Source organism: Flavivirga aquatica (assembly GCF_001747085.1).
GTDB lineage: Bacteria > Bacteroidota > Bacteroidia > Flavobacteriales > Flavobacteriaceae > Algibacter_C > Algibacter_C aquatica.
This window is the reverse complement of sequence record NZ_MDJD01000007.1, coordinates 749730-795548: the sequence shown is the minus strand read 5'-3', so window position 1 is coordinate 795548 and position 45819 is coordinate 749730. Positions and strand designations below refer to the sequence as shown.

The 45819-nt window shown below is 30.2% G+C and carries 37 protein-coding genes and 1 tRNA gene (1 of these 38 cut by a window edge); 18 read left to right on the top strand and 20 right to left on the bottom strand.

The genetic code is table 11. From position 1 onward, the window contains the following. Window positions 1-120: 120 nt before the first annotated feature. The 5 genes from A8C32_RS04005 to A8C32_RS03985 all read right to left on the bottom strand — a co-directional run bounded on the left by A8C32_RS04005 (window position 121) and on the right by A8C32_RS03985 (window position 6905). The gene (locus A8C32_RS04005; protein WP_069829142.1) at window positions 121-501 is read right to left on the bottom strand and encodes a hypothetical protein; all 381 of its coding nucleotides are present in this window, start codon (window positions 499-501) and stop codon (window positions 121-123) included. Window positions 502-919: 418 nt separating this feature from the next. Then, window positions 920-2314, bottom strand: coding sequence for a sulfatase (locus A8C32_RS04000; protein WP_083253232.1), 1395 nt, complete (start codon window positions 2312-2314; stop codon window positions 920-922). Between the two features lie 166 nt (window positions 2315-2480). After that, window positions 2481-4325 carry a M1 family metallopeptidase gene (locus tag A8C32_RS03995; protein ID WP_069829140.1) on the bottom strand — a complete coding sequence of 615 codons (1845 nt, stop codon included), beginning with the start codon at window positions 4323-4325 and terminating at the stop codon, window positions 2481-2483. 79 nt (window positions 4326-4404) lie between these two features. Continuing rightward, window positions 4405-6012, bottom strand: coding sequence for a S8 family peptidase (locus A8C32_RS03990; protein WP_069829139.1), 1608 nt, complete (start codon window positions 6010-6012; stop codon window positions 4405-4407). Between the two features lie 32 nt (window positions 6013-6044). Next, entirely contained in the window at window positions 6045-6905 is an 861-nt protein-coding gene (locus tag A8C32_RS03985) for an MBL fold metallo-hydrolase (protein WP_069829138.1), read from the bottom strand. A 134-nt stretch (window positions 6906-7039) separates the two neighbouring features. Between A8C32_RS03985 and A8C32_RS03980 the strand changes: the two genes are divergently transcribed. From A8C32_RS03980 to A8C32_RS03970, 3 genes are all read left to right on the top strand, one after another. After that, window positions 7040-7417 (top strand): hypothetical protein, encoded by a 378-nt coding sequence (locus A8C32_RS03980; protein WP_093455585.1) that lies wholly within the window; start codon window positions 7040-7042, stop codon window positions 7415-7417. Between the two features lie 278 nt (window positions 7418-7695). Beyond that, complete coding sequence (locus A8C32_RS03975) at window positions 7696-10053, top strand: TonB-dependent receptor (RefSeq protein WP_069829137.1); 2358 nt, start codon at window positions 7696-7698, stop codon at window positions 10051-10053. Window positions 10054-10103: 50 nt separating this feature from the next. Then, window positions 10104-11342, top strand: coding sequence for a PepSY-associated TM helix domain-containing protein (locus A8C32_RS03970; protein ID WP_069829136.1), 1239 nt, complete (start codon window positions 10104-10106; stop codon window positions 11340-11342). Window positions 11343-11405: 63 nt separating this feature from the next. Here A8C32_RS03970 and A8C32_RS03965 read toward each other — a convergent pair whose 3' ends face one another. Both A8C32_RS03965 and A8C32_RS03960 read right to left on the bottom strand, forming a co-directional pair. Further along, window positions 11406-13604, bottom strand: a complete 2199-nt coding sequence (locus A8C32_RS03965; RefSeq protein WP_069829135.1) for a SulP family inorganic anion transporter — start codon at window positions 13602-13604, stop codon at window positions 11406-11408. Continuing rightward, on the bottom strand, window positions 13601-14449 hold the full coding sequence (locus tag A8C32_RS03960; protein WP_069829134.1) for a universal stress protein: 849 nt from the start codon (window positions 14447-14449) through the stop codon (window positions 13601-13603). Before A8C32_RS03960 ends, A8C32_RS03965 begins: the two co-directional genes overlap by 4 nt. Window positions 14450-14551: 102 nt before the next feature. On the opposite strand from A8C32_RS03960, the gene A8C32_RS03955 reads away from it, so the two are divergent. Next, window positions 14552-16387, top strand: a complete 1836-nt coding sequence (locus A8C32_RS03955; protein ID WP_069829133.1) for a cation:proton antiporter — start codon at window positions 14552-14554, stop codon at window positions 16385-16387. A gap of 61 nt (window positions 16388-16448) precedes the next feature. Here A8C32_RS03955 and A8C32_RS03950 read toward each other — a convergent pair whose 3' ends face one another. The 8 genes from A8C32_RS03950 to A8C32_RS03915 form a co-directional block, all read right to left on the bottom strand. Further along, the gene (locus tag A8C32_RS03950; RefSeq protein WP_069829132.1) at window positions 16449-18146 is read right to left on the bottom strand and encodes a hypothetical protein; all 1698 of its coding nucleotides are present in this window, start codon (window positions 18144-18146) and stop codon (window positions 16449-16451) included. A 90-nt stretch (window positions 18147-18236) separates the two neighbouring features. Beyond that, complete coding sequence (locus A8C32_RS03945) at window positions 18237-19016, bottom strand: T9SS type A sorting domain-containing protein (RefSeq protein WP_069829131.1); 780 nt, start codon at window positions 19014-19016, stop codon at window positions 18237-18239. Between the two features lie 385 nt (window positions 19017-19401). After that, window positions 19402-21804, bottom strand: coding sequence for a glycoside hydrolase family 31 protein (locus tag A8C32_RS03940; protein ID WP_069829130.1), 2403 nt, complete (start codon window positions 21802-21804; stop codon window positions 19402-19404). A gap of 200 nt (window positions 21805-22004) precedes the next feature. After that, on the bottom strand, window positions 22005-23108 hold the full coding sequence (locus A8C32_RS03935; RefSeq protein ID WP_069829129.1) for a GNAT family N-acetyltransferase: 1104 nt from the start codon (window positions 23106-23108) through the stop codon (window positions 22005-22007). A gap of 8 nt (window positions 23109-23116) precedes the next feature. Beyond that, window positions 23117-24127 carry a polysaccharide deacetylase family protein gene (locus A8C32_RS03930; protein WP_069829128.1) on the bottom strand — a complete coding sequence of 337 codons (1011 nt, stop codon included), beginning with the start codon at window positions 24125-24127 and terminating at the stop codon, window positions 23117-23119. 125 nt (window positions 24128-24252) lie between these two features. Further along, a complete protein-coding gene (gene glgB, locus A8C32_RS03925) occupies window positions 24253-26163 on the bottom strand; it encodes a 1,4-alpha-glucan branching protein GlgB (protein ID WP_069829127.1) in 1911 nt (636 codons plus the stop codon). A gap of 2 nt (window positions 26164-26165) precedes the next feature. After that, window positions 26166-27428: a glucose-1-phosphate adenylyltransferase gene (locus A8C32_RS03920; RefSeq protein ID WP_069829126.1), complete on the bottom strand. Its 1263-nt coding sequence runs from the start codon at window positions 27426-27428 to the stop codon at window positions 26166-26168. Window positions 27429-27434: 6 nt separating this feature from the next. Further along, window positions 27435-28841: a glycogen synthase gene (locus tag A8C32_RS03915; protein WP_069829125.1), complete on the bottom strand. Its 1407-nt coding sequence runs from the start codon at window positions 28839-28841 to the stop codon at window positions 27435-27437. A 324-nt stretch (window positions 28842-29165) separates the two neighbouring features. On the opposite strand from A8C32_RS03915, the gene A8C32_RS03910 reads away from it, so the two are divergent. The 5 genes from A8C32_RS03910 (at window position 29166) to A8C32_RS03880 (ending at window position 34401) form a co-directional block, all read left to right on the top strand. Further along, a complete protein-coding gene (locus A8C32_RS03910) occupies window positions 29166-30659 on the top strand; it encodes a sensor histidine kinase (protein ID WP_069829124.1) in 1494 nt (497 codons plus the stop codon). Between the two features lie 14 nt (window positions 30660-30673). Continuing rightward, complete coding sequence (locus A8C32_RS03905) at window positions 30674-31342, top strand: response regulator (protein ID WP_069829123.1); 669 nt, start codon at window positions 30674-30676, stop codon at window positions 31340-31342. A gap of 301 nt (window positions 31343-31643) precedes the next feature. Further along, a complete protein-coding gene (locus tag A8C32_RS03900; RefSeq protein WP_069829122.1) occupies window positions 31644-31922 on the top strand; it encodes a hypothetical protein in 279 nt (92 codons plus the stop codon). A gap of 708 nt (window positions 31923-32630) precedes the next feature. Next, a protein-coding gene (locus tag A8C32_RS03885; RefSeq protein ID WP_093455567.1) for an IS3 family transposase occupies window positions 32631-33796 on the top strand; the annotation gives its coding sequence in 2 pieces (ribosomal slippage) (window positions 32631-32874 and window positions 32874-33796; 1167 coding nt in all). 38 nt (window positions 33797-33834) lie between these two features. After that, window positions 33835-34401: a hypothetical protein gene (locus A8C32_RS03880; protein WP_069829120.1), complete on the top strand. Its 567-nt coding sequence runs from the start codon at window positions 33835-33837 to the stop codon at window positions 34399-34401. Window positions 34402-34620: 219 nt separating this feature from the next. Here the strand turns inward: A8C32_RS03880 and lepA are convergent, their stop codons facing one another. Both lepA and A8C32_RS03870 read right to left on the bottom strand, forming a co-directional pair. Further along, a complete protein-coding gene (gene lepA / locus A8C32_RS03875) occupies window positions 34621-36417 on the bottom strand; it encodes a translation elongation factor 4 (RefSeq protein ID WP_069829119.1) in 1797 nt (598 codons plus the stop codon). A gap of 165 nt (window positions 36418-36582) precedes the next feature. Further along, the gene (locus A8C32_RS03870; protein WP_069829118.1) at window positions 36583-36855 is read right to left on the bottom strand and encodes a hypothetical protein; all 273 of its coding nucleotides are present in this window, start codon (window positions 36853-36855) and stop codon (window positions 36583-36585) included. 183 nt (window positions 36856-37038) lie between these two features. On the opposite strand from A8C32_RS03870, the gene A8C32_RS03865 reads away from it, so the two are divergent. Both A8C32_RS03865 and dusB read left to right on the top strand, forming a co-directional pair. After that, window positions 37039-38157, top strand: coding sequence for a T9SS type A sorting domain-containing protein (locus A8C32_RS03865; protein WP_069829117.1), 1119 nt, complete (start codon window positions 37039-37041; stop codon window positions 38155-38157). Between the two features lie 78 nt (window positions 38158-38235). Further along, window positions 38236-39231, top strand: coding sequence for a tRNA dihydrouridine synthase DusB (gene dusB, locus A8C32_RS03860; protein ID WP_069829116.1), 996 nt, complete (start codon window positions 38236-38238; stop codon window positions 39229-39231). Window positions 39232-39958: 727 nt separating this feature from the next. Here dusB and A8C32_RS03855 read toward each other — a convergent pair. Together A8C32_RS03855 and rbfA are read right to left on the bottom strand one after the other, a co-directional pair. After that, a complete protein-coding gene (locus A8C32_RS03855) occupies window positions 39959-41164 on the bottom strand; it encodes an ABC transporter permease (protein WP_069829115.1) in 1206 nt (401 codons plus the stop codon). A gap of 68 nt (window positions 41165-41232) precedes the next feature. Continuing rightward, complete coding sequence (gene rbfA / locus A8C32_RS03850; RefSeq protein ID WP_069829114.1) at window positions 41233-41631, bottom strand: 30S ribosome-binding factor RbfA; 399 nt, start codon at window positions 41629-41631, stop codon at window positions 41233-41235. 195 nt (window positions 41632-41826) lie between these two features. On the opposite strand from rbfA, the gene mce reads away from it, so the two are divergent. The 3 genes from mce to A8C32_RS03835 all read left to right on the top strand — a co-directional run bounded on the left by mce (window position 41827) and on the right by A8C32_RS03835 (window position 42846). Next, window positions 41827-42228, top strand: coding sequence for a methylmalonyl-CoA epimerase (mce, locus tag A8C32_RS03845; RefSeq protein ID WP_069829113.1), 402 nt, complete (start codon window positions 41827-41829; stop codon window positions 42226-42228). A gap of 57 nt (window positions 42229-42285) precedes the next feature. Further along, a tRNA-Ile gene (locus A8C32_RS03840) sits at window positions 42286-42359 on the top strand. 283 nt (window positions 42360-42642) lie between these two features. Beyond that, complete coding sequence (locus tag A8C32_RS03835) at window positions 42643-42846, top strand: hypothetical protein (protein WP_069829112.1); 204 nt, start codon at window positions 42643-42645, stop codon at window positions 42844-42846. 2 nt (window positions 42847-42848) lie between these two features. Here the strand turns inward: A8C32_RS03835 and A8C32_RS03830 are convergent, their stop codons facing one another. Then, window positions 42849-43439: a riboflavin synthase gene (locus tag A8C32_RS03830; protein WP_069829111.1), complete on the bottom strand. Its 591-nt coding sequence runs from the start codon at window positions 43437-43439 to the stop codon at window positions 42849-42851. A gap of 167 nt (window positions 43440-43606) precedes the next feature. Between A8C32_RS03830 and pdxA the strand changes: the two genes are divergently transcribed. The 4 genes from pdxA to A8C32_RS03810 form a co-directional block, all read left to right on the top strand. After that, a complete protein-coding gene (gene pdxA, locus A8C32_RS03825; RefSeq protein ID WP_069829110.1) occupies window positions 43607-44662 on the top strand; it encodes a 4-hydroxythreonine-4-phosphate dehydrogenase PdxA in 1056 nt (351 codons plus the stop codon). A 138-nt stretch (window positions 44663-44800) separates the two neighbouring features. After that, window positions 44801-45340 (top strand): YceD family protein, encoded by a 540-nt coding sequence (locus A8C32_RS03820; protein ID WP_069829109.1) that lies wholly within the window; start codon window positions 44801-44803, stop codon window positions 45338-45340. A 9-nt stretch (window positions 45341-45349) separates the two neighbouring features. Further along, window positions 45350-45553 carry a 50S ribosomal protein L32 gene (gene rpmF / locus A8C32_RS03815; RefSeq protein WP_069829108.1) on the top strand — a complete coding sequence of 68 codons (204 nt, stop codon included), beginning with the start codon at window positions 45350-45352 and terminating at the stop codon, window positions 45551-45553. A 181-nt stretch (window positions 45554-45734) separates the two neighbouring features. Then, window positions 45735-45819: the beginning of a beta-ketoacyl-ACP synthase III gene (locus A8C32_RS03810; protein ID WP_069829107.1), read on the top strand. 917 nt of this gene lie beyond the right edge of the window; only the first 85 of its 1002 coding nucleotides appear in the window; its start codon is at window positions 45735-45737; its stop codon lies beyond the right edge, outside the window.

Here is a 45819-nt window from a genome sequence, read left to right as displayed (position 1 = left end):
TATAAAAATTTAAACGACTACCAGATAATTTTCCTTTAGCCTCAAGAGTATGTTGAACAGATACGACCCACTTTTTTTCAGTTGAATTATACAAATTATAGTAAGCATCAAGTGCAAAATTTATTTAGGACAGGATTGTTTTGGAACAATATCTGTAAAATATATAAAGGGGTCTATCTCTAAATAATCTTCTGAAAATGTATATATGGTATGAATCAAGCTTAATTCATCAGATCCTGTAAAAGTTATTTTATTACTAATAATTTCAATTTTATACTTATCAAATTCACTCCAATTTTCATCTAATTTAAAAATGATATCGATGGGTATCTTTGATGATTGTGTCGTTCCAAATTTAAGATTGAAATCTTGTTGTAACGCTTTTTGAGCATAAGCTATAGCTACAGATTTGGTCTCATTTTTAATATGTATTGTATAGATTAATGTTTTTAGCACTACTAGAAAAGGTAATAAGTAATAAAAAAAAGAGAAGTATTTCATTGGTTTGTATGTTTAATTAGTGGAGATTGCTTTTCCAAAGTTTTTTACTTGGTTTAGGGTTTGTGAGTATTACACACATTTTTTTAAAATACAATTATTTTGTATTCTGTTATCTGTAAGGCAAAAAGATTTATTATGAGAGAATTTTAATTATTTTTTGAAAACCAGATGATATAAAACCTGTTGGATTATTTAAAAGTTGACCAAATAATTAATAAGAATTATAAAGAAGGAAAAGGTTATTTTCTCATTTGTAGCGATACTATGCCTTTTAAAAATAACTTTATCTGGACAAATTTTGATTCATTTTCGATTAAAAACAAAAAGTTAAGATGAGTTCATTATAAAAAAACCTGTAAAATTAATTTACAGGTTTAATTAGTTAAAAAACATCAACTATATTTTAAGAATACTATTATCATTTATGCATATTTAAAGCACGTTTTTTTGAGCTTTGTAAGAACCCTTCCATTTCTTCAATAACATGTTTATATTCTGGTTTCATAGCAACATTTTCGTTTTCTTCTAAATCATTTTCATGATCATAAAGCATAATTTCATCTTTTTTACCAGTATAGTGAGTATATGCATAACGATCTGTAACTATGGCATCACCAGCTAAAAACCTACTATAGGCGTATTTTCGGAATTTAGCATTTGGTTTATTTAGCAGTTTTGTGAAACTTTTTCCATGTAATTGATTTTTTGGCGGGTTTATACCTGCAAGATCACATAAAGTTGGAAATATATCTGTAGTTTCAATAATGGCTTTGCTTTTTAAGGCTTTGCTTTGGCTAGGTACTTTAATAATTAATGGTACTCTAAGAGATACATGCATGGTATTATGTTTTCCCCAATAATCATGTTCTCCTAATTGCCAGCCATGGTCACCCCATAATATTATAATTGTGTTTTCTTCTAATTCTAGTGATTTTATCTCGTTTAAAACATCTCCAATTAATTTATCGGTATAACTTACACTAGCATAATACCCATGTTTCATCATTTTACGAAAAGCATCAGATTTTATTTTTAAATCATCAAGGTGGTAATTTCTAAATTCCCCACTTCCATGAAGACTTAAAGGTGCGTTGATGGGTTTGTATCTGTTTTTGGCTAATGTAATAGAATCACGATTATATAAATCCCAATACTTTTTAGGTGCATAAAAAGGCAAATGAGGACGTATAAAACCACAAGCAATAAAAAAAGGTTTGTCTCCTTTTTTATGATTTTTAAGAAGTTCTATAGTTTTTAAAGCAGTTTGTCCATCGTTGTATTTGTAATCATCAACTTCTGGCATTTCATATATTCTTCCTCTATTTTTTTTACTCATTTTTTCAAGTGAAGTAGGGTCTTGAGATAACATAGAATTATAGTCTTCACCTTGGTATCTCCATGCAGGTTCACTCCAACTTTGTGTATTAGTATCATTATTATCATGAAAAATTTTTCCAACAGAATATGTATTATACCCAGACTCTTTAAAAACTTGAGGTAATGTTTTAGCATTAGGAACATCTTTAGATGCTGTTGAGTTATATTGAACAAAACGTGTTTTCGTTGGCAAAATTCCTGTTAATAAACTTGCTCTTGAGGCACCACAAACAGGAATGTTACAATATGCGTTATTAAATAAAGTTGCTTCTAAAGCTAATTTATCTATGTTAGGCGATTTAATTTGTGTATTTCCATAGCAACCTAATTCTGGTCGTAAATCATCAACCATAATGAAGATAATATTAGGTTGTTGAGCATTACTTATACAAGAAGAAAAAGAAATTAAGAGGGCAATCAATAAGAGTTTATGCATTATTTTGATATATAAAAAATTAATTGTTAAAGTTAGGGTAATTTTATTAAAGATAATACTATAATATACCTAACATCAATAAATTAAAAAACCTGTGAAGCTAACTTCACAGGTTTAAATTAATTTTTAAAAATTTATCAACCTTTTCAAGAAAGACTCTTTTACGTTATTTTTTATTATTTTCTTTATTAATATCTGCCATCAATTTTTTTGGATCAATTTGAATAGACTCTACATCTTTTTTTACATTAAAAGTATAAGTTGGGTATGCCCAAGCCCAGTCTGGTTTTATAGTTGCAGAAGTTGGTTTTTCTCCACGCATCATTTGTAAAGGAATATAGAAATCTTCTGTTTCTCCATCGGTATAAGTAATTGTAATATCCAAAGGCATAGGCATTAAGCCTATACGCTCTAATGTTACAGAGTTTCCTTTTATGGCTTTAACGCTGTAATCAATAGTATTTGTAGTTTGCGCAAAATCCGTAAGATACCAATCTAATTCTAATCCAGATACTTTTTCGGCAGTACGTATAATATCGTTAGGTGTTGGGTGTTTAAAAGAAAAATCGTTAAAATATTTTTTAATAGTTTGTTTTAAATTGTCTTCACCAATAACATAACCTAATTGAGCCATAAACACTTCACCTTTGTTATATGCAGAAATACCATAGGCTTGATTAAAACGATACCTATCAGCGTGTGTAGTAAGTGATTGTTCTTTTCCCGATTTAGCTAAATAAATATAACTATTATAAGCTTTTTCTGTAGGGTTTTCTTTGCCCTCTTTCATGATGTCATTCATTGCTAAATCACTAATATAACTAGTAGAGCCTTCATCCATCCACTCATGTTTAGCCTCGTTTGTAGCTAATAAAAATTGAAACCAAGTATGTGCCATTTCATGTGCTGTAACACCTACTAAACTACCATAACTTCTGTTACCTGTAATTAATGTACACATAGCATACTCCATACCTCCATCACCTCCTTGAATAACCGAATATTGTTTATAAGGGTACTTGCCAATGTTTTTAGAATAATATTCTATAAGAGCAACAGCTTTAGGTTGTAGTTTTTTCCAGTTTTCTTTTTTCTTATTGTCTAAAGTGTTTTTATAGAAAAAATGTAAAAGTGGTCCGTTAGGGACTTGTCTTGTATCATGGATATAATCTGGGTCTGCAGCCCATGTAAAATCATGAACATTAGGTGCTACAAAGTGCCATGTAAGTTTGTTGCTATTAGATGTATTAATAGATGTTGTTTCATAACCATGACCAACATCATTTGGGTTTTGAAGGTATCCAGAACCTCCTACTACATAATTTTTATCAATAGTTAGTTTGACATTAAAATTTCCCCAAACACCATGAAATTCGCGTCCAATATATGGATCTGCATGCCAACCTTCAAAATCATATTCTGCTAGTTTAGGATACCATTGTGTCATAGATAAAGCAACACCTTCTTTATTATTTCGTCCAGAACGACGAATTTGTACTGGTACTTGTGCATCGAAAACCATATCGAATGTTACGCTTTCACCAGGTTGTATTGGTTTTGCTAAATCAACCTCTAAAACGGTACCTACCGTTTCGTGCTTTAAAGTTGTTCCATTTTGTTTTAAAGAATTGACTTTAATGTAACCTATTTCATTAGGTTTTAATTTACTTATTCTATCACCTACCCTTTTGTCTGGATCTGCTATAGTACGAGAACGAACATCCATTTCACTTCCAGGTTGAAAGGCATTAAAATATAAATGATAATATACTCGATTTAAAACATCTGGAGAGTTATTAGTGTACACTAATTTTTGTGTTCCTTTATATTGATATGTATTTACATCCATGTCAATAGTCATTTTGTAGTCTACATGTTGTTGCCAATATGTAGATTTAGAAGATATAGAAGTTGTTATTGGTAACTGTACAGTGTTAACAACAGGTACTTTTGTACTGTTACAAGATAACAATACAGAGGCACAAAAAATAGAAATAAAGAAGCGTTTCATATAGCTTTAAAATTAAAATGAGGCTATTTAATAATGATGAAAATGTCACTTCAAATAGCCTCAATGAATTTATAAAATATTATTTAGACATTTGAGCTGCCATAATTAAAGCATTATAAGCATTAACCATTTTTGCTGATTTAGTTAAATCTGCAAAAGGTCTTACATCATTTGTGTTTCCACCAACAATAACTTTTGTTTTTACAGCCAACCCAGAATCCATAATTATTCGTTTTACTTGGGCAGCACTTAATTTAGGATAGTAAGAACGAATTAAGGCAGCAACACCAGCAACAGCAGGTGCAGCCATCGATGTTCCTCCTTTAGTACCATATTCGTTTTCTGGTGTTGTTGAATATATCTGTGCTCCAGGAGCAAATACATCTACATTTTTCTTACCATAGTTAGAAAACCCAGCTATTATTCCCGAACCATATTTTGGAGCTAAAGCACCAACTCTTATGTAGGTGTCTGTAATTTCAACACCATTTATATTATCATCTGGAAAATTAGGATTAGTATCTACATCTTGACTATCGTTTCCTGCAGCATGAACAAAAATGACGTCTTTTTTTCCTGCATAAGCAATAGCGTCACGTACCCAGTCACTATGTACAGAATAACCTTTACCAAAACTTCCATTTATAACTAATGCACCATTATCTACTGCATATCTAATAGCTAAAGCAATATCTTTATCATACTCATCTCCATTTGGTACAGCTCTTAAACTCATAATTTCAACATTATTAGCTACACCGTTTGCGCCTTTACCGTTGTTACGTTCTGCAGCAATAATACCAGCAACGTGTGTACCATGACTTTCACTTTTCTTTACAGGTTTTACGTTACCATTACCATAAAATTTTGTTGATTTATCATTTGGATTGTCGCCATTAACACGTCCTTTAAAAGTTTTATTAAGGTTGAAGTTTAAACGGTCGTTAATACTTTCTAGACCATCTCCAATTTCTTTTTTAGCTTCTGCGATAGACTCTAAACCATAGCCATACATTCCTTTTGCAACCTGTACAGCTTTTTTAACATTTGAGTCTTCTGTTTTAATAGCATTTACATCTTCTTTTGTATAATCTTTTTTTCCTAAATGTTTTGCTAATACTTCATCTGCACCTAATATTTGCTGATATATTTGTTCATATCGTGTTTTTCTGTCTACCCATTTTTGATATTCTGCATCATATTCACTTTGAGCTCTGCTATAATCTGGGTTACTTGTATCACCGCTAGCTAAAATTCTAACAAATTCTAATTGTTCATCATAACCATCTCCTAAAAAATTCCAACCGTATATATCATCAACATAACCGTTTTTATCATCATCTTTTCCATTGTTAGGAATTTCTTTCTTATTGATCCAAACAATGTCATTTAAATCTTCATGATCAACATCAATACCAGAATCAATAACAGCAACGATAACTTTTTTACCCTTTTTGTTTTTAATTATTTCAGCGTAAGCTTTGTCAACACTCATACCAGGAATGGTATCTTTTATTAAGTCTAAGTGTCCCCAATTGTGTTTTTCTGCTTTAGTTAATTCAGAAACTTTTAAAGGGGTTGTATCTATATTTTCAACTGGAGTTGATAAAATTTCCGCAGTACTTCCACAGCTATAAATAAGGGAAGCTAAAAAAGCAGATGTTGCTAGTGTTTTAATTGTTCTCATGTACTATTTTTTTGAGTTAGTCTTACTAATTATTAATTGAATATATCTTGTGTTGTATGTATGTTTTTTAGCCTGACACCTTTTTCTGTTTTTTGTACAGTGATAATTTCATTATGAGCATCATGTTCTAAAAACAAATAGTAATTGTTTTCTGCTGCCATATTAAGAAATAGTTCTTTTTCATCAAGTGTTAATAAAGGTCTGGTATCATAACCCATAACGTAAGGAATAGGTAAATGACCAACAGTTGGTAATAAATCTGCCATAAAAGCAATGGTTTTGCCTTTATAATTTATCATAGGAATCATTTGCTTATCTGTATGGCCGTTTGCAAAGAAAATATCAAAACCAAGTTCCGTGTTTTTAAGGATATCGTTATTTGGAAGCGATGTAAATTTTAATTGTCCACTTTCTTCTATAGGTAAAATATTTTCTTTTAGAAATGAAGCTTTTTCTCTTTTATTTGGTTGTGTTGCCCAGAACCAATGGTCTTTATTACTCCAAAAATTAGCGTTTTTAAAAGTAGGCTCGTAACCAGTTTTGTCTTTATTCCATTGAATGCACCCACCAGAATGATCAAAATGTAAGTGCGTTATAAAGACATCAGTAATATCATTGGGATGAAACCCATATGTTTTTAAAGATTTTTCTAAAGTGTCATCTCCCCAAGGGTGGTAGTAACCAAAAAAACGATCTGATTGTTTATTACCCATTCCAGTATCTACAAGTATTAAGCGGTTTCCATCTTCAATAAGTAAACAGCGTGCAGCAATATCAATCATATTATTGGCATCTGCTGGATTTGTTCGTTGCCATAATGATTTTGGAACGACACCAAACATGGCGCCTCCGTCAAGTTTAAAATTACCGGCGTTTATGGGATATAAATTCATATGGATGTAAAATTAAGAAATCTATGGCTAACCCTTGAAAAGGTTAAGAATATATTAAGAATAAATGTGCGTAATGGCATTTGTTTTAAAAATTTTTACTTTAATTTTGCTAGTTAAAAGAAAAAGTTATTTCATTGAAAACTGTTTTCTCATATATTTTATTATTATCTCTCATAATTAGACCTTTGTATAATATTGGGTATGTTGCTTATTATGAGTTAAACATAGACTATATTATTGAAAATTATTGTGTCAATAAAGAAAAGCCAGAACTTCAGTGTAATGGTAAATGTCATTTAGCTACACAATTAAGAAGTAATACGGCAGATACAACAGGTGAAACCTCATATTTAAGCTCTTTTTTTGAAGCTTTTGTTCCTGTTTATTTTCAAGGTTACAAATTAGAGTTTTTTTTTCAAGAAGTTTTTATTTTTACTAAAAACAATTGGAATTATAATAATATATTTAGTTCTGTTTTTAACGACAGTTTAGATCCTCCTCCTCAAGTTTAATAAATTTTTATGTTTAAAAAGTAAGCTTGTTTAGTTTAACTAAGCATAGCTAGCTATAATATTTATATTAAATTTTTACAAATAATACCATTTAATTATAAAATGTAGCATTAGATATAATGTTGTTTTAAAGTCTAATAATACTGTTATTATATTAAATAGCATTATTACAGAATTTAAAACAAGGCATTTATAATTAGATAGATTATAACACCTTAAAACAATTTAGCTACTTATTAGTAGGCCTAAAAGGTATTGGATCTAAAATAAATTAACAAATGAAACAATTATTAATGCTTGCTATTAGTTTAGCAGGCTTATTTGCATACGCACAAAATACATATTCTGGTAAAATTATTAATGAGAACAATCAACCGTTAATTGGAGCCACAATTCAATCAAAAACAAATCTTAATAATGCTGTTATTTCAGATGGTAATGGAAATTTTAAAATTTCACTTCAAAATAAAGCAATAGTTATTGTAAAATTTATAGGGTTTACAACGGTAGAAAAAACACTTTCAGAATTAAATACTATTATTAAGTTGACTGAAAATGACGAAGTTTTACAAGAAGTGGTTGTTTCTGCAAGTAGAGAAACTCAACAAAGAAAAGAAGTGCCAGCATCTATTTCTGTGGTTTCAGCTAAAGATATTGCAGAAACTAAGGCTTTGGGTATTGACCAATTGGTAAATGATGTTCCAGGGGTTATGATGTCTACCTCTAGGGCAGCAAGTAATGAACAACATATGATGTCGGTGAGGTCTCCAATATCAACAAAATCTTTGTTTTTATATGTTGAGGATGGTTTACCTATTCGTCCTACAGCTGTGTTTAACCATAATGCATTGTTAGAAATGAACGATGTTGCTTTTAGCCGTGTAGAGGTTTTAAAAGGACCAGCATCTAGTATATATGGAAGTGAAGCAATTGGAGGAAGTTTTAATTTTTTAACTAAAAACCCAACAAGAGATTTTTCTGGAGGAATAGGTTTTCAGATTAACGATATGGGAATAAAACGTTATGATATAGAGGTTTCTCAATATGCAGGAGAAAACATTGGGTTTTATTTAGGAGCACAATATATACAACGAAAGGATGGGCCTATACAACATAGTGATTATGAGAAATTTGCCTTAACCTTTAAAAATGTAAATCATATATTTCCAACACTTAATTGGATAAATGCTTTCAACCTTATAGATTATAGATCGGATATGTCTGGATCTTTAAGTGAATCTGATTATACCGGAGGAAATTACGAAAGTGATCAAACATTTACAGAGCGTGTGGCGCTTGCATTTCGTTATAGAAGTACATTTGATAAACGTTGGAATGATAAAAATAAAACAGCATTCAGTTTTGTTTTTAGGAAAAATGATATGGATCAAAACCCGTCGTATCGAGTAAGACAAGGAAGAGATAGAATGACTCGTCAATTAACAGGCTTTGGTACAGGCGAAATTAATAGTAACGGATTTACAAGTTACGTAGGGTTGATTCAACATAAGATTGATTTTGATTTTGCGAACTCCTCCTTAATTATTGGAGCAACAGCAGATTTTTCGCCACAACGTTATCAAGCAGAAACTATAGATGTTATAGTTAATACAGAAACAGGGCAAAATATAGATTTTACTTTAAATGAAGGCGATTTTATTTTAAATTACAAAGCTGATATTTTTAACTATGCAGGATATTTTCAATATGAAATAAATCCAGTTGATGCTTTAAAATTAACAGCCGCTTTACGTTATGATGGTTTTCAGTATGATTACAATAATTTAGCAACTTCTGTGGGTGGACCAAAAGACTCAAAAAACAGTTATACTAATGTATCCCCTAAGTTAGGAGCCAATTATAATTTTTCTAATAATTTAGGAATCTATGCTAATTTTTCTAATGGATTTACGCCACCGCAAACATCATCATTATACAGAAATAGTTTAGTAGGTGTTGGAGGAGATGTTTTTGATTTAAAACCGAGCAATTATAATAATTTTGAAGTTGGATCTTATTTTAATATTTCAAATAAATTAAAAGCAGATGTGGCACTTTATCTTTTAGATGGAGATAATACATTAATTACTTTAAGAGATGAAAATGACGAATTTTTTAATGCAAATGCAGGAAAAACAAGATCTTACGGTATAGAGTATGGTATAAAATATACACCAATAGAAGAGTTAAGTATAAGCCATAATGGAAGCTTTGCAAAACATAGATATGAAGAATTCTTTGCAAAATCTGGGAATACATTATTTGATTTGTCTGATACAGATCGTGAAACTGCACCTCTACTTCTAGGAACTTCAAAAATTGTATATAAACCAAATGGTATTAAAAATTTATTATTAAGTGTAACTCATGAGTTGGTTGGTAAATATAATACCAGTTTCGAAAATCAAATAGATAATGAAGATGGTACATTTGGTACCGCTACATACAAAGGACATAATATTTTTAATGTATTAGTGTCTTATAGGTTTAAACATTTTGAAGTATGGGGACATGCTTTAAATATTTTTGATGATCTGTATTCTTCTAGAGCAAGTTATAATAGATTTAGTAGTCAAAATAGTTATTCAATTGGCAATCCAAGAGCGTTTCATTTTGGAGTAAAATATAAATTTTAATTAAAAGTAGGCAGTAATTTTACTACCTACTTTTTTCTATCTATAATAAGATGAAAAATAAAAAATTAAACCAATGGCTTTGGAAGTGGCATTTTATAGCAGGACTTATAAGTTTACCATTTGTTGTTTTATTAGCAATAACAGGCGGAATATATTTATTTAAAGATAATTATGAAGCTCCAAAGCAAGAACATATAAAGGTTGTAAAAGTAGAAGGTAAAGCCATATCCTATCAAAAGCAATGGGAATTAGCAAAAACAGCATTACACAAAGCACCTAATGCGATGATTATACCTAAAAAAGATAATCAAGCTACCGAATTTATTACAGGACGGTTTAATCATAAAAACAGTGCTTTTGTAAATCCTTATAAAGCCGAAGTTCCTGGAAATATTAGCCCAAAAGATTCCAATATGTATACTGTTAGAAAATTACATGGTGAATTACTTTTAGGTAAGTTTGGTACTAAAATTATCGAACTTATTGCAAGTTGGCTTTTTGTATTAATAATTACAGGTGTTTATGTGTTTTGGCCTAGTAAAAAAGAAGGCTTAAAAGGTTTTTTTACAATTCGTTTTAAACAGGGGAAACGTATACTTTTTAGAGATTTACATACTGTTTTAGGGTTTTGGATGTCTGTTTTATTATTAATGACATTAGCTGGAGGTATGCCTTGGACAGATATTTTTGGTGCTAATTTTAAATGGTTGCAAAATGTTACAAATACAGGGTTCCCTAAAACTTGGAGTGCTAGAGGTATAAAATCTGAAGTAAAAGGAGACGCTATTTCTTTAGATGATATGGTAAAACTTGCTAAGTCGATGAATTTAAAAGGCGAAGTGAGTATTGGTTTGCCTAGCACTCCAAAAGGCGTATATAGTATTTATAATACAACATTCGATTTGGGAGCTCAAAAACGTTTTCATTTCGATCAATATTCTGGGAAACAATTAGTAAATCATAATTGGGAAGATGTTGGCGTGTTAATGCGCGGGCGCATGTGGTTTATGGCATTTCACCAAGGGCAATTTGGAACTTGGAATTGGGTTTTAATGTTAGGAGTTGCTATTTTGCTAGCTTTTATTGCTATTGCTGGGTTAGTATCTTATTTAAAACGTAAACCCGAAGGTAAATGGGGAACACCAAAAGTACCTGCTCAATTTAAAGTAGGATATGCTATTGTTGCTATAATTGTTATATTAGGTATTGTTTTTCCTTTGTTTGGAATAAGTGTATTACTTATTACAATTTTTGAATTTTTAAGAGAAAGAAAAAAGTTTAATAGTTAAAAACGAATTACCTATAATACTTTAAAATTTTATAGGTAATTTGTTTATAAATTTTATAAACAATTAATTTTTAATAACCTCCTTTAAACGTTTTCCAAAATCAAACAATGCTTTAATTTCTTTTACACTAGCTAATCGTTCTTTACCAAAAATTAATAAAGCATTTCCGTTAGACTCTACATGATAATAAGGATTGCTTTCAAAAAAATGTGTTATATCATCATTAAAAAAACGGGCTATTTTTTCTTCATTATCACCTAGTAAATAAAAACGATTAGAGAAATCGGAATGATTTTCAATAGGAATATCCTTAAAGCCTGCTAAGGCAGATACTTTTTCTAAAAAACCTTCCCTATCTAAAGTAAATTCAGGAATAGCATGATTTAAATCTATATGAAGCATTGTAGAACGTACAACTTCTTTGGCTATAAATTCGCCTTCAGAAAACTCAATATCAAATAAACTAATAGCACTGCCTTTATAAGATAGCTCGTTGTATATGTGATTAATATGTTTAGTTTTGAAAAATAAAAAATCATTTAAAAATGAGACTTCCTTTTCTTTTTTAGAGCTGTAATTGTATTGATAATCCTTAGCTAAACTTTCCATACTGGTTTGGCGTCTAGTCAGGTTGTTTTTTATAATTTTTGGCACAGGTAGCATGCGCCTTAAAGCAAATGGATGTTTAGAATCTGTATCGTGCATATCTAAACCAATAACATCAAAATGACCTCCACGTTTTTTAAAGAGTTCTTGGTAACTATTTATATTTTCCATGACGGTGTGATCTACGAATTCACACATAGAAAAATCTACAATAACATCTTGATCTTCTGGAACAGCATCTAATTGTTCTTTAAGTCTATAGTAGTTTAAAAAGCTACAAAAATGTTTTACACTAATATAAAAGTTGTTTTGAGATCCTTCCTCTTTAAACATTAAAACATTTGGTTTTAAAACATTCCTAATAAACAACCCAAGACTTTTGTTTATTACAATATGTATAATGAGTGTTGAAATTACACCAGCGACAATACCCGTAATTAGTCCAATTTTTAAAGTAATAATTAAAGTGATAAAGAAAATAATAAGCTGCTCCTTACCAATAAAAAATATTTTAGTAATAGTGTTAGGAGAAGCTAGTTTGTAACCAGTATAAACTAAAATAGCCATTAAAGCAGGTAATGGTATTCTGGTAAGTTGTGTGCTAAATAAAACAATAAATAGTACTAAAAAAAGAGCATGAAAAAAGTTTGCAGATCGATTACTTGCTCCATTGTTTACATTTACAGAGCTTCTTGCAATAACTGTTACTACATTTAAGCCTCCTAAAAGACCACTACCAACTGTAGCTAATCCTAATGCTTTTAAATCCCGATTAACATTAGAACGTCTCTTTTCTGGATCTAATTTATCGACAGCTTTAATACTTAAAAGAGATTCTATACTAGAAATAAGAGTTAACGCTAAAACACTACCCCAAAACGATACGTTCCAAATACCATTAAAATTTGGAATAGGGATATCTGCAATAATATTTTGAATAGTTGGAATACCAGAAATCATATATTCTTTAGCAATAGGATTTGGTATATGTAACCCAAACTCAAAATAATAACTAAACCCAATAGATAAAATAACAATCCACATTGGAGCAGGGATAAGTTGTAAATATTTGTTTCTAATTTTTGAATAAAATAACATGATAGCTAAGCTTATAATCCCTGCTAAAGCGGCAAAAATTAAGCCTTTGTTTTCGTAGTTTAAGGCATCGTTAATTGTGTATGGAATTTCAATAAGATAGTCTATAGTCTCCTCACGTTTTATTTTATGAGCAAACATAATATGAAACTGTTTTCCTAAAATTATAAGGCCAATAGCTGCCAACATACCTTGAATGGCAGAAGATGGAAAAAAATCGGCAAGCGTGCCCATTCTAAAAAAACCTAAAAGCAAAAGTAAAATTCCAGAAAACATAATAGCGATATAAGCACTTTCTATGCCTAATGTGGAAATAGCGACTAAAAGCACTCCTACTAAGCCATTTCCAGGTCCAGCAATAGTTACATGACTACCTCCAGCAATAGAAACTATAATACCACCAACAATGGCAGCTATAATACCCGATATTGGTGGAGCATCACTAGCCATAGCAAGACCTAAACCTAAAGGTAAAGCAATAAGGCTAACAACAAAACCAGCAAAGATGTTTTTAGGTAATGCTTTAATAAAGTTTTTTATGTTATTTTTTTTAGGACTCATTGCAGTATTAAGACGTCGGTTGGTAATTCGGTTAAAATATGTTCAATATCATGTGGAAATAAACGATCCCAAAAGGTCATTTTTGATGGCGCATTCATAACTAATAAATCTGCACGAGAAATTTGTGCATAATGACCAATAGAGTAGCCTTTTTTCCCAAAAATAGGCTGCGATTTTATAATAATACTTTCTGTATGTGTTTCAGGTATATGTTCTATAATTTCTTTAATTCTCGAGTTTTCCCTTAGCTTAATACGTTCTTTTATAATCGTCGCTCGCCTAAGTGATTTATCGTCGTCAACTTTTATAGGAACTAGGTCTTGATTAATTTCTTCTACAATGGTAATTTTTTTAGACTCAAGCTTATTGGCAACATAAAAAGCAGAAGTAATAGTTTGTTTTGTTTTAGGGTCTTTTAAGCCATTTACAACAATATGTTTGCATGGAATACGCTCAACCGAAGGCTTAATTAATAATAAGACAGAACATTTTGCTCGACGTGTAATTTTTCTAGCAATAGAACCTACATAGTATTTTACAAACTGTTCTCGTTGTACTGCACCAAGAATTAAAAGGTCTATTTTTTTTTCTGCGGAAGTTGATAAAATAACATCTACAGGATCACCAGTTTTAAAAACGACTTCATAATCTAAATCATCTTTTTTAAAACTTTTAAGAATAATGCTAAGCATATTGGTTTTTTCTTCAGAAGCTTGACCAACATGAATTAAAAATAATTTAGATTTAAAAAATACACTAAGTCTAGCAGCCTCAAAGAGGTTTGCTTTTAAGTTAGGTGAATATGCCACACCTATACCAATACTTTTAAATGGCTTTAACGACAATTTTTCTCTTTTTTTTCTTAAAGCTGAAAGATAGCATTTTTTAAAAACATGTAGTGAATCTGTTTTTACTTAAATTAGTGCTCTAAAAAAGATTATTAAATTATGTTAGAATTAGCAGGTATTATTATACTAGGAATATTGGCACAATGGGTAGCTTGGAAATTTAAAATCCCTGCTATTTTGCCTTTAATTTTAATAGGATTACTGGTAGGACCAATTGCTGCAGAGTACTTGTCTGATGATGGAACAAAATGGATTGAACCCATTTGGAATGGAAAAAAAGGCTTATTTCCTGGAGAAGGTTTATACTATTTTGTGTCTTTAGCAATAAGTATTATTCTTTTTGAAGGTGGTTTAACATTAAAACGTTCAGAAATAAAAACAGTAGGACCTGTAATTACTAAGCTAATAACCTTAGGATCTGCTATTACTTTTTTAGGAGCAGGTATATTAGCTCATTTTATATTTAATTTAAGTTGGGAATTATCGTTTTTGTTTTCCGGACTTATTATAGTTACTGGGCCAACAGTAATTACTCCAATTTTACGAAATATTCCGCTTAAGAAAGACATTTCTACAGTTTTAAAATGGGAAGGTATCTTAATAGATCCCATAGGCGCTTTAGTAGCAGTATTAGTATTTGAGTTTATTAGCGTTGAAGGCGACAGTGGTTTTACAAAAACAGCTTTAATTGAGTTTGGTAAAATTATATTATTCGGAACCACTTTTGGTTTTACGTTTGCACACGCATTAGCGTTTTCTATTAATAAAAAATTAATTCCACATTATTTATTAAATGTTGTATCGCTTTCAACAGTATTATTAGTATTTGTTGAATCCGAGGTTTTTGCACACGAATCGGGTCTTTTAGCTGTAGTAGTAATGGGAATGGTTCTAGGAAATGGAAAATTAGAAAACATAAAGGAATTACTATACTTTAAGGAATCTTTAAGTGTGTTACTTATATCTATTTTATTTATTCTACTAGCTGCCAACATAAACATAGAAGATTTAATGTTACTTTATACATGGAAAACAGCAATTCTTTTTGCTCTGGTAGTTTTTATTATTAGGCCAATAGCTGTTTTTTTAAGTACTATAGGATCTAATTTAAAAGTTAAGGAAAGAATATTTATAAGTTGGGTTGGTCCCAGAGGAATTGTTGCAGCTGGAATTGCATCACTTTTTGGAAGTAAGCTTATTAAACAAGGCGTAGAAGGCGCAGAGTATATAACACCTTTAGTGTTTATGATTGTTTTGGGTACAGTGTTGTTAAATGCTACTACAGCACGTTTATTTGCAAAAATAGTTGGTGTTTTTCTTAAAAAATCTGAAGGTATTTTAATAATTGGAGCTTCAGAAGTTTCTAGATTACTAGGAAATTATCTTAATAATAATGGAAGACACATTGTGCTTATTGATAGTAATGAAACAAATATTGAAAAGGCTAAAGAATTAGGGTTGGAAGCCATAACTACAAATATTTATTCCGAAACATTAATGGATAATATTGAATTAAATGATGTAGGTTATTTAATGGCATTAACAGGTAATTCTGATATTAATAAATATGCTATTAATAAGTTTAGTGAGCAGTTTGGAGAAAATGGTTCATTTAGGTTGGTAACCACTAAAGAAATGCTAGATGATAATAATAATCCAAAAGAAGGGTTGTTTTCGCATAAAGATGATTATAATGCTTTAACAGAATTAACTAGTCGATATCCTTCTATACAAGAAATTATTTTAGAAGATAAAGCACATTATGAAAGCTTAATTAAAATAACGAATAGTGATAAAGACATTATTCCTTTGTTTGTTAAAGATCACAAAGGAGAACTTCATATTATTTCATCATATAATTTAGATATTGAAACGATTGAAAAAGGATTTCAATTAGTCTATTTAGGGAAGTCTTTTGATGCTGAAAATATTTAAAACAATAATAAAACTCGTAGTACTAAACTACGAGTTTTAAGTTTTTTGTTATTAATGAAAATTAATTTCCAAATCCAATCTGACCACACGGAGTTCCGGGTTGGTCTTCTTCACCATCAATAAAACAATCTAAAGGTGTATTTGCAGAGTTTGCGATAGGAGATATTGCATCTGATCGGTATAATACTCTACGACCATTATTTGCATTAGCAAAACTACCAGTTACATTATTTGCATTTATATTTACACCGTAACGGCCTAAGTTTGCAGGTCCCACATTACTTCTAGTTAAACTTGAAGCTATAATAACTCCAGCAGAAGTTTGAGAAGCAAAACGCACTCTAGATCCATCAACAGGGAATAATGTAGGGAAACCAGGTCTTGGCATGCTACTTCTGCTATCTCTAAACACGTTTCTTACCGCTTCACGATGTGCTGGCAATAAGAAAACAGTAGATTCTAAATTCATTTGGGCATTAAAAAAACTGCCATTTCTCACAGCATTTGTTCTTGCCTGTAAATTTCCTGTTACTGGAATAGTTGGATTGTTTCCTCTAATAGTTACTGTTCTTATGTTTACATTAGAAAATCTACCTCTACGTCTATTAGGGAATATTTGTAAAACAGGAGATGTAATAAAAACACTGCAAAAACTGTTTATAGCATTAATTCTATTCGCATCTATGTTTTCGCAAAGTTTACTATGTGGTTGCATAAAAAGCGATGTATAACCATTTCTATTTGTAATATTATCTAATCTAATGTTAGTAATAGCCCCATCTGTTTGTGGAACGCCTCTAGCGTTAATAGGATCTCCAGCTACACCTCTACCATTACCTGGTTCTAAACGAACCGTAATTCCTTCAGTACCATTTAAATTTTGTAAAAAGATGTTGTTTCCACTAAATAATTGTACTAAAGCATATCCAGTTGCTATTCTATTGGCAGATGCATTTCTAACAACACCATTAGTTGCTATACGATCAAAAGTATTAAGGCTACTTCTATCATCATCAGCAACTATAAATACCGAAGGGTTAGTTGTGTAATTACCATTAATCTGAAAACCAGAAATCGCAAAATTTTTAACAAAACCAACTCTAAAAGCAGTTGCAGGGTTTATGTTAGGTTTATTGTTAGATCTTATGTTATCTCTATTTATTGGATCGCTCGCAATTCCAGGTCTAGGTCTAAAATCAATAGTAAATCTATCGTTTGTATTATTTGAAGCACAAACAATTTCTACATTTCTAAGTCTTGTCAAATTGTTTCCTTCTCGACCAATACTAAATAAAACCACTCTATTATTTGCTAGACGAAGTGTAACTTGAGGATCAATTGCAATACGTATGTTGCTTCTTAATCTAATCGTGTTATTAAAATTATAAATATTGCTACCTCCTCTACGAAGATAAATTACGCCACCACTCGTTCCTGGTAAGTTAGAAAGTCTTGTAATTTCATTATTTATGGCATTCGATGTGCCAGTTGTAGGAGTAAAACTTGTAACTCGACCTCTGCGAGTTGCATTAAAATTATTTGTGTAAAAAGTAACATTTGTACCATTTATTCTGGCACTTACATTTGTTGCATTTCCTGGACCTTGATTGGTTGTAGAAACTGCTGCCGCTTGAGCAGGTGTTAATGCTGCTTGTGCAAATAAATGATTTGTAATTGTCAGGCTAAATACTAATAGTAAAAATAATGCGTTTCTATATTTTTTTGTAGATGAATATCTACGGTTATTTATGTTTAACATAAGATTTTATTTTTATTTGGTTTTATTAATTGTATGATAATAGTATTCGAATATGCTTCTCCGAAAAAATACAATTGAAGTAGAATGGGTTTATTTTTTGATAATTTGTCTAACCTCGTTACCATTAACAACTAGAAAATAAGTTCCTTTTTGTAAAGTTTGAAGATCTACCTTTACTTTATTTACTTTATTATTGGAAACTGTTTTTAAAGTATTTCCTAAAAGATCTTTAATTTCAATAGTTGAAATTGAATTTTCTTTTTTTGTTACAAAAATGTGATTTGAAACAGGGTTTGGATATATTTTTAATTCTAAATCTATATCGGATTTAGGTGAAATAGAAGCTGTTTTTCCATCAATCTCTAAAAAATAGGCAATATCACTACCTCGATCAGATTTTTTAAAACCACTACCATTTGATGGTAAGTTATTTTTGAAATTTAAGGGAGAATAATATACTTTTTTGCCTTCAACGTTAAGGTTAGTATATGTATGATTGCCTGTATTATTATAAACAGCCATAATCCAGTAATTACCTTCAGGTAATCTTTTTGGATCTATCGAAATAGAATTTATACCGTTTTTTACTGTAATCGATTTAGTTGAAATAACTAGGTCTCCAGGCGCATTATTATTGTCTTTATAAATGGCCATTTTTACTTTAGAACCAGTTTCTTTTCCTATTAGATTGATAGATGTTAATTCTCCAGATTTTATAAGAGTGTGTTTGGTTCCTAAAAGATAATTTTTAATTTGAGTCCCTCCTTCCAAATCGAATTTGGATTTGTTGTTCTCTCCTACATAATAAGTTTGTGAAAATGCAAATGAAGATGCGAATATCCCCAAAATAAAAGCTGTTATTTTTTTCATGTTTTAATTTTTAATAATTATTTAATGTAGCTTACTACTTGTTATACGTGTAAGCTTTTACGTATAACAAATTATAACCTTTAGTCGATGAAAAAGAGAGTAATAACAAACGAAAAAGATTTTTATTAAAAAAAACGAGCTTAAAACAGTTTTTTTATTAAAAAAACTAATAAATTTCACATATAATGTAATTGACAGACAGTGTTTTAACATTGATTATGAAAATATTAAAAATAACAGTAAATTTTTTTTAAAAAATAAAATTATACAAGAAAAAATTAGAATAGTGTATGCTAAAAAGCATTAAGTTTATTTATTTAGGGTATAAAAAAAGCCTCACTTTTTAAAAGTGAGGCTTTTTTTATACAAATTATTATTGGCTTATTTATGCCATAATATGTAGCTCTGTAAATTCTTTATTAATAATTAAAGTATTATCTCCGTTAAGCTTAATGTCTTTAAAGGCGATTTCTTCATTATCAATTTGAACTTTAGAAATTTTAAAGGGCAGTCCATGTAGGCTAAGTTTAAACGTTTTATATGTTGTTATAAACTTACCAGATTTGTGCTGTTGAATGATTAATTCATTTTCTTTACCTAGTAAATTAAAGTTTCTCAAGCTGTATCTACCTTTAATATAATCATAACCATCGGTAGCATCTTCATAAACTTGAGATGTTTCTTTACCTAGTTTATAATATACGTCAAGTGATAACTCATCAATGGTTTTTTCTCCAACATATTGTTGAATAGGATATTTAGGAATTATAGCACCAGTTTTAACAAAAATGGGCATACTATCTAGGTCTGCATCTACCCATGCTTCTTGCCCTCCTTCTATAATTTCATCATTCCAAAAGTTATACCATTCCCCTCTTGGGAAATACATGCGTCTACCTTTTTGGTTAGGTCCAGTAACAGGACAAGCTAATATTTTTTCACCAAAAATAAATTCGTCATTTCTATAATGTGTTTGAGGGTCTTCCTGATCGTATAAAACTAATGATTTTAAGATAGGAACACCTTCTTCTACATATCTCCAAAATGCAGTGTATAAATAAGGTAATAATTGGTATCTTAATTCTATAAACTTCCTTACAACATTTGTAATACTATCACCAAAAGCCCAAGGTTCTTGATCTCCATGATCTCCAGATGAATGCGTTCTACAAAAAGGATGGAAAATACCTAATTGAATCCAGCGTGCATATAATTCGCCATTGGGTTGTTCTGCAAAACCACCAATATCAGACCCTATAAAAGAAAATCCAGACATGCACATACGTTGCGCTTGAATATTTGCAATAGTTAAGTGCTCCCAAGTAGCTATATTGTCTCCTGTCCAACTAGATGTATAGCGTTGTGTTCCAGAATAAGCTGCTCTTGTAATTACAAAAGGTCTTTTAGGGTATGAGAATTTTTTTAAGCCTTGATACGTAGCACGCGCCATTTGCATGCCATAAACATTATGTGCTTTTCTGTGACTGCAATAGTTGCCATCGTAGTTGTGTCTTACATCGTCGGGGAATGTTTTTCCAGGGACATCCATAACAGCGGGTTCATTCATGTCGTTCCAAACACCCTTAACACCTATATCTTCAATGAGTTCTTTAAATAGATCGGACCACCATTCTCTAACTTCAGGATTTGTGAAATCTGGGAAATAACATTCACCAGGCCAAACTTTTCCTTTCATATAAGGACCATCTGCACGTTTACAGAAATAATCTTTATCAAGACCTTCTTTAAAGACAGAATAATCCATATCTATTTTGATCCCTGGATCTATAATGACAATGGTTTTAAAGCCATCGTCGGCTAATTCCTTAACCATTCTTTTTGGGTCAGGAAAATGATCTTTACTCCAAGTGAAACATCTAAAACCTTCCATATAATCAATATCTAAATAAATCGCATCACATGGAATTTGTAATTCTCTAAATTTGGCAGTAATTTCTTTTACGTTAGATTCTGGATAGTAACTCCATTTACATTGGTGATATCCCAATGTCCATAAGGCAGGAATTTCATGAGGTTTGCCTGTTAAATCTGTGTAGTTTGTAACTACTTCAGACATATCTGGACCGTAAATAAAGTAGTAATTCATTTCGCCGCCTTGAGCCCAAAAACTTGTAATATTTCTGCGTTCATGACAAAAATCAAAGTAAGAATGAAAGCTATTATCAAAAAAGATTCCGTATGATTTTTTATGGTGTAGACCTGTATAAAATGGAATTGCTTTATATATAGGATCTGTATCTTTTCCAAAAGCATAAGAATCTGTTACCCAGTTTTCAAAACGTTTTCCTTTTAGGTTATTGTCAACAGGTTTATCTCCTAGTCCATAATAACTTTCACCAGGTTGAGCGGTTTTAGTCATTTTTACAATATTACCGCCAAACTTATAACTTTCTTCCCAATGGAAACCAAGCTCGTCTTCACAAATTAAGGTGTTGTCTTTAGCGTCAAAAATAGATTTACGTAAATCTATTTTTGAAATACGACAAATAAGTTTTGCTGTTTTAATGAAATAATTATCATCATCCTCAGTAACTTCAAGATGGTTATAACCTCTGCTTGCATATTTAGTTATGGCATAAGAAAAATCGTTTTCAAAAATACCAGTAGTGGTATATCTAAAACGCAATATGCTATCTCTACGTACAGTAACTTGTAAAATAACACCGTTCTGGGTAGTAAAAGATAAAACATTAAGGTTTTTTTCGTAGGAAATTATTTTTGTTGGGAATAGATTCCCTTTGTATTCTAATTCTGTGTTTAATATCATATTTTAAGTAAAATAATGAATTCCAAAATTAATGAAATTAAAGCGCCTTTTATGTTTCTTTTTATTAAAAAAACAAAGGAAATATTATGTAAACCTCAAATAATGAGGTTTATAATTAATAAAAATTTAACATGTTAGATTTTATGCTTTTAAAAACGATGAATGAAATAGAGTGTTAAATAATTAAAATGAAGGATAACCTATGCGAAACAGCAATCTCCATCTCCAAAATTTAAATTATAATTACTATAATTTTTTTCTTCAAAAACTTTTGAAATGATAGATTCTTTTAGCTTTTTTCTTTTATATAAATAGGTTTTCGAAGAAACTATAATATTATTTATTTTTTCGTCGTAACAAACAAGTTCTTTAATTTTTAGTTTAAAGGCGTGTAATAAAATGAGATTAGCCATTATGTTTTGATTACCATCAATATAATAGGCAAATAGAACTTTTAGAAGGTGATTTTTTCTTTGCAATACTAAAAAACCAACTAATTTGTTATTATTAAAAACTTTTGTAAAGTATATGTTAAACTTTTCAGCACTCATAGAAAATTCATATTTCTCATGAATGTCATATTTTATTAAAGGCGCTTCTTGTACCCAGTGATGAGCTTTGAGCCATTGAAAAAATTGAGGTGATTTTTGAGATAAATGGTTAGAACTATGATCTCTAATTAGTTTTTCTGTCTCATTATCAATAATATTAACATATTCAATCTTAATGTTTTTTAGCCTTTGCATAGTTGTAAATTTATGCATTTGGTTTTTTAGATTTATGGGTAAGTTTATTAAAATATCTGTAAGAGAAAAAAGAGGTAAAAACTTAGTTAGTTTTGGATTGATTAAAGGTATGACAATATTTAAATTACTTCTAAATGCAAATTTGAAACCTTTATTTGTTTTTAGTTCATTAAAATATCCCGATTTAACATAAACACGTTTAGCACTTGGAGTAAATTGAGAGACACCAATTCGTCCGTCCAAACTTTCATACATGGTATTAAGAATCTTGCGTCCAATACCTGTGCCTTTTGTTTTAGGATGAACCCACCATGTAGATAGCCAGCCGATTTTTTGACTTTTACCATTTACTTCTATTATGTCAATGAAAACCCCCATGTATCCTACAATTTCATCATTTAAATATGCTAAAAGTAAGACAATATCGTCGTCGTCACAATTAGGATTCATATAATGAGCATATAACCTGTGTTTAGTAACAGATAGAAAAGAATGGTTCCAAAAAATTGGATTTTGGATAAATTCTGGGACGTCTTTTTTTAAAATTTTTTTAATCAAACTAATTTTTAATTTCGTTTTATTTTATACTTACCAATAGCCTTATTGTAATATTTATATAGGTTTTCTGTGACTATTTGTTTTTCTGTATGCTTATTTGGGTTTTCAAGAGAGAACCTTTGTATTATCCTATTATTAACATCTTTTTTTATTCCAGAATTACCAAAAATAACAGCAGATTCATCATATTTAAAAATTTCATTTATAAGTGCTTTTGAGATGCCTTTGTCTGAAAATGGAAAAGCAAAAAAAGAATAATCAATGTTAAAGTTGGTTTTTAGCCATTTTATTGAATCGATAACTTCTTTTTTTTGTTTTTCTATGGATAATTCAAGCAAACGAGGATGTGACATGGTATGCCCTCCAAAATAAAATCCTGAATGAATCATCTCTTGAATTTGACTTTTAGATAAATAAGGCTTATGTGTTTCGATATATTGATAAAGGTCTATATTTAATAAATCTGCAATGTCTTCAATAATGTTATTTTGAGATTGTTTTATTTGCTTGATAGTTGTTGTTAATTGGGGAAGAGAAGTGTTGGTTTCAATTCCTAAAATTTTAACAATTTTGTCTATGGTGTTTTTTTTATAATGAGATGTTTTAAGAGATTCTATAATGATGCTTAGGTCGTGTTTATATAAGCTCTCATTATTATCAATAAAATCTGGATTAATAAAAAAAACAGCATTTATTCCTTTTTGTTTAAGTATAGGGAAAATGATGTTATAAATTTCACTCAAACCATCGTCAAAAGTAAGTAAGAAATGATTTTTAGGAATTATAATTTTTGTTCTTGTGTTTGTAAATAAACTAGGGTCTAGAGGCTTGTAGTATTTAAGTAAGGTGTCTAGGTCTTGTTTAAATTTTTCAATGTTCTTGAATTGATATAAATGTTTTATATGAGTGACATCTTTGTTATTAACCAAATGATAATAAGGAAAAATAGATTGATTTTTCACTACGCCCAGCATTTGCTTATTTGATGTCTTATAAAGAATGTCTTTAATTAATCCCATTTATATATTAAAAAGGCTCTGATTTACAATCAGAGCCTAAATCTTCTCAAAAATAGAAATTTTATTTTAAAATTGGTCTTTTCAATTTCTATTATGGTATTAATAGTAATAGAAGGATCAAAATTTTAAGGTTTAAATTGGAAAACTATTATTGCTAAAGGAGCTAAGGTAATTTCCGCAGAAAAAGTCTTACCATTCCAAGGTGTTTTTTTAATGGTTATTTGTTTTTTATTTGAAACACCGCTGCCTCCAAAAGTTTTAGAATCACTATTAAATATCTCTTTAAGTTTACCTTTTATAGGTACTCCAATTCGGTAGTTTTCTCTAATAGTAGGGGTTAAATTACAAACCACTACAACGTCATCAGTGGTATTGTAGCCTTTTCTTATATAAGAAATAACACAGTTTTCATGATCGTCGAAACTTATCCATTCAAAACCTTCGTTGCTAAACCCTTTTTCGTATAGAGCGGGCGTAGTTTTGTAAAGTGCGTTTAATTCTTTATAATAATTTTGAATGTTTTTATGAGGTTCAAATTCTAATAAGTTCCAATCTAAGCTTTCTTGAAAATTCCATTCATTATATTGACCAAATTCGCCGCCCATAAACAATAGTTTTGTTCCAGGATGCGTAAACATACAACCATATAAAAGGCGAAGATTTGCAAAACGTTGCCATTCGTCACCAGGCATTCTTCCTAAAATAGAATTTTTACCATAAACGACTTCATCGTGAGATAGGGGTAACATAAAATTCTCTGTAAAAGCATAAGCTAAACTAAAGGTAATATCATTTTGATGATATTTTCTATAAACAGGATCCTTTGCAAAATATTCTAAGGTGTCATGCATCCATCCCATCATCCATTTCATCCCAAACCCTAACCCGCCAACAAATGTTGGTTTAGATACCATAGGAAATGCTGTAGATTCCTCGGCAATTGTTTGTACATCTGGAAACGAAGCATACACTTCTTGGTTTAATTCTTTTAAGAAGCTTATTACCGCTAAGTTTTCTCTTCCACCATAGATGTTTGGTTCCCATTCGCCGTCTTCTCGTGAATAATCTAAGAATAGCATTGATGCTACGGCATCAACACGTAAACCATCTGCATGGTATTGTTCAAGCCAAAATATAGCATTACTTATTAAAAATGATCGGACTTCATTCCGTTCATAATTAAAAATTAAACTTTTCCAATCTTGATGATATCCTTTTTTTCTATCTGGATGTTCATAAAGATGTGATCCGTCAAAAAAACCAAGACCATGTGCGTCCTCAGGGAAATGGGATGGTACCCAATCTAAAATGATACCAATGTCGTTTTGATGTAGTTTATCAACTAGATATTTAAATTCTTCGGGATATCCAAAACGAGAAGTTGGTGCAAAATAACCTGTAATTTGGTAACCCCATGATGGATCATATGGGTGTTCCATAATGGGCATGAGTTCTACATGAGTAAAATTCATGTCCTTAACATAATTAACCAAATCATTTGCTAGTTCGTAGTATGATAAAAAGCGATTTTCTTCTATCTGTTTTTTCCATGAACCTAGGTGTACTTCATAAACAGAATAAGGCGCGTCAATAGCATTATAAACTTTACGCTTTTTCATCCATTTAGAGTCTTTCCATTTATAGGTGTCATCCCATACTATGGATGCTGTTTTTGGAGGGTGCTCATAACGTCTTGCATAAGGATCGGCCTTTTCAGTTTTTATACCATCATTATTACTTTCTATTTTGTATTTATAGATATTACCTTTTCCAATAAGAGGAATGAATCCCTCCCATATACCACTGGAATCCCAACGTACGTTTAATAGGTGTTCTCCTTCGGTCCAAAAATTAAAATCGCCAACTACAGACACTTGTTTTGCACTGGGTGCCCAAACAGCAAAATAAACACCATCGATACCATCGATGGTTGTGATGTGAGATCCAAATTTTTCATAAAGACGGTAGTGTTTACCTGCTTTAAAAAGGTTTATGTCAAAATCTGTAAATAAACTATAAGGTTTAACGTGTGCCATATTTATAATACAAAACCGTTAGGAATTACGGCTCCTTTTTTTATAACGACTATACCATCTTTTATGGCATAAGTTTTCGTTTCTGTGTCTTCTAAGTGGTTGCCACCGTTAATCCTAACATCGTTTCCAATGCAACAGTTTTTGTCTAATATAGCATTTTTAATAAAGCATCGAGCTCCAATACCTATAATATTGATTTTTGAATTGTTAACATCATCTAAAGTTTGGTAGTAGTCACTTCCCATCATATAGGTGTTTATTATGGTTGATTCGTCTCCAATTCTTGAACGAATACCTATTACAGATTGTTCAATTTTGGCAGCACTAATAATGCAACCTTCTGCTATTACGGTTTTGTTAAGTGTAGTACCTGATACTTTAGTGGTAGGGAGCATTCGGGCTCTAGTATAAATACGTTTTGATTTATTGTATAAATCAAACTCAGGAATATCAGCAGTTAAGCCAATATTAGCTTCAAAAAAGGAATCTATATTACCTATGTCTGTCCAGTAGCCTTCATATTGATAACTTAGTGTTTTATGCTCATGAATACTTTGCGGAATAATTTCTTTACCAAAATCAATAGTATCTGGGTTACTCATTAGATCAATTAAAAGATCTTTGTTAAAAATATAGATGCCCATAGATGCAAGGTAATTTCTCCCCTGTGCTTTCATTTCATTACTAACATCGGAATTCCATTCTGGTAGCAAGCTAGTATCTGGTTTTTCAACAAAAGACGTTACTAAGTTTTTATCATCTGCTTTTAATATTCCAAAGGATGTAGCATCCTTTGCATTTACAGGAATGGTAGCTATAGATATTTTTGCTTTATTTTTAATATGAGCTTTAATCATTAAGTCGTAATCCATTTGGTATAATTGATCTCCAGATAAGATTAGCACATATTCAAATTCATGTCTTAAAAGATGGTGCATGCTTTGCCTTACGGCATCAGCCGTTCCTTGAAACCACCCTTTGTTTTCTGGAGTTTGTTCTGCAGCCAATACATCTACAAATGCAGAACTAAAAAAGCTAAAATGATAAGTGTCTTTAATGTGCCTATTTAGTGATGCCGAATTAAATTGTGTTAGCACAAACATGCGTTTTATATTGGAATTGATACAGTTAGAGATGGGGATATCTACTAACCTATACTTTCCAGCAATAGGAACAGCGGGTTTTGATCTTTCTTCGGTTAATGGGTGTAATCTGGAGCCTTGTCCGCCGCCTAAAATAATGGCTAAAACTTTGTCATTTATCATGCTAGGTTAGTTTATGGATTTATATAAATTTATATATTCATTAGCAGAAGCATCCCATGAATGATCAATAGTCATGATTTGCTTTCTTATTTTTTTAAATATTACTTTGTTTTTATATAGTTCAATACCTCTATCGATTGCTGTGACTATATCTGTAACAGTTACATGGTCGTGACAAATACCAAATCCGTTTTTTTCAGAAATATCAATAACGGTATCTTTTAATCCTCCAATACTTCTAACTATAGGGATTGTACCATATTTTAACGCATACATTTGGTTGAGTCCACAAGGTTCAACTCTTGAGGGCATAAGTAAAAAATCTGCTCCAGAATAAATAATATGTGATAGTTTTTCATCATAACCTATAAAAGTATTATAGGTGCCAACATGGTCTTCTTTTAGAGCTTTTAATTGATGTTCAACGATATTATTTCCAGATCCTAATAATAGGATACAAGCATTGTTTTTTTCAAGGCTATTTTTAAAAGTTTCAGGAAATAAATCAGATCCTTTTTCTCCTACAAGTCTACCGATAAAAGCAAAAAGAGGCTTGTTAAAATCTAAATTAAAGGTGTCACATAAATGCTTTTTATTAGCGTTCTTTCCCGCTTCAAGAGATTTGGTGTTGTATTTTGATATAATATAGTTGTCTGTTTCAGGATTCCATACATTCCAGTCTATGCCATTTAAGATACCAGAACATTTTGCACTTTCTTGACTTAGTAAACTTTCTAAACCATTTGCAGAAGTTTTTAATTCTTCCATATAACTAGGAGATACCGTTGTGACTTTCCAAGCACATTTTATAGCTGCAGCCAAAGGGTTTATACTGCCAGCCCAATCTAACAACCCAACATTATTAAAGTTAAAGGAAGGAATTAGGTTTACTTTGTCATGAGGAAACCAACCTTGATATTGGGCATTGTGTATGGTTAAAATATTAGGGATTTTTCTAAATGCTTCATATTTATTACTTTCTTGAAGCATAAAAGGAATTAACCCTGTGTGGTGGTCATGACAATGGATTATATCAGGTTGTTTATCCCAGGTAAGCATCCAGTCAAGAGCTGCTATTTGAAAAGCTAAAAAGCGTTCGGTATCATTAGGCGAATACACATAGTCTTTAAATAATAGCTCTGGAACATCAACAAAAAAAATATCAAAATCTAGTGTTTTTTCTTTAAGTTTTAAAATACTAAAATCAAAAGTTAAACTTCCTAAATTTAAAGTTGCTGTATAAACTGTTGTAAAAATATTTTCTTTAGTAAACCTATTATCATAAAAGGGCATGATAACTTGTGAGGTAATTGTCGTAATGTTTTGATATTTAGGTAACGCTCCTACAACATCTGCAAGCCCTCCAATTTTAGCTACTGGATAGCACTCTGCGCTTAAGTGTATAATGTCCATTTATAATTTTTGCGTTTTGTATAAACATACAAAAATATTGTCAAAAATATTGTAGGAAATTTATTTTTGAATAAAAAAATGAAAGAATGTTATTTAACGAATATATTATTAAAAATATGTAAGAAAAAACTTGAATTGATTTTAATTATGTAATTGAATATGGCAATATAGTAAGGTAAGCGTAATGAGATTTGTTGTGAAAAAATAAAGGCTCCTAAAATGAGGCGATTTAATTAACATAAAAATTATAAAAAGGTTTAAAAGAAGTATGAGAATTTATAAGTTTTATATTTGTTTTTAATAGTTCAATGAATCGTTTTTTAGATGTATCATACACCTTTTTATATAATACTTTTGTTTTTAGTTTCGGTATTAAATGCCCAGAATGGTGTTTTTAAAAATCAGTTAGAACGTATACAAGAATTAAGAAAGCTTTCTAATAATCAAGATTTAGATTTGGAAGCTAGAATTGATTATGCAAAACAAGCTAGTGAATTGTCTTATAAGACGGAGGTAGATTCGGTTATTTTAAATTCAAATATAGCTCTTGCTTGGGTTTATACATATGATGAGTTACTTGAAGATGATGAGTTGTTGGAAAAAGATTCAAATTCATATGCTACTATATTAAATAATATAGCCTATACGAAATTTTTGAGTAAAAGTAAAGAGTATAATAAGATTGATTCTCTATTCACTAAAGCCTATAAAATTTTTGATGAGTTAAATTTATTTTATGAGTTGTCGTCATTAGGAAATGATATGGCTGAGTTTTATTATGAAATAAATAAAAAAGAGAAAGCTTTATATTATTCTAAGCGATCATATAAAGTTGGTAAAGAAGCAAGAAAATATGATGAGATATTAAGAGCCTTAAAAATGCTATCAAAGCTTAAAGAGGGTGATTCTGGAAAAGCTTATTTGTATGAATACATAACACTTAATGATAGTCTAATTTCTAATGAGCGAGCCAATAGAAACAAATATGCACGTATACAGTTTGAAACCGATCAGTATATCGAAAAAACGAAAGAATTAACCGTTCAAAATATTCTAACATCTATTATTGGAGGTATATTGATCTTAGTTTTAGGCTTATTATACTTTATAAAGTTACAACGTTCTAAAAATAGCGAATTAGTATTCGAGAGCGAGCAACAAAAAACTAATGAAGAAATTTTTATGCTCATGTTAGAGCAAAAAACGAAGCTAGAAGAGGTTCGATTACAAGAACGTCATAGAATAGCAGAAGATTTACATGATGGGATATTAAGTCAATTATTTGGTACTCGAATAGGTATGGGTTTTTTAGAATTAAAAGGAGATGAAGACACATTAAAAGATTACAATAGGTTTTTAAAAGAAATGCAGAAAATAGAAAAAGAGATAAGAGATGTATCTCATGAGTTGAAGAATGATGTGGTATTATTAGAAACAAATTTTGAAATAATATTGGATCAATATTTAATTCATCAAAGTCGTTTGGGTTTTTTTGAGTATAAAATTACTAATAATGATGTCTTGTTTAAAACGATTAACGATACAGTTAAAGTAAATATTTATAGAATTATTCAAGAGGCCGTACAGAATATTATTAAACATGCCAAAGCAAAACAAGTTTCAATTAGTTTTTCTTTAGCGTCAGACGTATTATATTTGAAAATAGAAGATGATGGTATTGGTTTTGATGTCAATTTAATTAAAAAAGGCATTGGGCTTAAAAATATAGAATCCAGAGTTTTAAAAGTAGATGGTGTGTTTAAAATAATAGCAACACCATATAAAAGTACCATACTAAATATATCTATACCTCTTTAATTAACCAATATATTATGAGTAAATACAATATTCTAATTATAGAAGATCATCCTTTAATTATAGAGGCTTATAAAAATGCACTTGAACGTATAAAAAGTAAAAACGATGGATTAGAGTTTAATATAACTATAGCGAATAATTGTGATGATGCTTATTTAGAAATTATACAAGCAGAAAAGAAGCAAAATTTAGATATTATTTTTTTAGATATAAAATTACCCCCATCTAAAGGTGGTGAAATAATTTCTGGAGAAGATATAGGAATAAAAATAAGAGCATTATTACCTAGTGTTAAAGTAGTTGTAGCAACAACATACAATGATAATTATAGAATTAATAATATTTTTAAAAATGTTAATCCAGATGGTTTTTTGGTTAAAAATGATTTAGATCCTAAAGAGCTCATATTTGCTATAGAAAATATTGTTAAAGAGATGCCTTATTACAGTAAATCTGTTATTAAGTTTATGCGTAAACAAACATCAAATGAGTTATTGTTAGATAGTATTGATAGAAAAATATTATACGAATTGTCTCATGGTTCTAAAATGAGTGAATTGGCTGATATCCTTCCGCTTTCTGGAGCAGCTATAGAAAGAAGAAAACGTATTTTAAAAGAATTGTTTAATGCGAAAAGTGATAGAGAGTTGTTTAGAGTAGCTGAAGAAAAGGGGTTTATATAGATGCGAATTGAATAAGCTAAAAATTTATTCGTTTTGAGTATTCTAGTTTAGAACTAATTAAATAATAACTAGATCATCCTTGAAAGCTTTTGATATTATAGAAGTGTTTTATCGTAGAGTTAAGCTAGTAAGATTTCAACCTAAATTCAACATTTTAAATTTTGTGTAAGATAAGTATTGGTTTATCGTTAAAAAAAACATGAATCCTTAAAGGAAAAGGCATAGTTTTTTAAGGAAAAACCACAACTCTTTTGTGTTTTCTTATTCTACTTTGCACAAAATTTAATAAACAAATCAAATTATGAAAAAATTTATGTTTGCTGCTTTAGCAATAGGAGTATTAGGGTTTACATCGTGTAAAAAAGATGATGATGGTGATGAAGGTGATAATGGTAATGGTGAAGTAGTAGAATTGGTGTGTAAGACTTGTGAAGTCCAGTCAATTAGTAGTAAATACTGTGAGAATGAAGACGGTACTGTGACACAAACAGTTGGAGGACAGTCTGCTAGTGTGGATTTAGGAGGGTTGTCTTTTGGTGAATTTATATCACTAATTGAAATCACTGGTTCTTGTAAATAATTGACTAATAGTATTTTGTTATCTCGTCCTAAAAAATCGTTACAGTTTATTTTGGGATTAAAGTTGTAAAATCTTTCGATAAACCATGGTTTGTTGAGAGATTTTCTTTTTATAAGTTTTCATTTTAAATTTTGTATATGATAAGTATTTATTTATGATAGAAAAAACATAAAAAATAAAGGAAAAGACATAGTTTTTTAAAGAAAAACCGTAACTCTTTTGTGTTTTCTTGTTCTGAAAACAATGATTTAGTTAAATCTGAGAAAGAGGTTGTTCTAACAGAAAAACCAATTATAAAGTCGATCTTAAAATTTAATTCTATTGAAAGTGTATCAAAAAGAATCGATTCTATTAAGAAATTAAAAGAAGAAAAATAAAGGGAGTTTTTTGGGAAAATATTACTTAAAAATAATTTAACTAATAGTGATTTAGAGCAAGTAAAAAAAGGACATTTAGTATCATTTAAAACAAACAACTTAAAATTTGAGAATCTTAAAAAAGATGTAGTGTTTTATCATACTGAAAAATTAAAAGCTATATATGAAATACGTTCGGAATTAAATTTTATAAGTATACAAAGTATCGCTGATGAAATTAATTATTTAAAATTACTAAATCCAAATAAACATAAACATCTTTTTAATGAATATAAAGTGGAATGTCTAGTTTTGTTGGTACGAATTTATGCGATTGAATTAGATTTGTATTCTGGGAAAAAAGCTTTATGACCAAGAGTTTAAAAAAACTATTGTCGACTTATTAGAATCAGGAAAAACACCTAAAGAACTATTGACTGAATATGGAGTTAGTTTAGCTTCAATAAATAGATGGAGAAACGAATTTAGTAGCACTACAAATAATCGCGAAGATTTATCTGTATTAGAAACTGAAAAGCAAAAAGTTAAAGCTTTAGAAAAAGAGTTGAAAGAAATGAAGTTAGAACGTGATATATTAAAAAAGGCGGTAAGCATCTTTTCCAAGAGCGACAGGTAAGGTATAGTTTTATAAAAACTCATACAGGAGTATTTCCAGTTGAAAAGATGTGTAGTATTATGAATGTTAGTAAAAACTCTTATTATACATGGGTTAGGACTGATAACAAACAAAAAGACTCTTTAATTTATTTAAAGCAAAGAATAACAGGTATTTATAATGATAGCAATCAAGTATATGGAAGCTTACGTGTTCAAAAAATGTTAGAAAGAGAGAATTTGTTTTATAGTAGATCCTATATAGCCTTTTTAATGAAAGAATTAGGTTTAAAAAGTGTGTTAAGTAAAAAGTATAAAGTAATGACTACTAATTCTAATCACGATTTTCCAATAGCGGAAAATATATTAAATAGGGGTTTTAGTAGTAGTCAATTAGGCGAAAAATGGGTCTCAGATATTACTTATATTAAAGTAGGAAGCGGGTGGAATTACCTAACAACTATTTTAGATTTAGCGGATAGAAAAATAGTAGCTTGGACTTTAAGTGCAGACATGACTACGAAAAACACGGTTTATAAAGCTTGGGTATTAGCTAGAGAAAAAAGAAAAATAACTAATAACCATATTTTTCATTCAGATAGAGGTGTGCAATATGCATCTAATAAGATGGTTAGTTTATTAAACCTAAGCTCTAAAATAACACAGAGTATGAGTAGGAAAGGAAATTGTTGGGATAATGCTGTATCTGAGTCCTTTTTTAAAACTATAAAATATGAATGTACTAATAGATATAATTTTAAGTCCTATTTACATACTTATCACATTATTAATCAATATATAAACTGGTATAACAATAGCAGAATACATTCTGCCTTAGATTATAAAACTCCAGCAGAAAAAGAACTAGAATTAAGAATTATAAACAATAAAAAAGTAGCATAAAAAATAGTACCAAATTTATTGGGTAGTCCAAAGGTTTATTGACAAAAGATGAATTTTTAGTTTATCCTATTGTAAATTCAAAAATTGCAGAAATTTTAAATACTAAAGGGGAATATCTATTAAATGATGAAGAAATTAGTGTATTAATGAATAATCAAAATTCAAAAAATAAAAATAGAGATCCAATTGATTTAAAAAGTGGAGTTTTAGCCAATAATGGTCAATTTACTGTAACTTATCATGCAGGATGGCGTTCTGGAGGCACGTCAATAAATGATACTGACTTTCTTTATTCTGAGCTAAAATCGTTTTTAACGATTGGTGATACTTACTTACCTTATCCATGTAGTTTTTTTGCTAGTCCTGATTCTAAATCTACTTTTCATAAAAGTGCCTTTGAAGCGGTGGCAAATCTTGGAGTTAGAAAAGTTGTTTCCTTTCGTTCTTTTAATGTGGGTGTTTCATCTTTGAACGAAGTTCCTTATTTTTCTTATTATAATGGATCTTATAATTCTTTATCGTACGCAAGGGGACATATAACAGATACTTTTATATTTCCTGTATCAGGCGGTGCTGTAACAATCACTGGATCTGTAAATTTTTAATTAAAGTAAAATATGATGGCTATGCTTTCAACTATAAAACTAACAGAGGTTTCTTGTAAAGAAAACTATTAAAACAAAGTCTCTCATGCAATTAAAAGGGGTGTTTCTTTTTAGAAATGCCCCTTTTTTATTGGTTTAAATGAAGTATAATGATATGTCTTAATGTGATTTCATGAAAATTTTTGATACGAATTTCAAATATAATATGGTGTTATTATTTTAATCATTCAACTTTAAAACAGCCATAAACGCTTGCTGTGGTATTTCTACATTACCCACTTGGCGCATACGTTTTTTTCCTTTTTTCTGTTTTTCGAGAAGTTTACGTTTACGTGAAATATCACCACCGTAACATTTAGCAGTTACATCTTTACGGAGTGCTTTAATAGTTTCTCTTGAGATAATTTTAGCTCCAATTGCTGCTTGAATAGGAATATCAAATTGTTGGCGCGGAATTAATTCTCTTAGCTTCTCACACATTTTACGACCAATGGTTTGTGCATTGTCTGCATGTATTAATGCAGAAAGCGCATCTACAGGTTGTGCATTTAGTAAAATATCTAAACGTACCAATTTAGATACTTTCATGCCAATAGGAGAATAATCGAAAGAAGCATACCCTTTGGAAACGGTTTTTAAACGATCGTAAAAGTCGAAAACAATTTCTGCTAAAGGCATTTCAAAAGTTAATTCAACACGTTCTGGTGTTAAATAAGTTTGGTTAATAATGAGACCTCTTTTTTCAATACATAAAGACATTACATTACCAACAAAGTCTGCTTTAGTAATGATTGTTGCCTTAATAAAAGGCTCTTCAACTCGATTAATTGTTGAAGGATCTGGTAAGTCTGATGGGTTGTTTACAATAAAAGAATCATCAGGATTTTTATTTGTGTAAGCGTGGTATGATACATTAGGAACAGTTGTGATAACGGTCATATCAAACTCACGTTCTAAACGTTCTTGTATAATTTCCATGTGTAGCATGCCTAAGAAGCCACAACGGAAACCAAAACCTAGAGCAGCAGAACTTTCTGGAGCAAAAACTAACGATGCATCATTTAATTGTAGTTTTTCCATAGAGTTTCTAAGCTCTTCGTAATCTTCTGTGTCTACAGGGTAAATGCCAGCAAAAACCATAGGTTTTACATCCTCAAAACCTTCAACAATATTAGTTGTCGGATTAGCAAAATCTGTAATAGTATCTCCTACTTTTACTTCTTTTGCTGTTTTTATACCTGTAATTAAATAGCCTACATCTCCAGTTTTAACTGTTTTTTTTGCAACTTGTTCTAATTTTAAGGTACCTACTTCATCTGCAAAATATTCTTTATCTGTAGCTACGAATTTAATTTTTTGTCCTTTTTTAATTTCACCATTAAAAACTCTAAAATAGGTTTCAATACCTCTAAAAGTATTATAAACAGAGTCAAAAATTAAAGCTTGTAATGGTGCATCTGGATCTCCTTCAGGAGCAGGAACACGTTCTATTATAGCAGCAAGTATATCGTCTACACCAAAACCTGTTTTTCCACTAGCGTGAATAACCTCTTCTGGATCGCATCCTAATAAATCTACAATATCATCGGTAACCTCTTCTGGGTTTGCACTTGGTAAATCAACTTTGTTTAAAACAGGAATAATTTCTAAATCATTTTCTAAAGCTAAATATAGATTAGAAATGGTTTGCGCTTGTATACTCTGCGCTGCATCAACGATTAACAAGGCGCCTTCACAAGCAGCAATAGATCGAGATACTTCATATGAAAAATCTACGTGCCCAGGAGTGTCTATTAAATTTAATACGTATTCTTCGCCTTTGTAAATGTATTCCATTTGTATGGCGTGCGATTTAATAGTAATACCACGTTCTCGCTCTAAGTCCATACTATCAAGAAGTTGATCTTGCTTCTCTCTTTCTGTTACCGAACCTGTATAATCTAGCAAACGGTCTGCGAGTGTACTTTTACCGTGGTCTATATGTGCAATAATGCAAAAATTTCTAATGTGCTTCATAGTCAACAATCTTCTTATGGAAGATTCTGCAAATATAATTTATTTAAACGAGCTTTAATTAATATTTTAACGAGGTGTTTATGCAATTATGCTTCCGCAAATCCCTAGGCTTACAATAATATAAACAGCAGAAAGAATAAAATAAGACTTTAGCAGCTTTTTTATTCATTTTAAGTTTTCATTGGCAACCTCAACAGAATTTCCGGTACTAAAAAGGGCAATCATTTTGCCATGTAGGTTTTCATCTTGTTCATATATAATAGTGTTTTTGCTATTATCTAGTAAATCGTTTGGATTTATATATCGAGTAAGTGGAAAAACTTTGTTGTCTAATTTAAGAGCATAAATCATAATTAAAGCATCTGGTTTACAGGGTGCAGGAAGTAAATCATCTGAATTAAAAATGTTTGGTTTGTTCCATAATTTTTCTGTGAACATCTGTAATTGTTATACGATCGGTTTCTGGGTTAAAATTATCCATACGACCAGCTATCTGTGTTAGTTGAAGTGTGACATCACGTACACATTTTTGTTGTTAATTATTATAAAGTAAGAAAAAACATCTATTTGTTATAAAAATCAGTATTTTTATTTAGAATAAAAAAAGTTAAATTACTTATTATGAAAATTATAACTTTAATAATGCTATTGTTTTTAGGTATGTGGAATGTTGCAGCTCAAATAAATACAGTTGTAGAAAAATTTGCATTGCCTAATAGTTTAAAGGAAAGTTCTGGAGCTATTTTTTTTAATAACAAACTTATAACACATAATGATTCTGGAGGCGAAAATAAACTTTACGAATTAGATACTATTTCTGGTGTAGTGACTAGAGTAGTTACAATTTCTAATGCTATAAATGTAGATTGGGAAGATATTACGCAGGATGATGCAAATATTTATATAGGTGATATAGGTAATAATAATGGTAATCGGAAAGATTTGAAAATTTATAAAATTAATAAAAATGATTATAGAAATTCTGTTAATGTAATTGCTGAAGCTATTTCTATTAGCTATTCAGATCAAACAACATTTGTATCTAATCCAAATAAAACCGAATGGGATTCTGAAGCTCTGGTTTCTTTTGATGTAAATAATTTAATTCTGTTTAGTAAAAATTGGATTAACGGTATTACAAAAGGATACTTAGTTCCAAAAGCACCAGGAACTTATAGTGTGGAAGCACTAACATCTACCTTAAGTAGTGGTGGCTTAATTACAGGAGGGACATATAACCCTTTAACAAAAAAGCTTTTTGTAATTGGTTATACGAATATTTTACAGCCTTTTGTTTGGGTTAGTGAAAGTTTTAATGGTTATGATGTATTTTCTGGAACAAACACACGAATAGGTCTTTTTCAATTTGGGTTTGAGCAAGCCGAGGCTATAGCTTATGTTAATGAAAACAGATACTTTATAACTTCAGAAACTTTTAATATATCTTCGGTATCAGATTATGCTAAGCTCATAACGTTTTCTACGGAAGACATAGCTTTATCTGTAGAAGAGGAAATTATTGAAAACCATTTAAAAGTATACCCAAATCCAGTAAGTGATTTTTTTTACATTGATAACGATAACTTGGAATCTGTAGAAATATACGATACCAAATTAACGCTATTGTATAAGGGGAAAACAAATATTGTTGATGTTAGGACTTTTAGCAATGGGCTTTATCTTGTTAAAGTAATAAGAGGGAATTCGTATCCAACAATCAAAAAAATAGTAAAGAAATAGTGAGATGAGATAGCCTTCTTAATCATACCTCCTTGTGTTTCCTTAAAAAGTCTTAATTTTGTGCCAAAATAAAAAGACTTGGTAAAAATAGATAACATAGAACTTCCCGATTTTCCTTTGCTCTTGGCGCCAATGGAAGATGTTAGCGATCCGCCGTTTCGTGCCTTGTGTAAGGAGCAAGGAGCAGACGTGGTTTATACCGAGTTTGTATCTAGCGAAGGTTTAATACGTAATGCCGCTAAAAGTGTTATGAAGTTAGATATTTATGAAAAAGAACGACCAGTAGGTATTCAAATATTTGGAGCTAACCTAGATAGTATGCTTCAGACTATAGATATTGTTTCGGCATCAAAGCCAGATATTATTGATATTAATTTTGGGTGTCCAGTTAAAAAAGTAGTAAGTAAAGGTGCTGGAGCAGGTATTTTAAAGGATATATGCTTAATGGAACAGCTTACTGCAGAAATGGTAAAGCGAACCAGTATACCAATTACTGTAAAAACACGCTTAGGTTGGGATCATGATTCTATAAAAATTGTTGAGGTGGCAGAAAGACTTCAAGATGTAGGCTGTAAAGCTATTGCGATACATGGGCGTACACGGGCACAAATGTATAAAGGAGATGCCGATTGGAAACCTATTGCTCAAGTTAAAAATAATCCCCGTATGCATATTCCAGTATTTGGAAATGGAGACGTAGATACCCCAGAAAAAGCTATGGATATGCGTGACAATTATGGGTTAGATGGTTGTATGATTGGTCGAGCAAGTATTGGAAACCCTTGGTTTTTTAAACAAGTAAAACACTTTTTTAATAAAGGAGAACATTTAGCACCAATTTCTTTAGAAGAACGCGTTGAAGCAGCACGTAGGCATTTACAAATGGCTATAGATTGGAAAGGAGAAATTCTAGGAGTTTTTGAAACCCGTAGACATTATACAAACTATTTTAAAGGAATTCCGCATTTTAAAGAATACCGAATGAAAATGGTTACTAGTGATCATTCTAAAGATGTTTTTGCTGCTTTTGAGGAGGTTTTAGAGAAATTTTCAGGATATCAGTTTACAGAGTAATTATAGCAAAATGGCAAGCCACCGCGCTATTCGCTATATCTTTTTAAAGCATTGTAATAAAGGATAAAGAAGGAGGTAATACTATCAAATTTTAGAGACCTCTTAAAGTTTATTATTTTTTAAGCTTTAAAAAGGATGCCGCTACTATCGCTTTTGCACTAGCCAAATAACTTTATGCTATTTTCTAGTTTTTTTGCTAATAGTTTTCTGCTCATTTTTACCCACATATTCCATTTGGTCGATTTTTGATTATAGGAAAAGTTGTTTCAATTTTATCAAAACAATCTTCAATTAAAGCATTATGTAATAGCGTATTGCAAAACACTAAATTAATAAACCTTTTCCTTGGGTTTCCATGTCGATTGTATGTTTTAATTTCAAATTTATGTATGCCTTTAAACCCCTTTGGGTTTGCGAATCGAAATTGAATTGTTTTATCTAAATCGTATTTTCTACAGTGTACCTTATTGGACCATGTCCACCTTTTGCCCCAACCTCAATTCCGTTTTTAAACCTCATGGCTGGTCATTATTTCAGTTGGCCAAATTTGGTCGTTTTCGTTTAATAAGGTAGCTAGTAATGCCACTACCTTTTGTTTGGGCACGTTTAAAACTCTCTTATGTATATTTAAAACTTTCACAACGTATTGAATTTAGGTTGTTGATATTGTTTTACGAAGTGTAGCCTTGTGTATTAAAACAGATGCTTTGTTCTTTATAAATTTTTATTAATAGTTTTGTACCATTGTTTCTGTAATACGTACAGAAGCTATTTTTGAAGCAACAATACCTAATACAGAAATGGTTAAAAAGACAATGAAGAAGTTTTCAACCTTTATAGTTACGGGGTAAGGAAGCGATGAGGTTATCATAACCAAATCAAACGTTTTTTGGAGTACTGTAATTATTAAAGCAACACCTAAACCAATAAAGCCGCCAATAATACTCATTAAACTGCCTTGGTAAAAGAAAATTTTGCGAATATCTTTTACGGTCACTCCTATATTAAAAAGTGTGCTTAAACTTCGTTTTTTATCCAACATCATCATTATTAATGATCCAATAACGTTAAAAAAAGCAATAATTAAAACAAGCGTAAAAATTAAGTATACAGCTAAATTTTCTGTGTTTAACATTTTATAAAGCGCATCATTAAGCTGCGTTCTATTTTTTAAAAGAACTTGATCTCCTAAAATAGCTTGAATTTTTGTTTTTGCAATATTTTCGTCAACACCTTCCTTAAGCTTAAATTCTATTGAAGAGATTTGATTATGTTTATAATTTAAAAGATTTTTTGCTAAATCTATAGGCGCATAAATATAAGTGTCATTTAGATTTTCATTAATGTAAAAAACACCCACATTAATAGCTTTAATAGAGTTAAAGGCGTTTTTTGTTGAGGTTATTTGTCCTTTTCCAGGTTTAGGAACATAGATATTTATTCCATTTGTAAAATCTAATACTCCAATGGATAAATTACTTGAAATACCCCAACCTACTACAATTTGATTTGATTTTTGATTTAACCAAGAGCCTAAATTTATCATAGAATCAATATCAACAACATTTTGATAATGCTCATCAACCCCTTTTATTATAGCTAATGTGTTTTTATCATCAGAAGCAATAACAACGCGCTCTTCAATAATTTTTGAATAAAGAGTGACCTCTTCTAGGTTATTAAGTTTATTAATATTGTCATTAGTTAAAATAAAGGATTTTCCAACAACAACTTCTGCTTTTAAATCAGGATCAATAATATTAGAAAATTGTAGTGTAAAATCTTTTAATCCAGCAAAACCAGAAAGCACAACAAATAATGATGCAGCGCCTAAAATGACTCCAATAACAGCAATAATGGTTATAAAATTAATAGCATTGTTAGAGCTCTTTGAGCGTAAATAACGTTTTGCTATATAAAGTGGGAAATTCATATATTTAATGCGAGAAGAAATATAGGCTTTAATTTATAACTATGCAACTAGAAGGTTTTTAAAATCGATTATGATTTTTTTCTCTTATCTAAAGTGCTAGGGTCTTTAATAGGGTCTTCTTTTCCTTTTAAAGATTTTTCTATTTGATCAATATACTCTAGAGAATCGTCAATAAAAAATTCTAAATTAGGCATTCGTCTTAATTGATTTTTGGTACGCTGTGATAATTCATGCCTTATTAAAGGGGTATTAGATTTTATACCCTCAAGAAGTTCTTTTGCTTTATCATTAGGGAAAATACTTAAATAAACTTTAGCAACAGATAAATCTACAGTAACCTTAACTTTGGATACAGATATTAATATACCATGTAAACCTCCTTGGGTAGCTGCTCCTTGCAGTACTTCAACTAAATCACGTTGTAATACGGATCCTATTTTTTTTTGTCTTTGACTTTCTTCTTCCACAGTATAGATTTTTTAAAAGCTATTTAGCTTTGAAAACTCTTAGTTTTCTAAGAACTTGTTTTTGAACCTCTGTAATAGGAGGTTGTATTCTGCAAAAATAGTGGATATTTAAAGATTATATTACTTTTGAATTGCATAATTTGTATCTTTTACTATAAATAAAGCTCCATTAAGGAGGAAATAAAAAAAAAATCAATGAATAAAATTGAGCACATAGGTATTGCAGTAAAAAACCTTGAAGAATCTAATAAGTTATTTTCTAAATTATTTGGAGAATCCTATTATAAGATAGAAGAAGTGGAAAGTGAAAGTGTTAACACATCCTTTTTTAAAGTTGGGGATAATAAAATAGAATTATTAGAGGCAACGAAAGTAGATAGTCCTATAGCTAGATTTATAGAAAAAAAAGGAGAAGGTGTACATCATATTGCATTTCATGTTAGCGATATTGCATCTGAAATAAAGCGTTTAAAAAAAGAAGGATTTAAAGTTTTAAACGAAATTCCCAAAAAAGGTGCTGATAATAAGCTAGTTGCTTTTTTGCATCCAAAATCTTCAAATGGTGTATTAATAGAGTTGTGTCAAGATGTAAATTAATTTAAAAAAAGGCTTGCAGTATATCAAAAATAATAGTAATATTGCACTCCTGTTTCGGGTCCTATAGCTCAGTTGGTTAGAGCACCTGACTCATAATCAGGTGGTCCATGGTTCGAGTCCATGTGGGACCACTTCTGTAAACGGTAAAGCCTTCAAGAAATTGAAGGCTTTTTTTGTTTGTTAAATTAAGGTTAACTCGTTTAGTGTGAATAGAGAGGAGATAAACCTGTTATTTATGATGTTTTATCTTATGTAAATTGTAGATTACCGGTTTTATATATTTGGTTTGTGATGGTTTTTAAGAGTGGCGAATTTGTGTTTTGTCGAGTATTTTCAACACTTTGTAGATGATTTTTTGATTAATAATAAGGTATTTGTTTTGATAGTTCGCTTTTTTTTATATTTTTGTGACCGATGAAAATACAAAATAAAAGAATATTAGCCTCAGTCTTATTTGTATTAATAAGCTTTGTGTGTGTTGCTCAAGTAATGCCACCTCCTCCTGGGCCACCGCCACCTCCTCCTGGAGTTCCTATTGATGGAGGGATTCTTTTAGGGATGGTTTTTGCCTTATTTTACGGTGCTAAAAAATTATTGTTAGCTAAAAAGGATAATTAAACTTACTTATTTAGTTCTACAAGTTTAGCAACATATTTTCCTAAAACATCAAATTCTAAATTTACTATAGTGCCAATTTTAAAGGTGTTAAAGTTAGTGTGCTCATAAGTATAAGGTATAATAGCAACGCTAAAAGTATCTTTTTTTGAATTTACAACGGTTAGACTAGTGCCGTTAATTGTTATGGATCCTTTTTCTATAGTAACATTATTAAGCTTAGAATCATAGTTGAAGGTGAAAACCCAACTACCGTTAGCTTCTTCAATATTTATACAAGTTGCAGTTTGATCTACATGTCCTTGTACAATGTGACCATCAAGCCTGTCACCTAGTTTCATGGCGCGCTCTAAGTTTACCTTGTCGTTAACTTTTAAGAAGTTAAGATTTGTTTTATCTAGAGTTTCTTTTATTGCTGTAACTACATATTCGTCGTTATTAATAGCAACAACAGTTAAGCAAACACCATTATGAGCAACACTTTGGTCTATTTTTAATTCAGAAGTAATCTGACTTTTAATAGATATGTGAAGATTGTTAAGGTCTTCTTTTAAATTAGAAACGATACCAAAGTTTTCAATAATTCCAGTAAACATATTATTATCTGTTTATTTATTTAAATTTGTATTACCAAATGAGTTTCAAAATAATTGTTATTATTTTGAGTTTATTTTATCAGAATAAAAAAGAAACAAATATAATAGGTAATTTTGGTGTTCAATTGGTGTGAAATCAAAAATACAAACAAAAGTTGTCATTTTTAATGAAGTATAAAGAAAATATAATAGTAGGAATATCAATAGGAGATTTAAATGGAATTGGTGGAGAAATTATTTTAAAGACATTTGAAGATGCAAGAGTTTTAGATTTTTGCACGCCTGTAATTTTTGCTTCAGTAAAAAGCATGACTTTTTTCAAAAACCAATTCAAATCTCAAATTAATTTTCATAGTATAAACAGTATGAGTCAATTAGTTTTAGGTAAAGTTAATGTCTTTAATTGTTGGACAGAACCTATAAAAATTGAATTTGGTAAGGAAAATACAAAAATTGGAGCTTATGCGATAAAGTCTTTACAGGCAGCAACTAAAGCTTTAAAAAATGATGAAATTCATGTATTGGTAACTGCTCCTATAAATAAACATAATATTCAATCAGAAGACTTTAAGTTTCCTGGTCATACAGATTATTTAGCTCAAGAATTGGAAGGGGAAAGTTTGATGTTTATGGTTACAGAAACTTTAAGAATAGGATTATTGACAGATCATGTGCCAGTTAAAGATATAGCATCTCAAATAACTCCAAAATTAATTGAGCAAAAAATAGATACAGTTTATAGATCGCTTAAAAAAGATTTTAGAATTCAAAAACCGAAAATTGCTGTTTTAGGGATAAATCCACACACAGGAGATAACGGTGTTATAGGTAGTGAAGACGATACTGTTTTAAGACCGACCCTTCAAAAAATAAAAGAATCGGGAAAATTAGTTTTTGGTCCTTATGCGGCAGATAGTTTTTTTGGGTCTAATAATTATAAAAACTTTGATGCTGTAATTGCTTCTTATCATGATCAAGGATTGATACCTTTTAAAACATTATCCTTTGGGCAAGGAGTTAATTTTACGGCAGGTTTAAATAAAGTAAGAACTTCTCCAGATCACGGTACTGCTTATGAAATCGCAGGTAAAGGGATAGCAGATGAAAATTCTTTTAAAGAAGCTCTTTTTATGGGTATAAAATTATTTAAAAATAGATTTGATTATGAGTATCTTACCTCAAACCCGTTAAAGAAAGCGCCAAGAAATGAACGTAAAAAATAATACTGTAAGTTAGGTATAGTTAGCTTATGCAAAAAAAATAAACACATAACTATCAAAGATGTAAACAAAAAAATGTTTATAAATAATGTCGCTTAAATAAAAATTTTATATATTTGCAGGCTCAAAATAGATGTGATAATGAAGCCATTGAAAGAGTTTACAATTCCATTTGTAGGGTTAAAAATAGCAAAACATCTTTTTGAGTATGAAGTAAATCAGGCGTTCTTTAAGCATTTTGAGTATGAAGATTTTAATGATGTAAATATTCATGTAAATGTTGAGTTAGAAAAAAAAACAACATTACTAGAGTTGCATTTTGAAATTTCTGGATGGGTTAATGTGAATTGTGACCTAACTAATGAACCTTATAATCAAACTATAGAAAACACATTTGATTTAGTTGTTAATTTTGGAGATGAATATAATGATGAGCATATTGATATTCTTATCATTCCACATGGAACTTACGAAATTAGTGTTGAACAGTATATATATGAGTTAATTATATTGTCTGTTCCTATAAAAAGAATTCACCCAGGAGTAGAGGATGGATCGTTAGATTCAGAAATACTTAAAAAATTAGAAGAATTAAGCCCAAAGCTTAAAGAAGATAAAGAAAAAGAAGAGGATATTGATCCTCGTTGGAATACATTAAAGAAATTATTAACGGATAAATAAACATATAAAATGGCACATCCTAAAAGAAAAATCTCGAAAACAAGAAGAGATAAAAGAAGAACCCATTACAAAGCAACTGCGCCACAGATTGCTACATGCCCAACAACAGGTGAGGCTCATTTATATCACAGAGCACATTGGCATGAAGGGAAGCTATATTATAGAGGTCAAGTTTTAATTGACAACTCAGAAGCAGTAGAAAACGTAGCATAAATACTATGCATGCACATAAAAAAACGCTCACATGTGAGCGTTTTTTTTTATGATATATTTTTTCTAAAAGACAAAAACGCGTAATTTGCGTGAGATTAAACTAAAATTTAGTAGTTTTCACGAAATTTTGAACGCTTTTGTCTAATTTTAATGATTTTTTAGTTGAATTAACTATAGAGTTATGAGTAAAATCTCTGCAGCGATTACAGCTGTAGGCGCGTACGTGCCTGAATATGTATTAACCAATCAGATCCTTGAAACGATGG

Coding starts and splice junctions, on each gene's coding strand:
- rpmF (WP_069829108.1), top strand. CDS start 45,350: ATGGCACATCCTAAAAGAAAAATCTCGAAAACAAGAAGAGATAAAAGA.
- lepA (WP_069829119.1), bottom strand. CDS start 36,417: ATGAAGCACATTAGAAATTTTTGCATTATTGCACATATAGACCACGGT.
- A8C32_RS03990 (WP_069829139.1), bottom strand. CDS start 6,012: ATGAGAACAATTAAAACACTAGCAACATCTGCTTTTTTAGCTTCCCTT.
- A8C32_RS04005 (WP_069829142.1), bottom strand. CDS start 501: ATGAAATACTTCTCTTTTTTTTATTACTTATTACCTTTTCTAGTAGTG.
- A8C32_RS03975 (WP_069829137.1), top strand. CDS start 7,696: ATGAAACAATTATTAATGCTTGCTATTAGTTTAGCAGGCTTATTTGCA.
- pdxA (WP_069829110.1), top strand. CDS start 43,607: ATGAAGTATAAAGAAAATATAATAGTAGGAATATCAATAGGAGATTTA.
- A8C32_RS03820 (WP_069829109.1), top strand. CDS start 44,801: ATGAAGCCATTGAAAGAGTTTACAATTCCATTTGTAGGGTTAAAAATA.
- glgB (WP_069829127.1), bottom strand. CDS start 26,163: ATGGCACACGTTAAACCTTATAGTTTATTTACAGATTTTGACATAAAC.
- A8C32_RS03950 (WP_069829132.1), bottom strand. CDS start 18,146: ATGTTAAACATAAATAACCGTAGATATTCATCTACAAAAAAATATAGA.
- A8C32_RS03900 (WP_069829122.1), top strand. CDS start 31,644: ATGAAAAAATTTATGTTTGCTGCTTTAGCAATAGGAGTATTAGGGTTT.
- A8C32_RS03835 (WP_069829112.1), top strand. CDS start 42,643: ATGAAAATACAAAATAAAAGAATATTAGCCTCAGTCTTATTTGTATTA.
- mce (WP_069829113.1), top strand. CDS start 41,827: ATGAATAAAATTGAGCACATAGGTATTGCAGTAAAAAACCTTGAAGAA.
- A8C32_RS03870 (WP_069829118.1), bottom strand. CDS start 36,855: ATGTTCACAGAAAAATTATGGAACAAACCAAACATTTTTAATTCAGAT.
- A8C32_RS03940 (WP_069829130.1), bottom strand. CDS start 21,804: ATGATATTAAACACAGAATTAGAATACAAAGGGAATCTATTCCCAACA.
- A8C32_RS03985 (WP_069829138.1), bottom strand. CDS start 6,905: ATGAATTTATATCCCATAAACGCCGGTAATTTTAAACTTGACGGAGGC.
- A8C32_RS03945 (WP_069829131.1), bottom strand. CDS start 19,016: ATGAAAAAAATAACAGCTTTTATTTTGGGGATATTCGCATCTTCATTT.
- A8C32_RS03995 (WP_069829140.1), bottom strand. CDS start 4,325: ATGAAACGCTTCTTTATTTCTATTTTTTGTGCCTCTGTATTGTTATCT.
- A8C32_RS03910 (WP_069829124.1), top strand. CDS start 29,166: ATGTATCATACACCTTTTTATATAATACTTTTGTTTTTAGTTTCGGTA.
- A8C32_RS03905 (WP_069829123.1), top strand. CDS start 30,674: ATGAGTAAATACAATATTCTAATTATAGAAGATCATCCTTTAATTATA.
- A8C32_RS03915 (WP_069829125.1), bottom strand. CDS start 28,841: ATGGACATTATACACTTAAGCGCAGAGTGCTATCCAGTAGCTAAAATT.
- A8C32_RS03965 (WP_069829135.1), bottom strand. CDS start 13,604: ATGAGTCCTAAAAAAAATAACATAAAAAACTTTATTAAAGCATTACCT.
- A8C32_RS03830 (WP_069829111.1), bottom strand. CDS start 43,439: ATGTTTACTGGAATTATTGAAAACTTTGGTATCGTTTCTAATTTAAAA.
- A8C32_RS03865 (WP_069829117.1), top strand. CDS start 37,039: ATGAAAATTATAACTTTAATAATGCTATTGTTTTTAGGTATGTGGAAT.
- A8C32_RS03855 (WP_069829115.1), bottom strand. CDS start 41,164: ATGAATTTCCCACTTTATATAGCAAAACGTTATTTACGCTCAAAGAGC.
- A8C32_RS03920 (WP_069829126.1), bottom strand. CDS start 27,428: ATGATAAATGACAAAGTTTTAGCCATTATTTTAGGCGGCGGACAAGGC.
- A8C32_RS03970 (WP_069829136.1), top strand. CDS start 10,104: ATGAAAAATAAAAAATTAAACCAATGGCTTTGGAAGTGGCATTTTATA.
- A8C32_RS03930 (WP_069829128.1), bottom strand. CDS start 24,127: ATGGGATTAATTAAAGACATTCTTTATAAGACATCAAATAAGCAAATG.
- A8C32_RS03955 (WP_069829133.1), top strand. CDS start 14,552: ATGTTAGAATTAGCAGGTATTATTATACTAGGAATATTGGCACAATGG.
- A8C32_RS04000 (WP_083253232.1), bottom strand. CDS start 2,314: ATGCATAAACTCTTATTGATTGCCCTCTTAATTTCTTTTTCTTCTTGT.